Origin of the sequence: Papillibacter cinnamivorans DSM 12816 (assembly GCF_900176335.1) — a bacterium.
GTDB lineage: Bacteria > Bacillota > Clostridia > Oscillospirales > Oscillospiraceae > Papillibacter > Papillibacter cinnamivorans.
The window spans coordinates 398,063-455,733 of the sequence record NZ_FWXW01000001.1 but is presented as its reverse complement, the minus strand read 5'-3'; the positions used below and the strand labels follow the sequence as shown (position 1 = coordinate 455,733).

Genomic DNA, 57,671 nt, shown 5'->3' with positions numbered 1-57,671 from the left:
CGCGGTGAAGGACATGGACGTGATCAACGCCGTGACCAAGGTTCTGTATCCCGAGGTGGCCAAACGGTTCTCCACGACGCCGTCCCGGGTGGAGCGGGCCATCCGGCACGCCATCGAAGTGGCCTGGGACCGGGGCGACCTGGAGACGCTGCAAAAGTTTTTCGGATACACGGTATCCAATTCCAAGGGAAAGCCCACCAACAGCGAATTTATCGCAATGATTGCCGACAGATTGCAGCTGCAGCTCAAGGCAGGCCAGGAATAACTAATTTGGTCGGAATGAAATAAATCGCATATGTCCGGAGAGGGTTACCCCCGCCGGACATATGCCGAAATTTAACGACGCGGAATTTTTTAAAACAAACCGCGGGTACGAAGCATGCTTCGTACCCGCGGTTTCAATTCATTCATAAAAAGTCAGTCCGCATGCTTTTCCGCCGCGGCTTTGACGGTGATCTCATCGCCGGACACATCCACCGTGATAACGGAACCGGCCGCAGGAGGCTCCCCGATGAGGAGCTTTCCGATGAGGGTCTCCACCGTGCGCTGGATATAGCGGCGCAGGGGCCGGGCACCGAAGGCCGGATCGTAGCCGTGATCGGCCAGGAAGGCCCGGGCTTTGTCCGTCACGCGGCAGGAGAGCTGCTTTTCGGCAAGACGGCGGTTCAGATCCTGCATCAAAAGGTCCACGATCTTCTCAATGTCCGCACGGGTGAGGGGTTTGAAGAAGACGATCTCATCCAGACGGTTGAGGAATTCCGGCCGGAAACTGCGCTTGAGCAGGGCCTCCACCCGGTCCTTCGCTTCCTGGCGGATGTTTCCTTCCGCGTCGATGCCGTCCAGAAGGAAATCGGAGCCAAGGTTGGAGGTCAGGATGATGATGGTGTTTTTAAAGTCCACCGTCCGGCCCTGGGAGTCGGTGATCCGGCCGTCGTCCAGCACCTGAAGCAGGACGTTGAAGACCTCGGGATGGGCCTTTTCCACCTCGTCGAACAGCACCACGGAATAGGGCTTTCTCCGGACCGCCTCTGTGAGCTGACCGCCTTCCTCGTAGCCGACATAACCGGGAGGCGCCCCGATGAGGCGGGAGACGGAGTATTTCTCCATATACTCGCTCATGTCGATGCGGACGATGTTGCGCTCATCATCGAAGAGGCTTTCGGCCAGGGCCTTGGCAAGCTCCGTCTTGCCTACGCCGGTGGGTCCCAGGAAGAGGAAGGAGCCGATGGGCCGATCCGGATCCTGAATCCCTGCGCGGGAACGGATGATGGCTTCGGCAACGCGGGTGACCGCGTCGTCCTGGCCGATGATGCGTTTGTGAAGGATTTCCTCCATGTGAAGAAGCTTGTCCCGTTCCCCCTCTATGAGCTTGGTGACCGGGATCCCCGTCCAGCGCTCCACGATCATGGCCACCTCGTTTTCGGTGACCTTATCCCGGAGAAGGGAATTCTTTTTGCCGGTCTCGGCCAGGGCTTCCTCCGCCGCCAGCTCCTTCTGAAGCTGGGGCAGCTTTCCGTATTTGAGCTCGGCGGCCTTGTTCAGGTCGTACTGCTCCTCGGCCTTTTCAATCTCCTGATTGAGTTTCTCCATCTGCTCCCGGAGTTTCTGGACCTTGCCGATGGCCTGCTTCTCGTTTTCCCAGCGGGCCTTCATGCTCTTGAACTGCTCGCGCATTTCGGCCAGATCCTTCCGGATCTCCTTGAGGTGCTCTTTGGAAAGCGGATCGCTTTCCTTTTTCAGGGCGGCCTCCTCAATCTCATGCTGGATGATCTTCCGGGAGATGACGTCCAGCTCGGTGGGCATGGAGTCGATTTCAGTGCGGATCATGGCACAGGCCTCGTCGATGAGGTCGATGGCCTTATCGGGGAGGAACCGGTCGGTGATATACCGTTTGGAGAGAGTGGCTGCGGCGATGATGGCCTGATCCTGGATCTTCACGCCGTGATAGACCTCATAGCGCTCCTTGAGGCCCCGGAGGATGGCGATGGTGTCCTCCACCGTGGGCTCGTTAACCTGTACAGGCTGGAAGCGCCGCTCCAGAGCAGGGTCTTTTTCGATATAGCGGCGGTATTCGTCCAGAGTGGTGGCGCCGATGCAGTGCAGCTCGCCCCGGGCCAGCATGGGCTTTAAGAGATTGCCGGCGTCCATGGCTCCGTCGGTCTTGCCGGCGCCAACGATGGTGTGCAGCTCGTCGATGAACATGATGATGCGGCCCTCGCTCTTTTTCACCTCGGAAAGGACCGCTTTCAGGCGCTCTTCAAACTCTCCGCGGAACTTAGCCCCCGCGATGAGGGCGCCCATATCCAGCGAGAAGATGGTCTTGTCCCGGAGAGACTGGGGAACGTCGCCCCGGACGATCCGTTGGGCAAGGCCCTCGGCGATGGCGGTTTTACCCACACCGGGCTCACCGATGAGCACGGGGTTGTTCTTAGTTTTGCGGGTAAGGATCCGGATGACGTTGCGGATCTCATCGTCCCGGCCGATGATGGGGTCCATTTTTTTGTTCCGTGCCCGCTCGGTCAGGTCGTCGCCGTATTTTTTCAGCGCGTCGTAAGTAGTTTCCGGAGAGTCGCTGGTGACGTTCACGTTGCCCCGGACCGACATCAGGACTTTGAGAAAGGCATCCTTATTGATATTAAAAGTGGAAAAAAGACTTTTCAGGTTTCGGTTGGCGTTTTCCAGCAGGGAAAGGAAAAGGTGCTCCACCGAGGTGTATTCGTCACGCATCCGGGAGGCGATGGTTTCGGCCTCCACCAACGTTTTATCCACATCCGCTGACACGTAAATCTTGCCGGCTTCCCGGCCGGAGCCGGACACCCGGGGAATGGATTCCACGGAGCGCATGACCTGGGCTGTAAAGCTTTCGGCATTGATCTGCATTTTCAACAGAAGCTGGGGGATGAGCCCCTGTTCCTGGGTCAGCAGAGCATAGAGCAGGTGTTCCTGCTCCACCTGGGGATTACCGTATTCGATGGCGCTGTTCTGGGCGTTCTGGATCGCCTCCAAGGATTTTTGAGTGAATTTCTGCAGATTCATAGCTGTCCTCCCGCGGCCCCGACGGCCGCTATTTTCATTTGCGGCCCGACCGCCTTCAAATGCAGGCGGGCCGTTTTATTGCTTAAAATTCGGGGTTTATTTTTGTTTCTATAGTATAACTGTACCGCCGAATTATGAATAGTATGTAAACAATATATGAACAAAGTGTGAATATTTAGCACTCGGAAGCGAAGAGTGCTAAACCGAAAAACCGCCGTTCCCGGTTATAAAACGCCCCCAGAACACCTTTCCCGGAACGGGCGGAACAAGCGGCGGTTCAATCCATGGAGGGAGAACGGGAAGTGAGAAGGACATGATTGAACTCGGCGCCCATGATGAGAGTGAGCGCGCTGAAGTAAAGCCAGATGAGAAGGACGATAACGGTGCCCACGGAGCCGTAAACCGCCGAGTAGAGAGCGATCCGCTCCACATACAGGGCGTATCCCGCGGAAATCGCCAGCCAGGAAACAAGGGAGACACAGACGCCGGGAAGCACGGCACCCAGAGGCATTTTCCGTTTGGGCGCCGTATGATACAAAACAGCCAGAGCGGCAAACAGGAGGCACCCCAGAATTAAAAAGCGGATGTAATTCCACCCGCGGACGAACCCGCCGGGGAAGTGAAAGATCCGGGCCAGGTAGGAGAGCACCACGGGGCCGACGGTAAGCAGGGCAAGGGAAATGAAAATGACGGCCACCAGAAAGAGAGTGTAGAGAAGCACCACGGCCTGATGGGCCAGAAAGGAGCGGCGCTCGGCCACCCGGTAGGCCCGGTTCACCGAGACCATGAGATAGTCCACCGCCCGGGAGGGGAAATAGAGGGTAAACACCAGACCGAAAACCAGGAGGCTTTCGCTTCGCTCCCGGGTCACATATTCGACGTACAGACGAATGATATCGATGACGTCGCCGGGCAGAATTCCCCTTAATTCCCGGGTAACGGACTCCAGAGGCAGATTCAGGTACCCCAGGAGCATACTGACGAAGACCAGAAATGGGAAGAAGGAAAACAGGAAGTAATACGCCAGAGCCGCCGCGGTGGGCCCTACGTTGTCGGACCAATACCGTTTCAACAGCCGGATATAAAACCGGCCCGCGGGATTAACCGGCGGGAAGCTCTTATTTTTATCCTCACGGCTCACTTTTTTCGGCCCCTTTCCTGATATAGCATGAGCGGCGGGAGACAAAAAATACCGGAGAACAGGTTTTTCCTTTACATTTTCTCCGTAGAATCCTATACTATAATGTATTTAACAGAGAAAACGACGAGTGCCGTGCTTCAAAAAAGCCAGCGCGGGGAGGGGAAGGGAATGGGCGAGCTTTTGCCCGGCATCAACCGGGAGGAAGCGCTGCGGTACATGGGATACCGGGGCGGTGACCTTCCGGAGGAGCTCCAGACCGCGCTCTCCGAGTCGGAAAGGGAAGTGCTGGAGGCGGCGGAACCCCGGTACCGGTACGCTCTTTTTGAACTGGAACGCGGGAGTAACCTCAGCCTTCGTGGTACGCGGCTTCTTCTTCCGGGAGAATCCATCCGGAAGCTGCTGGAGGGGTGCGATGCGTGCATCCTTATGGCGGCAACGCTGGGGGGCGCCGTGGACACTCTCCTGCGGAGGGCACAGGCCACGGACATGCGGAAGGCGGTACTTCTGGACGGATGCGCCAGCGCGGCCATCGAAACGGTATGCGACAATCTTGAGACCCGGTTCCGGGCCGAATGGTCCGAAAAGGAAAAGCATCTGACGGGGCGGTTCAGCCCCGGGTACGGGGATTTGCCCGTGCTGTGGCAGCAGGAGCTGTGCAGGGCGTTGGACACGGAGCGTAAAATCGGCCTTTCAGCGGGGCCTTCCGGCATGCTGCTTCCCCAGAAATCGGTGACCGCCGTTTTGGGGGTGGGCACAGCCGTACAGAAAAGGCAGACCCGGGGATGCCAAACGTGCGCCCTGTTCGACAGCTGCTCATTCCGAAAGGAGGGAAAAACCTGTGGGAACCTGGCACCTGAATAAGGATTTTATTTTTCTGGACGGCGCCATGGGCACCATGCTCCAGAAGCTGGGCATGGAGCTGGGGGAGCGTCCGGAGCTTCTCTGCCTGACCCAGGAAGCGAAGATCACCGAGATCCACAGGCTGTACCTGGAGGCCGGAAGCGATATCCTATATACCAATACCTTCGGAGCCAGTCCCTATAAGCTGGAGGGAACGGGAGCCGCTTCTGAGGAAGTGATATCCAAGGCGGTGGAGCTGGCCCGGCGGGCCTGCCGGGGGACGAAGGCCCTGGTCGCCCTGGACATCGGGCCCATCGGAGCCCTCCTGGAGCCGGCGGGAACCCTGAATTTTCAGGACGCCTATCAGATGTTCCGCCGCCAGATGGCCGCGGGAGCGGCCGCGGGGGCAAACCTGATCGTTATCGAGACGATGGCGGACCTCTACGAGATGAAAGCCGCGGTGCTGGCGGCAAAGGAAAGCACCCGGCTCCCGGTTTTCGCCACCATGACCTTCGAGGAAAACCGGCGGACCTTTTCCGGCTGCTCGGTTTCGGCCATGGCGGCCGTCCTGGAGGGGCTGGGCGTGGACGCCATGGGCATCAACTGCTCGCTGGGCCCCCATGAAATTTATCCCATCGCCCGGGAGCTTTCGGGGTATACGTCGCTTCCTCTCATTGTCAAGGCCAACGCGGGACTTCCGGACCCCGTGACGGGGGAGTACGCCATATTGCCGGAGGAGTTTGCCAGGGAGATGCGGCGGTACGCGGAGCTGGGCGTCACTATTGTGGGCGGCTGCTGCGGGACCACGCCGGAATACATCCGGAAGCTGAAGGAGGCTTTTGCCGGCGCCGCGCCGGCGGCCCGGCAGCCGGTTTCCGGAAGCATTCTGTGTACGCCCACCCGGACGGTTTCCATCGACGGGGTGAGGGTGATCGGCGAGAGAATCAACCCCACGGGGAAGCCCCGGTTCCAGCAGGCGCTGCGGGAAGGGGACCTGAATTACATCGTTTCCCAGGGAGTAAGCCAGGCGGAAGCCGGAGCGGACATTCTGGACGTGAACGTGGGGCTTCCCGACATCGACGAGCCGAAGGTGATGGAGACGGTGGTGAAGAGTCTCCAGAGCGTTCTGGATCTTCCGCTGCAGATCGATTCCTCCGATCCCCTGGCCATCGAGGCAGGACTAAGAGCCTGCAACGGGAAGGCCGCCGTCAACTCCGTGAACGGAGATCGAAAGGTACTGGGCAAAGTTCTGCCCATCGTTAAAAAGTACGGAGCCGCGGTGGTGGGCCTGACTCTGGACGAGAAAGGCATCCCCGCCACGGCGGAGGAGCGCTTCGCCATCGCCGAGCGGATTCTGGCGGAGGCGCTGCGCCACGGGATCAGGAAGGAAGACGTCTACATCGACTGCCTGACCATGACGGTTTCCGCCCGGCAGGCGGATGCAGCCGAGACCCTCCGGGCGGTCTCCATGGTGCGGGAGAAGCTGGGACTTCACACCGTGCTGGGGGTATCCAACATTTCATTCGGACTGCCCCGGCGGGAGCTCATCAACCGGAGCTTTCTGACCCTGGCTATGGGGCGGGGGCTTACTCTTCCCATTCTCAATCCCAACAGCCGCGAGATGATGGACACCGTGGCCGCCTTCCGGCTTCTATCCGGAGAGGACAAAGACAGCAAGGAATACATCGCCCGGTTTTCAGGGAGCGAGACGGTCCAGGCCGCGCCGGAGGAAGCTCTGGCGCCCGGGGAGAGCCTGGAGTATGCCATTTCCCGGGGGCTGAAGGACGAGACCCGGCAGGCGGTGAAAAGCCTTCTTTCTTCGACGGACGGCCTTACCATCGTAAACGAGCACCTGATCCCGGCACTGGACCGGGTGGGGGACCGGTTCGAGCGGGGAGAAATCTTTCTTCCCCAGCTCATCCACTCCGCCGCGGCGGCGCAGCAGGCTTTCGAGGAGATCAAGACCGTCCTCTCGAAGGCGGGCGGAGCGCCCATGTCCAAGGGCAAGATCGTTCTTGCCACGGTGCGGGGGGACATTCACGACATCGGAAAGAACATTGTGAAGATCATCCTGGAAAACTACGGGTATAAGATCATCGATCTGGGACGGGACGTGGAGCCGAACCTGGTGGCCAAGACGGCGATCAAAGAGGGAGCAGGGCTGGTAGGTCTCAGCGCCCTGATGACTACCACGCTCAAGAGCATGGAGGAGACCATCACGATCCTGCGCAAGAGCGGGCATGGGTGTAAAATCATGGTGGGGGGAGCCGTGCTGACCCCGGAATACGCCGCGCGGATCGGGGCGGATTACTACGCGAAGGACGCCAAGCAGGCCGCGGACATCGCTAAGGAAGTGCTGGGATAGGAGGCGGGAGTGTTGGATATTCGGGATGCCATCCGGCAGGGGACGCTGCTGTTTGACGGCGCCATGGGCACCTATTACGCCGAGGGGAAGGAAGACCCGCCGGAATACTGCGAGCTGGCGAACCTCCAGGATCCGGAGACCATCCTCTCCATCCACCGGGAGTACATCGACGCGGGGAGCCGGGCCGTCAAGACCAACACCTTTCAGGCGAACCAGGCCGCCCTGGGAGACTGGGAGACCGCCGAGAAGGTTATCCGCAGGGGATATGAGCTTGCCTGCCGGGCGTCGGAAGAGCGCGGGGTCTTCGTCTTCGCGGACATCGGGCCCGTGTCGGGCATGGAAGAGGAGACCGGAGCGGAATACCTCCGCATCGCCGATCTGTTTCTTTCCCTGGGAGCCCGGCAGTTTCTTTTCGAGACCTTCAGCAGCGGGGATTTTATCCGGGAGACGGCGGAGCATATCAAGGGGAAGGCTCCGGACGCCTTTATCCTGGCGAGCTTTGCCGTGTCGCCGGAAGGGTATACCCGGCAGGGCATCTCGGGGGAGCAGCTGTACTCCAATTTTACCGCCGACCCCAATATCGACGCCGTGGGCTTCAACTGCATGTCGGGGCCGTATCATCTGCTGCAGTTTATCCGAAAGCTGAAACGGGGGGACAAGCCCCTGTCTGTGATGCCCAACGCCAGCTACCCCACCGTCCTGAACAACCGCACTTTTTACGGCAACAACGCCTCCTATTTTTCCACCCAGATGGCGGAGATCGTCCGCCAGGGAGCGGAGATCATCGGCGGGTGCTGCGGAACCACGCCGGAGTATATCGCGAAAACCGCCAAGCGTCTGCAAAACGGCATCCGCCCGGACAGGGAGACGGTTACAGCCGAACCGGCAGAGATCAAGGTCGAGGAAAAGATTCTGCCGCCCAACCGGCTGCTGGAAAAGCTCCGGAAGGGGCAGACTGTCATCGCCGTGGAGCTGGACCCGCCCATGGACGCGAACATCGGTCCGTTTATGGAGGGAGCCCGGCAGCTGAAGGACGCGGGGGCGGACGCCATCACCATCGCGGACTGCCCCATCGCCCGGGCGCGGGTGGACAGCAGCATGCTGGCCTGCAAGCTCAAGCGGGAGCTGGGGATCGAGCCGCTGCCCCACATGACCTGCCGGGACCGGAACATCAACGCCACCAAGGCGCTGCTGCTGGGCCTGAGCATCGAGGGGATCCGGAACGTGCTGGTGGTGACCGGCGACCCGATTCCCACGGCGAGCCGGGACGAGATCAAGAGCGTGTATAACTTCAACTCCGTTTTGCTGGCGGGGTACATCACCACCCTGGGGAAGGAGGGAACCTTTGCGGCTCCCTTCCACATCAGCGGGGCGCTGAACGTCAACGCCGTCCATTTCGACTCGCAGCTGGACCGGGCGAAGCGGAAGATGGACAGCGGAATCGCCATGTTCCTCACCCAGCCGGTACTCACAAAGCAGGCGCTGGAGAATCTTCAGCAGGCCCGGGAGGCGCTGCCCGGGGCCAAAATCCTGGGCGGGATCATCCCCATCGTGAGCCACCGGAACGCCCTGTTCATGAACAGCGAGATTTCCGGCATCGTGGTGAGCGACGGCATCATCCGCCTCTACGAGGACGCGGACCGTGAGCGGGGATCTCAGCTGGCAGTGGCGCTTTCCACCGCCATCGCGGAGAAAATCCGAAGCCATGTGGACGGGTATTATCTCATTACGCCCTTTAAACGGGTGGACATCATCGGCAGCATCATTGGGGATATCCGCAGCGGGGCGAAGGCGGCTGTGGATATCGACGCAATTTGGTAGAGCAAACGGCGGGGTTTTCGGTCGCGCCGGGTCCGGGCGGGTCGGATCTGCACCCGGGAGGGCAAATAAATCCCCGGGAGGGGCGGATTCATACTTGCAATTTATATTTCGTTGTGCTAAAATAACAAAGCTGTCGGAAGCGGGCCTTGTACCCGCCGATGCGCGGCTGTAGCTCAGTTGGATAGAGTGTTTGGCTACGAACCAAAAGGTCGGGGGTTCGAATCCCTTCAGCCGTACCAAAAAACCACTGAATTCGAAAGAATTTGGTGGTTTTTTGTAACTTTATTGGCTTAAATATGGACACGGTCATAATTGCATCCCACTAAATTCCCACTGTCACGTAAAAAAAGGCTGCAGGAAAATACACCTGCAGCCCTTTACTCTACTATTATTTTATTCCTTCTCATGTGTACGCGATGGAGATAATATATCCTCAAGAACTTCAGCCGCGGCTGCGTCCATTGATTTAATAGCGTGATTGTAAATATTGCGCGTTGTTGTTTCCTGTGCATGTCCCAACCGACTCTTGACATTGGACAAAGGTATCCCGGATGCAATTAATAGAGTGGCGTTTGTATGGCGCAAGCTATGAACTGATATATCGGGCAAGTTATTCTTTTTAATGAACTTTTTAAAATATCCCGATACAGTGTCTGGATGAATCGGTTTACCATTCCATGCCGTAAACAGCCGTCTTGTCTCCACCCATTGATCGCCGAGTTTAGTACGTTGTTCTATTTGCCATTTTTCATATTCGCGTAGCATCGCAATCGCGTCCGATGAAATTTTTATTACACGGTTCGAACTTTCATTTTTAGGCGTGTCTTCATAAATTCCAGATCCGGGAAGATAAAGAGAAGATCGCCCAATATGTATGGTGTGGCTATCAAATTTAACATCGTCCCATTCCAGACCGCACAACTCGCCTCGCCGCATTCCCGTATAAATCAGCAGTTTGATTATTGTTTTAAATTGAACCGGTTCGCATTCCAACAATTCCAGCAGATGTCTTGTTTCTACTTCATCAAGATATTTCGCCTCTTTGCGTTCCAGTTTTGGTGGATCAACACGGCTGCACGGGTTTGAGTAAATCACCTGCCATTTTACGGCGGTAGATAATATGGAGGATATTAAGCGATGATAATGGAGAATTGTTTTAGATGAAAGTGCTTTATCCTTATTAACCGGGACGAAGAGCTGATTAATTTCCCTGTTGAGCGCTATGGCAATTTTTTTTGCGCTCTTTTCAGAAACATTTTTTCCGGTAGTACAAGAATCAAGCACTGCAATTGATACTTCAGCTTTTTGAGCAAGTATGGTTTTGCTTATACCTTTTTCCGTTAAAATACCACCAAATCCATCAATGGATTTATACTTAACATCACTACGTATGCCGGTTTCTTCAAGATTAGAATAAAAGGATAACAGGTGCTGAGGTTGAAGTTTCTCAAGCTTAATATGGCCGATTGCCGGTGTAATCCGTTTCATCAATTCACGATACATGGATACCGTTTTCTTTTTACAGTGCTTTTCTGCGTAATCTTCAAACCAGCGTTCGGCAAATTCAGCGAATCGAATATTCCCTCCCAAAACCTTTCCGTGCTTCACTTTTTCATCAAGCAATATTTTTTGTCGTTCAAGCTCTTTTACTATTTGGTGAGGCGTCATGCCAGGTTCCGGTATCCACATGATGGAGCGGGAAATCTTTTTCCCGTCAACATCGTAACCTAAGAAAACGCGGATTTCATACCCCTTACCCCTTTGTCTCGCTGTAGCCATAATGGATTCCACCCTCAATAATATAAATCCGAGTTACTATTTTGTATGTAGGGCTTATCCCTTGTGTTTTGTGGAGGCACAAGCCTCATGTCCTGTGTATCGAAGTCACTTTAAAAATGCCAATATCTCTTCGGGTGGTATTTTAAGAAATCTGATCAAACTCCGAAGTTTACCAGCGGGGATGATTTCTGGATTCTGTTTCCACTTGAGGATTGTTTGCCGACTTACTCCAACAGCTTCTGCAATATGTTTATCTTTCAATTCTTCCATTCTTTTCCGCTTATCAATCTCTCCGGCAAAATTCAAGTTAGCAATTTCTTCAGCAGTTTTGCGCAGCCTTGGCATATTATTCACCCCTTAAATGCTCTGCGCGATTGCTATTTTTACGATGTTTTCAAATGTGAAGCGCACCGCGGCTCGGATTCGATAACGCGGAGATTTCCCTTGCGGTTGCGCCGCCGTTGTGCATCCACTTTTTGATTCTGTTCTGCCGGGATGCAAGTCGGACGTTTTCGGATTTTTCAAGCTCCCGGTACATCTGACCAATTTTTACGGGACCTCCGATTTCCCTGAACCGTGTGGATACATTTATCATTCCGCTGATTCTGGAAAACCACTGCTTTTCTTCGCTTTCCGCAAGCGCGGTTTCGACTTTGTTTTCCAACTCTGCGATTCTGGCGTCCTGCTGGGCGAGGATGTCAATGGACTGCTGAAGAATCTCCAACTGTGACAGGGGTTTTACTGCGAATTTGCCGGTTTTGCGGATTTCACGGAGAATTGCCTTGACCTCGCGTTTGAACTGTTTGGCAATCGGTTTCCTCGACTGCATCAGGACTTCGTAAAGGCCGTTCTCGGTGAGGAACCACTGTTCCTGCTGGCCGGATGATGCGTAAGGATTGTTTACGCATACCTTTTCATCATCGTCAACGCCCTGGAGCATCATGCGGGAGTTGCTATGTTTTATGAGCTCGGCAACATCCTTTGCCAGAAACAGCGGGTTATCAAAATCTCCGTAGATGGTGAAAGGCTTGTCCAATACTGTGCGCCGGTCGATGATTTTCAGATTTGTCACTTTATATAGGGCGGAGAAAAACCGGGCTTCTTCTGGACTGATTCACTCCTTCCGAATCCTTTAGCAGATTTAGCCCCTTAATTCTGGCATATTCCCATTGAAAAGGGGCAAAAATATTTGCTTTGAGCGGATTTCGCTGGTATAATGGATATATGAAATCCGCCTTGTAAAAGGCGGTGTTTCGTTCATAGATGAAACATAGTCGTCATATTAGGGGTTGTCAACATGACACAAATAACAAACTTTTACAAATATTTTCTGCTATTCTGGTACTTGAAATGGCTGAAATTATCTCATACAATTTATAATACAAAAAATACGGAGGTAGGCGAATGTCGAAAAGCAACAGCGAAGTTCTCAAAGATTTTCTTGTCGAGGCCTCTGCGTTGAGAGATTTAACACCCGTAAAAGAATTTATCCTTTACCGCCTTTCTCTTGAGCACGACGGTACCGTACATAGTTTATTGTTTCACGGGCCGACTCGGGCGAAAGCTGGCTGAACAGTTCAGCTAGCTCCCGGAATTTTTCATCTTTTAATAATTCAAAAAAATGCTCATGTATCGAAGAGTCATTTTCTCCGAGCAAGGAATCAACAGTTGTATCAAAATAATCCGCGATTTTTACCAGTATTTCACGCCTTGGTGTATATCCGTTTTTCTTCCAATTGGATACACTTGATCTATTGAAGCTCATTTCTTCCGCTGCTCGGCTTGGAGATATTCCTTTTTTTTCACATAGAGATTTATAGATGTCATAAAACATACAAGCTTACTCCCCCGGTTTTATTTATGTTGACGAAAATATGAAAAAGCAAAATTTTCGTCAATGAATGCCTTGACTTTGTTTATGAACATCTATATTATTATACTCACATAGTTGATGTTCTTAAACAAATTTGTGCAAATATGCCATGAATTGTGGAATTATGTGCATGTTGATAATCATTTTATAGTTTTCTACAACATTAAAACATATTTGTTTAAGATAGTCAACAATATTGCAAAAAAGGAGGGAAATGATATGCATGACATTTGGTCAGCTAATATTGTTTCTGCATTGCACCTCAATGGAATAAGACAAAGAGATCTCGCAAAAATGACTGGATATACAGAGCAATACATAAGTTTAATCTTGAACAGACACAGAAACACACAAAATGCGCGTAAAAGGATTGAAAATGCTGTGAAATTGTTAAGACAGGGATAAATTTATTATTCGACTAAGTAATAAAAACAGTTTCAGAGGATATTCAGCCGCCATAATATGAAACCGCACAGAGTTAAAAGTAAAATGAAGGGGGCACATATATGGAAAATCTTCAAGTCCTAAGATCCGCCCAATACGGGAAGTTCGAAGAGAAAGACCACCAGATCATTACAGCTAATGGAAAGGAGGAATCAGCACTTACAGGACGGGGAGTTATTCTGTTTACTTACTTTGCGTGGATGGACTATAAAAAGCAGAAAGCGAGAGAAGCCATAAAAAAATATTGTGAGTATATTGCCATGCACGGATACGGCAAAGGGTCCCTGAAGGCTCTTACCGACCTCGAAGCGTTAGGGAGAGATGAAGGAGCTGAATGGATTAAAAAAACGTACTCAAACCATGTGAAAGACACAATATCAATGATCCAATATGTATTTGGCATGTAACCATAAGGCGAAGAAATGAAGCCTTACGGTACAATTAAGGAGGATGAATATGAAAACAAGTACGAATACACTGATTACCAGCGCCGAAGCGATTAATATATTTGTGCGCCAAATGAAGAGAAGCCGCACCAGATCTGAGACCAATATCAGCAGAAATAAATCCATTTTGAAGAATGCTTCGCTGACAGACATTCTTAAGATTGAGCCAGAATTTGAAAGCTTACTCGAAACAGCGAGGCATGATACCAGAAAAAACAGGGACAAGCTTTACGTAATCTACAAACACCGCCTTCAGAAACTTGTGGGATGGCATGGCCGAAATGAGAATTTGCAATCATCCCAGGCATATCGTATTGCCATTAATGCACTGTGTGACGCTCTGCAATATTAATCTCTACTGAAAAAAAGGAAGCTACCGTTAATGGAAAAGCCGTATAAAAGAAAAGCCGCCAACGAGCTGCAACTCGATGACGGCACGATCAGCCGATGGCTAATCAAAACAACAACTCTATTATAGTGCGAAAGTGGAAGGATGTCAAATATGTTTACAAATACGCTTAATAATAGATTGAATCACGAACCCGCTGAAAATTGTACGAGAAATAATACGCCGGCAGATAATACGGAAGATGAAGAAACAACGAGGTTTGTGCAAATGCTGTTGCAACTAAAGGATCGCCAACCGGTTTATGACCTTCTTATGTCTATTGCTAATGAGAAAAAAATTGTATTGGAGGGAAATCTTTAATAATGCGGATGCGCAATATTAAAAGTGCGTACCATGAAATTAAAGCTAAGGACCCGGATAGCGCCTTAACAATGTATTCTATTAGACAAAAAGTTATAACGGGAGAAATACCAAGCATTTGGGCTGGGCGAAAATTGCTCATAAACATGGACTTACTTGAAGAGTACTTTGATAATCCGCGGCCTAAAGTTCCAATACCTCCATCCGGAAGTATCCGTAGAATCACAGAATGAGATATGGGTAGAATAAGGAGGTACATATGGCGTGGGTTTCGGTACACCAGCAAATTCGCGGCGCAAAGCTACGGCGGCTGTATAAAGCACTTGGCTGCTCTGAGGCGGAAGCAATAGGAATACTCACCATTTTGTGGCTTTGGGGGTTGGACAACGCCTCTGCGGACGGGGAGATCATTTCGGTAGATAGGGGAGACCTGGCGTCGGTCCTCACCGGCGCGATCTCTCGGAAGATCAAACCGGATCGGGCCATAGACCTGCTTACGGAAATCGGGTGGATTAACGAAAAGGATGGAACGCTTTTTTTCCATGACTGGGACGTCTGGCAGAAACAATTTTACAGTGGACGTCAGGATCGTATCCGAAAAACAGAGTGGGAAAGAAAGAAAAGAAACGTCCAAAAGAGCGTCCACATGGATGTCCGCAACGACGTCCAAGATGACATCCATGTGGACCGTTCACCGTCACCGTCACCGTCACCGTCACCGTCACCGTCACCGTCACCGTCACCGTTATTAGAAGATACTAACGTATCTTCTTTGTCGGAAACTTCGGTTCCGACGCCCGCGGTTGAACAGATTTCTTGCCCTTACGGAGAAATCACGAAGTTGTATAACAAAATCTGTACATCGTATCCGAAGGTGCGATCCCTGTCGGATGCTCGAAAAAAGACAATCGCTGCACGCTGGAGGCACTACGGTAAAAACCTTGATGTTTTTAATGACCTGTTTACCAAAGCAGAGAAGAGCAGCTTTCTCAAGGGCAACAATGCAAAATCATGGAGTGCAAATTTTGACTGGATGATTTCAGACCGGAATATGGCAAAAATTCTAGATGGGAACTATGACTACAAGGATAATACTTGTGCGAAATTTCAAAATATTATTTAAATTTAGAAGGGACGGAACTATGGAAAATTTTTATGCAATTACGGACGAGCAATATTGTACTGAAGATTTTAATATCCATGAACATTTAACAGAGCGCGTTAACTTTTCTCTTAATGGGAATACCGCAGATTTTAAAGTCGGACAGTATGAAGCGCTTATTAAATGCAAAGGTGAAGGCGAACAGCTGCTTTCGATGGAAATTGACAGACTCGGTATTGAATCAATAGATAAATTCAATCCGCTAATAGAGGTTTTGGGATTTACGCGACAAGCCGAAATACTTGTATGCGGCCAAAAATATAATGTCGCATTTCTAATTGAGGTTGCTTACAAGCAACCGGATTATCGAGAGGTAAATTACGTTATTGAATGTGATCAATCAGATTGCAAGCGGGAGAATGTGCATGAAAACTATCTGAAGACAAGACAACTTCAGAAATACGGATATGAAGTAATACGGTTCACTGAGGAAGAAATTTTCTTTTCTCCCTATAAGTGCGCTCATGATGTTTTGGCTGTAATCGTGAGGAACCTCAAAATACAAGGCGGTAAATAAATGTACGAGGAATACAGCGAATATCTGTTTTTTGAAGAAAGATTTATAACCACCAAGAACGGATGCCTTTATTTCTTTGAGGACCCGGATTCCGCAATGGTTGGTACCGCGTCTTGTATACTGAATTGCGTTAGCTTACAGGAAGATCAATGCGGTTTTTCGGCGCTATCCAAGTGCGAAGATTTTATTCGGCAGTTTCAATTCGTAATGCTCGTTCCCAACGACGAGGAAAGCCGCAAGCAGTTCGTTGGGGGTGTCAGGGGACAGATTACATACCTGCCGCTGTTCGTGGCAGGAGGCGACTACAAGGGCTGTAAGACGGTGCGCGATTTGTATGATAAACACGGAATGCACGCCATTGAAAGCCTCATTTACCACTCCAAAGAGCTTCCTGCTTATGGGCTGCTGAACATTTCGGAAGTGACGCCGATTGATGTAACAAGGATGCCGCGTGTGCTGACCGGTATCCGAGAACTTGACAAGGTTACTGGCGGATCACTGATGGGTGATGTGTCGATCTGGACCGGGAAGCGCGGTGATGGAAAAAGCACGTTGGTGTCGCAGATTATCATTGAGGCGGTAGACCAAGGTAAACGGGCGTGCGCTTATTCCGGCGAGTTGAAAGCCGAAAGGTTCAAGGATTGGCTCTATCTTCAGGCTGCTGGACCCAATCATATTACTTCCAAGCGCGATGCGGAAAGCGACAGAGAGCTATATTTTATCGACGCGCATACTCGGCATCAACTGGACGAATGGTTTGATAAAAGGCTGTTTCTGTATGACCTGTCTATCAATTCGGCACATGACGCCGACAGCATTTTGAGAATCTTCGAGTATGCAAACAAGCGGTATGGGTGTTCTGTTTTCCTAGTTGACAATATCATGACCGCCCGGTTCGCCTCTTCTTCAGACAGTAGTTTTTACAGGGAACAATCAAACTTTGTGGGGCGGTTGGTTGAGTTTGCAAATCGCTTCAACAGCCATGTTCATATCGTGGCCCATCCTAGAAAGGGAGAAATACGGGACGGCGATGATGTAAGTGGAATATCTGACATTACGAACCGGGCTGCAAATGTGTTTAAGCTGGAAAGGCTTTCGGAAGATCAGGCAACCAAGCAGGGGTGTGATTCAGTACTGAGCGTGATGAAAAACCGCGCATACGGTGACAGGGCAAGCGTTGGACTGTGTTTTGAACCGAAAAGCAGAAGGTTTTTCAAGGCGTTTACCGGAAACCCGGATAAAAAATACGGATGGGAATTTGTCGAACAGCAGAAGTTTGAAGAATTAACGTAAATGGCGCACAGTCAAAACTTGTGCCGGTAAGGGAAAGGTGAAAAATATGGCAGCGATTGCAACTGATAAACCCAAAATGGCCGAGATTTCAGAGGCAGAATTGGAAATTGTATTGCTCTTCCGGGCTTCCGGATGTTCAGTTACGGATGTTGTTTCCGCTCTAAACAAACCAGTACAATAAGTGATTAAAACAATAGAATCCCCGGTGAATTTCCACCGGGGATTCTATTGTAAATTAGTCTAATGAAGACTGTTCTGTAAAGCTATAAAAGCAACGGCCAGTGCCGCAATTGATGTAAGTGAAGAGAGATAAGCTGCTAAAAATGACCTGTCATACTCTTTTAGCGCAGTTCGAAGAAGTATTACGGCATATATGACATAACCTATAGCGGCAAGGACTACAAGAAAATATACCAAATGAAAAGTACGAACGGGAGCAACTAAGCTTTGGTAGAAGAGATTTCCCGAGTACCATCCAACGATAGAGGCAAAAGCTATAATGGCGATACAAAATATAACAACCAAAACTTGGAGGGATCCGGTCATAATATCCGTTTTTCCACGGAGTTTAGATTCTTCATCTTCCATCTTTTTGATCTTTGAATATGCCGAAACGATAGCTGATTCCAATTCTACCTGTGATATTGAAATTACCCCAGCCGCTTTTTCGTTTTTTTTACGAGCCCATGAAAATAATTTCATATTATGACCTCTTTCAATGTTATGAAAAAATTATATCACAGACGGTTTGATTGATCTTCCTGTTATTGAAAATAACATCAGATCGTGGTAATATGTAGAAAATTGTGCTATTGTTATGAAATTAATGCAAGGAGTTTTAGTGATGGATATTCAAAATAGACTGTTTAAGAAGATACCATTTATGTACAATCTTGATGGTACTTATTATGTATTGGGTCAAGGTATTTGTAAGGAGTGTTCTCAATATAAACATAAACTTGACAAATTTCTTGAAGCGGCTGGAACCAATGAAGAAAGAATAGAATTTAAGAAACTAATTTCATTGGCGACAGTGCTTTAGAAGAACTAAAAAAACAAATTGAAAGGCTGGAATCACTGGCTAAAAAGTATTGTTGATGCAAAAACCGCTGAAGCACTAAGCTTCGGCGGTTTCTTCTATTTGCACGATATAGCCAGAATCAATTAAAATTATATCGAAAATATAAGTATAAAATTGAATATAAAATAGCTTTGAATATAAAGTTGAATATAAAAAACCGGCTATATTTCAAGCCGGTTTTCTGCGGATCAGTGTTGATTTTGATATGCCGGTTAATCGTTCTACCTCGGAATAGCTGTGGTTGTCAAGCATGGATAAGGCTGTTTTGATGCGATCCTCTGTGTATGTCTGCGGTCTGCCCTCCCGGTATCCCTTGCGCTTCCTGGCTACATCTTTACCGGCCTGTGTTCGCTCGACAATCATGTCACGCTCATACTGGGCGAATGCCAGCATAATGGTCAATATCAGCTTGCCGGTGGGCGTGTTGTCGATTAATCCCATGTTGAGGATGTGGAGGTTAATGCCGCGGTCAAGAAGCTCCTGGGCTGTCTGTACTCCCTCAATTGTGGTTCGCGCGTATCGGTCCAGCTTGCAGATTTTAAGGGTATCACCGGATTCCAGGTGATCAAGCAAGGCTGTGAATTGTTTGCGCTGCATTTTAGTACCGGTATATGCTTCAGATACGATGTTTTCAGCGGGGCAGCCGGAAGCAATTAATTGTGCGGTTTGGGATTCCAGGCTGTTACCGTCGCGAGATTGGCCTGTTGTGCTGACGCGAGCATAACCGTAAATCATTTGTTATCACCTTCTTTGATACGCTTTTCCTCTTGCAATATCAGCCACTCAATTTGTGCCGCCATACTGCGCCGGTTATCTTCCGCTTGTTTCAAGAGAATGCTCTTTATTTCCTCTGTGGTGCGGACGAGAATAGTAGTATCTTTTTTCATAACATCACCTGGGCCTTCTTGCGATCTGCATTATGATGCTCACAACAGAAAGCGTGATACTGACAACGACGAGAACATAGAATACTTTATCCATAGTTGACATTGGCGTGACCTCCTGATATTCTATATACAGGGGAGGAAGCACCCTCCCCGGCATCTAGCTTTTCAGCTTCTCGTACAAGAGGATGACGGCTAAAACTAGATTGATAAGCGCGGTAACGAGATTTATGTAGCTGTCCGGCTGCGTCTTGTTGCCGCCTTTTCGTTTTTTACCGCTCACGCCCTTACTACCTCCTTTCGTGCTTAATGCTTAAAATATATCACAACGATATACAAATGCAATACATAAAATGCACAGAAAATAAGGGAGTAATTTGTGCAATACGGAGAAAATAGAACACTTGTACTAAATAGTTGCAACTAACCTGTTGACAAAATCGATTTTTTGCACAATTATTGTAAGTAAGAAAGGAAACGCAGCGAACGAGACAACGACAACACCGACCAGCATTGCATCACACATGCAGTGCTTTTTTATTTGCGAAAAACACAATGCAAAGCAAGTCGTTGGCGAGTGAACGGAAAGCGCCGTGACCCTACGGCGCAGCTCAACAAGACAACACAACCATTAATAACAGAGGAGGCAACAGCATGGCATCTGGTAGCAAATACAGCGAAGCAATGCGCGATGCTGTTGTTGCCGATTATGCAATCACGGGAAATGGCGTAATGGTTGCCAAAAAATATGACATACCAACCAGAACTGTTTACAACATTATCAAGTCAATGAAGAAGAAGAATCCGGACAAAATGGCAAGGCTCGATGCTGCAAAACAGGAACAGGCCGAAACAGTCCTGGATTACATCAATAGGGAAGCACCGAGACAACAGAAGCTGATTGACAGACTTCTTGCCAGGGCAGAAGACCCAAAAGTCATAGAATCCATGACGGGGTTACAGGCCATAACCTCTTATGCAGTCCTGGTTGACAAAGCGGCTGTTGCTGCCGGTAAGGGTGGATCTGGTGTCACTGTCAACCTTAACTTCGGTGTTCCACCCGATAAAGCACAAGATTTCGGCAGATGATTGCAATCCTATGTTGTGACACCGATCAAAGCATTGCAATCACTTGACTGTTGATCCGGTATCATAACTGCACAGTTGCGATACCACAAGTCAATTGGCAAAATGATGTTTTAAGCACTGCATATCAATAATGACAGGTGCTTGCCGGTGGGATAGCTGATAGCAAGGCGGCAAACCGGCAACCCCACCCCATACCCCCTAGGGAAAAAAGTGGGGGCCTTCGCTCAGGAGTGACGTAGGAGGCATGACTCACATCCGCTCAGAAATTTCCCGATTCCAAAAATTTTTCAGAAAAAACAAAAAAGGTTCCATTAACTGGTATTAAAACAAAAGTAATTGGGTGGCGGAATTAATTAGCAAGGGGTTTACCAGCGTTTACGTTGGTGCTTATACGGCTGAAAGAATGTCGTTGAAATCGGATAACCTCAAAGACGCTTATATCATAAGACCGGATAATTGCCGGGGTGCCGAAGTGGCTCATAAAACCGGAGGGCGTTTGTAGGGATGCCGGTCATGCAATGGTGGAAGTCCATTGCCCCAATTACTTATTATTATGGAAGATTGGCAGAGAGGCTTATTGCACCAGTTTGCTAAATTGGAGTACGAAAGTACCGCAGGTTCGAATCCTGCATCTTCCTCCATTTATGCGGAGAAGTGGTCGAGTCCGGTTTATGATGGCGGTCCCGAAAACCGTTGTGCGAAAGCACCGTGGGTTCAAATCCCACCTTCTCTTCCATTAGCTTGTCGGTAGTGAACGCTTAAACCGAATACCTTGCGGGGATAAAGGAAACCGCATTTCTTTTGATTACAAAGGTCAAAGTTAGTCAACGTCAAAGTGGAGGGGCTATGCCGAATCCGGCTAAGAAATTTCAGAATATGCCACGCAGAGGATCACAGGATGTTGAGATTGCTTTTACATCCACAGGCCCGAATCCAAAGCAGGAACGGTTTCTAACAGCGACAAACAAATATGTCTGTTACGGAGGGGCCAGAGGCGGCGGTAAAACCTGGTCCGTAATCGCAAAAAGTACATTGCTTGCCTTGAATTACCCTGGAATCAAGATTCTCATTATGCGCCGGAAGTATACACAGCTATATGAAATGCTGATACAGCCGATGTGCCGAATGATTCCTGATGTAGTTGGAGAATACACATCCTCTGTTTACACCTTCTTTTTCTACAATGGTTCCACGATCAAGTTCGGACACCTGAACGATAAGAGGGCGCTGGACGATTACCAAGGCAAGGAGTATGACATTGTTTTCATCGACGAAGCAACGCAGTTTGCAGAGGATGAATTCAGAACATTAGGCGCTTGCCTCCGTGCCGTCAATGATTATCCCAAGCGGTTTTACCTTACCTGTAACCCCGGAGGAATCGGGCATCAATGGGTAAAGCGGCTATTCATAGACAGAAACTTCCGACGCGACAAAGAACACCCGGAGAACGACGAAAACCCGGACGATTACCTGTTTATTCCGGCGACGGTATATGACAACAAGGTCATGCTGGAGCATTCGCCGGACTATGTAAAACAGCTGAATCTTCTTCCTGAAAAGATACGCAAGGCGCACCGTGACGGAGACTGGAACGCTCTCGGCGGTCAGTTTTTTGAGGAATTTGATCCCAAGGTACATGTTGTGGACTCGTTCCCGATACCGGCAGGGTGGGGACGTTACCGGGTTATCGACTACGGTTTGGACATGCTGGCGGTATTGTGGGTGGCTGTGGACTACAAGGGGCGGTCCTATGTGTACCGAGAGTACCAGATGGGCAAGGACCTTGAAGGCGGCAGAGGACTTACGGTAAGTGAAGCCGCCGACGCAATCAAGGAACACACGCTGCAAAGCGAAAACATTCCGTACACGATAGCACCGCCGGATGTGTGGAGCACCCAAAAGGACACCGGAAAGATCATGGCGGACGTGTTCTTTGAAAACGGCGTTCCGCTTGTCCGGGCGAACAACAGCCGTGTACAGGGCTGGATGATGCTGAAAGAGGCATTGTCTCCATCTTCTGTAGACGGAATCCCGATGCTCCAGATTATGTCAAACTGTCCGCAGCTGATTGAAAATCTTCCCATGCTGCAAACCTCGGAAAAGAATCCGAACGACTGCGACACGGAGCCGCACAACATCACCCACATCTGCGACGCGCTTCGGTATTACGTCCAGTCCAGAACTATGAAACCGGAAGAGGCGCAGTCAATGCCGGAACCTTCGATTGAACGCGCAGGACACGCAGTAAGCACTTATGAGGATTACCTTGTGGGCGGAGAACCGGACGACAGCTATCTATCGTACTAGGAGGAAATATGATACTTTACGCACTTTCGGTAATTGCGATTATTCTTGGAATGCTTGCGGCGTTTGTTGGTTTAATGGCGTGTCTCATTTCGTTTGTTACCAAGCATGACTGCGAACACAAAATTGAGAACATATCGGAATTCATGCTTGATATGAACGAGACGGAAAAGAAAACGGCTGACTGCTGCGCGAAACTCACCGATCTGGTGCGCAAGAACGACGCGCAAATCCGGGAGATATTTGAAAATATGTCTAGCAATACGGAACCGATTGCCGAACCGGATGAAAAAACAAAAGCCGAACAGCAAAAAGAAGATCAAATGAAAAAGGCATTTTTCGACGGTCTTACCGCCATCATGAATTACAAACCTTCGGTTTTAAGGAAGGGTGAAAGCGATGCCGGAAACGAGGAATGATCCCGCAAAGCTGTGGGCCGAATATAAATCCGGGATGTCGTATAAGCAGCAGATCGGTTTGTACGACACTGTAGCCATCAACCGGAATTTCTACATAGGCAGACAGTGGGAAGGCGTGGAAGCGAACGGACTTCCCACCCCAAGCATTCCAGTTTTAAAACTGATCGTTCGGCATCAGATAGCCGCGATTCTTTCCGACAACATCAAGATGATCGCAAGCCCGTTTTCCGGCACTGTTTTTATGGATCAGTCCTATCTGAAGTATGTAACGAACGTGATTTCCAGCAAATTTGAACAGCTGTTTGAGTTCAACTTTCTTTCCACGCTGCTGCGGGAATACGTCACGAACGCGGAGGTTGACGGGGACGCATGCCTGTATTCATGGTTTGACCCGGATATTGAAACCGGACAGTGGGCGAGGGGCGACATTGTAACCGAAATCGTGGAAAATTCCAGGGTTGTGTTTGGAAACCCGAACGACAGACGGGTACAGAAGCAGCCCTGGATCATGATCGCTCGGCGCATGGTGCTGGAGGACGCAAAGCGGGAAGCAAAGCAGTACGACGGCGACGAAGAATCCATTGTGGAAGATACGGACGAAACGAATAATTACCACCAGAATCTTGCAAGCGGAAAATGCACGGTGGTTATGAAATTCTGGCGGGAATATTACACGGAAAAAGTGCAGGACAAGATAGGGAATACACAGTCCGTGCGGAAATCCCGCATTATGGCGGAGGAATTTACCGCTGGTACGATAATCCGCAAAGCATATGACACGGGACTGAAACTGTACCCGATCACATGGTTTTCCATCGACAACATTCCGAACAGTTATCACGGACAGGCTGTTATTACCGGGCTGATCGACGATCAGATTGCCATTAACAAAATGCTTGCCATGGTGGAATTGTCGCTGACAACCACCGCTTTTCCCAAAGTGATTTATGACGGAACGCGAATCGCGAAGTGGGACAACCGTGTTGGCGGCGCAATCAAGGTAATCGGCGGCGGAGACGTAAGGAATGCGGCGGCTATCATCAATCCGGCTACTATCGACTCTCAGATATACCAGTTTATCAATTTCTTTATCGACAAGGTAAAGGAAATGCTGGGTGCTACCAGCGCGGCGCTCGGAGAGGCAAAGGCTTACAACACGTCTGCTCTTGTGGCAAACCAAAGGGCTTCCGCAATTCCGCACGATGTGACCAGAACCGCGCTCTATCAGTCTATTGAAGACCTTGGACGCATTTACATGGACCTGATGCGGGTCAATTACGGCGAACGCTACACCATGATGCGCAATGAAAGCACGGGAGTTTCCGCGCCTGCAATGTTCGATTTCTCCGTTCTGAACAGGCTTCCGCTTTCCATCAAACTGGATGTCGGCGCGTCGTCCTATTGGAGCGAAATCACCACCGTACAGACATTGGGCGACCTTCTGACAAATGGAAAGATCGAGCTTGTGGATTACCTGGATCGTTTGCCGGAAGGCATTATCCCGCAGAAGCAGGAGCTGATAGACAAGATCAACGAGGCGGTTAAGGCAAAGCAGGACGCAATGCTAAACGGAGTCGCTGGAGGCAATACCAAAATGCTTCCATCCGGCGGTGGAAATAACATTCCAATTCCGTCCATCCGCGGCAACTCCGAACTGCAAAGAGCCGTGTTGAGCGGCGCTAAAGTAAGCTGACAGGCGACACCAGCCTTCAGATATAAATTCTAGACGGGGACACCAACCCGAAAGGAGAAAACAAATGGAAGACCTTTTCAACGAAGCAGCCGATCCGGGAACCGACGCCGACGCGACACCAGCGGACGACGATATAGGTGATCTGGAAATAGACATCGAAGATGATTCCGAGTCTGAAGAAGAACCGAAGCCCGGCGGGGACAAGCCCGAGGACAAGACGGCGGAGGAAAAGCAGCCCGATCCAGATTCCGAAGACGAACAGAAACCGGATGCAGAAGCTAAGAAGCCCGACTCCGCAGAAGTGAAGCCGGAGACATTTGAACTGAAACATCTTGGAGAAGTCAAGCAGGTTGGAAAAGATGAAGTGATCGCTCTTGCCCAAAAAGGCATGGACTACGACCACGTCAAGTCCAAGCTGGAATCTCTGGAAAAGGGCGAAGTTTCCACTACCGACAAGTGCAGAAACTTCGTGGAGAGTCTTGCGAAGGACGCCGGAAAATCAATTGACGATGTAATCATGGAAACAAGAATAGAACTTCTTGTGGCGAAAGGCATGAGTCCTGAATCCGCAAAGGAAAAGGCCGCGCTGATCGCAGAACGGGAGGCTTTTGCCGCGGAGAAAGCCGAAGCCGATAAGATCAAAGCGGAAAAGGCAAAAGCGGAGGAGGAAACTGCCGCAGCCGCAAAAAAGCGCGGAGAAGATCTTGCTGCGCTGTTTGCCCTGCATCCCGAAGTCAAAAGCAAGGATATACCTAAATCCGTATGGGACAAGGTAAATGCCGGAGTTCCTATTGCCACAGCATACGAAAAGCACCTGAACGATCTGCTGACCGCCGAAAACAAGGCGCTTAAGCAGAACAAAGAAAATAAAGAACGGTCTACGGGAAGCGCAGATTCTTCCGGGTCCAAGAAGGAAAAATACGACCCGTTTATGGAGGCGCTGTCTGCGGACTGACAGGAGGTAAACAAGCATGGCTCAGAATATGGCAAGCAAATATGAAAGCAAGGTCGCAGAACGATTTTCCAAGAAATCTTTCACCGACAATCTTTTCAACAAGGACTATAACTTTGTGGGCGTCCAGACCATCAATGTATTCTCTATCGACACCGTACCTCTCGGAACATACGCCGCAACCGGATCTGACCGTTTCGGTTCCCCCACTGAAGTCGGCAACACTCTCCAGGAGCTGACTCTTACTCAGAAGCCGTCCTTCTCCCTCACCATCGACAAGACCAACGACGCCGATCAGATGGGAAGCAAGGCAGCGGGTACTGCTCTTCAGCGAGAGCTGGATGAAGTACTCTATCCTGCGGTAGACAAGTACCGTATTAAACGTCTGTGCTACGGAGCTGGCAAAGTCCTTGGGCTGGCATCTGTTCCCACAGCGGACACCATTGTGGACAAGATTACCGACGGCACCGAGTGGCTTGATAATAAGCTGGTTCCTGAAGAAAATCGCTTTTTGCTGATCCGCAGCGACATGTACAAGGCGCTCAAGCGCAGCGACGATTTTCTCAATCTCCAGGACCTTGGAACAAAGGCGCTTGCCAAGGGGCATGTCGGTGAAGTGGACAACATGATGGTAATCAAGGTCCCCACCAGTTACTTCCCCACCGGCGTGTACTTCATTATCGGTCATAAGCAGGCGGCTCTTGGAGCGATGAAGCTCTCTGAGTTCTTCACCCACAAGAACCCTCCGGGCCTCTGCGGTGTTCGGATTGAAGGCATGCTTTATCACGACGCTTTTGTACTCGGTTCCAAGTGCGACGCGCTGTATGTAGCCGCGGCTACCGCCAATGTGCATGACGCGCCCGTGATCGCAGAAACCGGAACAGACGGCGTTGTTTCCGTCACTTCTTCCGGCGCTACCATCTACTACACCACGGACGGAACCGACCCCCGCTATTCCAGCACCCGCACCCTCATTGCTTCCGGCGGCACTTTCACCCTTGCCGCTTCCGCTACCGTAAAGGCTTACGCTTACCTGGAAGCAAGCTATCTGCTTCCGTCTACCGTAACCTCCACCGCAATCACCGTCGGCTAATATCAGAGGGGCGGCTAACCGCCGCCCCTCCCCCCTTTATTTAACGGGAGGTATGCAGTATGTCCACTACGGCACAGTGGGTATTTGAAAAAACAATGGCGCTCATGGACAACCTGGACCCTTCCACGGGCGAAGCAGATACATCAGAAAACGCTGAATATAAAAACAAGGTTATTCCTGTTTTAAACATATTGCTTCAGGAATGCTATCTGGCTTCCGACGTTTTTGCCGTAACTGAATCCGAAACGGAAGAAGACGTTTACCCACGTCCTATTCCTGCGGAAGTTACGTCATTGACTCAATCGATTCCGCTGGACGACGGAGTATGCAGGTCTGTACTTCCCTACGGACTGGCGGCGCATTTTGCATTGTCTGAAAATACCGTTCAGGCGTCCTTTTTCCAGCAGAGATACGAAGAAGCACTTGCCAGAATGAAAGCAACCGTACCTTCCGTGTCTCAGGATATAGAGAATTTATACGGCAGCATTTCCACTGGAGACGGAGTTTCTTGGGGGTGATTGTATGGCTACAATACAGGCGGACAATAAAGAATACCTGTGCAAGATTGATAAATTTTTCGGTTTAAACGAAGCAGCGGACGGAGACACCGGACTTAAAGACGGGGAAGCTGACGCAAGCCGAAACTGGAAAATCACTCCCGAATGGAATTTGCAAAAGCGTCCCGGATACAAAACCGTATGTACGGTAGATGCTGGGCATCCCATTCGCGGCTCATGGACGGGATATGTAGCTGGAGTAAAGCGATGGGTAATTGCTTGTAACGGAAACATCTATTCCATCGATTTTTCCACATTTGCAAAAACGCTGATCTGCACCATGACGGACGCCGAGACTTTTTTCTTTCCGTTTTCCGAAAAACTGTACATGCAAAACGGACACGAATACAAATATTGGGACGGCACCACATCCGGAGACGTATCGGGGTATGTGCCCGTTACCTACGCTTTGTGTAATCCTTCCGGCGGAGGAACGGAAATCCAGGGAGTAAACAAGCTCACGGGGAGCAAATGGCAATGGTTTTCTTCCACAGCCGATTCCACGGTATATCAGCTGGTCGAAACTGACATCGACAGCGTGGATACCGTTTTGGTTGACGATGTGGAGGTAACAACCGGTTTTACGGTGAATCTGACTGACGGCACCGTCACGTTTTCCACAGCACCCGGAACCGGCGCAAATGATGTGAAGATCAAATACACCAAAGGAACCGGAGACAGAAGCACAATTTTAGCGCAGCGGTTTGCTGAAATGTACAACGGTTCTACCGACACGCGGATATTTCTGTACGGCGACGGAACCAATCTGGCGTATTACAGCGGGATCGAATACGAAACCGGACTTCCTTCTGCGGAGTATTTCCCCGATCTGAACATACAGGACGTTGGAGACGCCAACACTCCGATCACATCCATGATCCGGCTGTTCAGCAAATTGATGGCGTTTAAGTCCGGCGGTTCCGCATGGATGATCGACTACGACTATCTGACTTTGGAAGGCGGAACCACTACGGCGGGATTTTACTGCGCGGCGATCGACAAGCACATAGGGAATGAACCCGCGGGGCAAGTACGCCTCGTAAACAACTACCCGTTCACGGTTCAGGGAAAAGCTGTGTACCGCTGGGGACTTCTGTACAGTTCGGCTACACAGGATGAACGTGCCGCAAAGCTGGTATCAAGACGGGTTGCCGAGTCGCTGAAAGACTTCGACCTAGCATCTGTAATCACATGGGACGACAACTATAACCGGGAATATTGGATTATAGACACTTCTACGCAGACGGCTCTTATTTATTCCTACGCCAACGAAACGGACGCGGGGGGAAGCTACAAAAACAACCTATGGTACAAGTATGAATCCATACCGGCTACCTGTTTTGAGAACATAGACGGAGAAGTATACATGGGGACAAGCGATGGTTTGATTATCCACTTTTCCAGAACGTACCACGGAGACAACGGACAACCGATAGATTGCTTATGGGAATCCGGGTCAATGTATTTTAGCGACGAACACATGCGCAAGTTTATAAATCTTCATTATGTAACCATGAAACCGGAATCCGCTTGCAGAATGTACCTTTCTATTTCTACGGACAACAAATCAGATTTTGATGAAAAGCTGGTATCTTCCGGTGGAGGAATCTCGACATTTTTAAACGCGGATTTTGCGCACTGGAGTTTTGGAACAAACCGGAGGCCGCAGGTGAGCCGCATTCGGCTGAAGGCAAAAAAGTTCACGCACCTTAAACTGATTTTTTCCAGCAATTCAGCAACGGCAACCGCTACTTTGCTCGCTTACGTTCTTCCCGTCGCATATACGGGAACCGCAAAATAAGGAGGAATCCGAATGGCTATTACTACAATTACCGACGATCTTAATATCATAGCCGCGCTGGACGACGAGCCGAACGACTCCGGCGGGCTTACTGCCGCTGCGCTGAAGTCAAAGTTTGACGAGGCTGGAAACGCTTTAAAAACATATGTAAACGGAACCTTAATTCCCGAGTTGGACGCCGTCCACCTCCCTTATCAGTACGGAGTATCCGGCGGACAGACAATTAAGGAAGCGCTGGATGCCGCCACCGCCGGTGAAATACCGGACGGAAGCATTACGGCCCTGAAACTGGCAAGCGATTCCGTAACTACAGCTAAAATTCTGGACGGAAATGTGACAAAAGCGAAGCTTGCATCTATTCTTTCAAGCGCCATAGATAATAACACAATCAATATTCTTCGGCTGAAACTACAACAGTCACTGTCCCACGCTGATATTGACGCATACAGCGATTTGATGGCGGACAATTCTCTGCTTGACTTTTCGTCTGCTGCTTCCGCAGGCGTTTCCGGGGGAAGCGTTTTCGCCGGAATTGCCAGTGGATCGGTCGTTGGTTCTATTGAGTTTTGCAATACAACTTATGGAAATGTGGGGCAAACGTTTACGGCTGGAGTAAACACTTCCGTTACCAGCGTTTCTGTCGTAGCTCGTGGTGTTGGTGTGGACAGCGGAAGAACTTTAAGCTGCGCTATTTACTCTACTTCCGGTGGGCTTCCAAATACTTTGCTTTATTCTGCGGCAAGCAGCGTAAGCATTACGAATACCGGTGGAACTTACACATTTACGTTCTCTGATGCCAATATAACCAAGGATGCTGTATACGCGCTTGTCTTTACTTCAAATGGAGGAAACGATGAATATCCAAATCAAATGTCAACTTCAAGTGGTACGGGATATGCATTTGGAAATTTAATCTATACAAATGCTGCAAAAACCGTATGGTCGGCAAGCACTGGTGATCTGTGGTTCACAATACACTGTGCCAACGGAGATGCAATTTGGTCCTCCGTTCCCACAACCGAAGCAATCACTTACGCCGCCGTTACCGCCGACACCACTCCGGGGGCCGGAACGATCACATGGTATCTTTCGGACGATGGCACCAATTGGACGGAAATCACAGCGGAAGATGCCGTACAAGATGTTTCGTTTGATGCTGCGTATTTGTATTTAAAGTGCGCTTTGACCGGAAACGCTACGGTGGAAGCTGTGGCATATGGAGGGTATTGAGTATGGAATTACAGAAAAAGAAAACGCTTGTCCGTGATTCGCTGAAAACAGATAAAAAGCAGAATCTAGAGGACCGTATTGCTGAACTTGAAAAACAGCTGAAAGAACTTCAAAGCAAATGAGGCGGCGAGCCATGGATAACTACAAGGCATATATCCAATACATAATTTCGCACTCCAATCAGACAAAAATCAGTAGCGTATCTCTTTTCAAATAAGGGGGACTGACTATGGCGCTCGGTTCACAGTACGATATTCTGTCCGACGAGGACAAGCAGAAGGTACAGCAGAATACGGCGGACTGGGAGGCGGCAACGGCGGCCGGAGATACCAAGGCGGCAGAGCAGGCACACATCAACAACGCCGCTATTTGGGCCAAACCGGAGTACGGACTAAACACCAGCGCCGACGGTTCCACGCAGACACAGATACAGCAGCCGGCAGCAGCGACAGCCGCAGATTACGGAACGTCCAATACTGCGGAATCCTACATAAACGACATGGTTGCAAACGAAACAGCCGGTGAGCTTGCGTCAATCGAAAACGACTATCAGAACAATGTCTCTTCTTTGGATCGTGCAGAGGCAAAGATACCGGAAACATACTATGCCGCCCGTAACGCCGCCGCGAAAACCAGCATGCAGAATCAAAACGCATGGAACGAGCTGGCAAATGCGCGCGGATTGAACACCGGAGCCACCGGGCAGGCTGCGCTTTCCAGACAGAACGCCTTGCAGTCTTCTTTGACAGGAATCAACACCCAGGAGGCAAACGCGAAGTCGGATATTGCGCTTCAGCGTCAGCAATTGGCCGCTGACTATCAGGCGCAAATCGCATCCGCACGGTCCAGTGGAAATGCCACCCTTGCAAATATGCTGTATCAGGAATGGGTGCGTCAGGACGAATTGACACAGCAGCAGGCGCAGTACGAACAGGAGCGTTCCGATACGACGGCAAAAGAAAATGCCCAGGCTCTTGCTTCTATCGGCGATTATTCGGGGTATAAAACCGCATACGGATGGACGGACGCACAAGTACAGCAGGCAAACGCGCTGTTTAAGGCACAGCAGACGGCGGCATCGGCATCTTCATCTAGTTCAAGCGGTTCTTCTTCGTCGTCTAAATCTCTTACATATACACAGGCAAAAGCGTTGGCGGACAATGGTGTATATACGGATAATGTAATAAACGCCTTAAAGGAATATGGTTTTTCAGATTCCGATATTTTCAGGATGTATCCCAATTATAACCCTGCGACGCATGGCGCTATATCTTCTGCAAAAGTTCAAATGCTTGACGACTGGTATAAGGACGCCACGCCGTATGAATTTAAATCATGGGTACAGCGCGCAATATCGAACGGTAAACTTACAGATTCGGAATACGAAGCATGGGCGAACAGCTGATTGGAGCGTGAACGCATGGCAAAAAAGCCTTCTTTAAATGAAATACATACGCCCGTGAAACCCACTTTGGATGATATACATTCCGCGTCATCTCCAGTAATATCTTCCGCTCCGCAAGGGTATCAGCAGCTAAATATATCAAATTCAGTTGTTTCAACTGGAGATGAACACACAAAATATTCAAACGCACTTCACTCCTTCCGCACAAGCGAACAGTTTGACCGGGAAAACGCCCAACTGGATGCCCTGAAAAAGCAGTCTGCGGCAGCGGCACAATCTGAGGACTTCTATATCCAGGCCGGACGTCAGGATCTCGCTGATGCCGAAAAAGCAAAGTCCGTAAGTATAGGCAAGCAGATTGCAGATGTTGTTTACAAGCGCGACCAGACGGGAGCAGATGCATATTATCAGGAGCAGGACAGTACCAGAAAATCCATGGAGCAGGTACAGAACGACAATTCTTTTCTGAAATACGCCTCCAAGGGTAAGCAAAGCGAGGACAATAAAGTGGAGTATGCCGCTACCCATGGAGGAAGCGACGACCCCACCAAGTACGATCCGAACGTAATCGGAGCGGTTTCCGAAGATATTAAGTACCAGTACATGACCGACGCCGAACGCAACGTATATGCCTACTATATTGGGAAAGGCGAAACGGACAAGGCGAACCAGTACCTGGGAACCATCGATCGGGAGCTGAACGCGAGAAAAGCACAGTCTGTTTATGGGCGCGAGTTGGAAAAATCATCTAAAAACAAAGCGTATGCGGTTGTCAACAATCTGCTTAATTCCAAACTGTCCGTAGGCGGTACGCTGTACGCCGGAGCGCAGGCGCTTTCCAACGCCGTAACCGGTAAATATGTGCCGATTGATCCCAATTCCCCCGCGATGTTGCCAGCCATTAAAGAGCAGGCTACACGCGCCGGGATCACTAAAGACATGACGCCCACACAGGCGTTTCTGGCGAACGTCGGGATATCTATCGGTCAGTCTGCATCTTCGCTTCCGTTCGGCGTTGCTGGACTTGCTTCCATGGCGGGAGCGGCATCCGGCGCACAGGCGTTGCAGTCTGCACAGTCTGGCGGTTCTGCGGCACAGGTGTTTTCAGACTCCGCGGTCACCGGCGCTGTGGAATACCTTACCGAGAAACTTCCCTTTGAAAACCTGCTGAAACTTGCCAAGACTCCCACAAAGCTGATTTCAAAAGCCGGAGTGGTTCAGATCCTGAAACAGGCCGGGATTGAAGCGTCCGAAGAAGTTGTTTCTCAGTACACTGAAACGCTTGCAGACATGGCAATCATGGGCGACAAGTCGCAGTACGCGCAATATGTGCAGGACCTTGTCGATTCCGGCGTGAGCAAGTCCGAAGCATCCAAGCGGGCGAACACGGAGTTCTTTGCAACTCAGCCCGTATTGTCTGCTCTTGGCGGCGCGCTGTCTGGCGGAATTATGGGCGCTGGCGCTACCGCAATCGGAAACATCACACAAGGCCCCACAATCGCGCAGGATAGTCGAACGGATGTTCCTAACGCAGTACAGGCTGAACCCGCAAAAACAGCGCAGGAAACAATCAAAGAAGTCACGCCCACGGTTAAAACAAACAATGTCAGTGAACGTCAAAGCGATGTAGGCACAATAGGAGATACTCAGAAATGGATTCAATCTGTAATGTACGAAGGCAAAAGTCCTTATTCCGTATTAAAGGAAAACATAAAAACGGGTGATGGTAATTTTGCCGGATATTTATTCTCAACAAACAGACACTCTTTTGGCCCATATTATGAGTTAACCATAAGAACAAAGGATGGCCGTATAAAAGAAATAAGCGGTAACTCTAATGTGAAAACTCCCAAAGACGCCGTAATTGATTTTATAAGCAACGACCTAAGAAACTTTACATCCACCGGCACAAAATCTCAGCCTTCCAATATAGTTGATTCATTACAAGCAGGAGATACGCTTACGCTTCCAAGCGGTGTCAGCGGAACCGTCAGTAAAAAAACGAAAACATCCATTTATTTTGAATTTGACAATGGAGGCAAGGCAGAAGCAAAACTTGACGGAAGCGTCGGATCCGTGATCCTGAACCGGATCAATAACGGGGAAATTAAGATAAATAGCAATAAAAACGGATCTGCCAGCCCCGTTACCCCCGCAGAAAGCGAAGTTGGCGGTAATGCTAGAAGCAGTTCCGTTTCCGAAACTATACTATCACAGAACCCGCCAAATGTCGATGAAAATCAAACTGGCGTTCGTGAAAATACATATGGGGACGATTATGGCGGTACATCCGTTGGCGCAGCCGAAAGCAGATATGCAATTAGAGACAGAGCTATTGCAGAGATACAGCAAGCGGCAAAAGACGGAATTGTGGATAAATTTGATATTAACAACCTAATTTCCGCAGAGCGCGAGGTTGCAAAGTATGAAAAGGAACTTGCACTGTGGGAACAAAAAATAGATACCGCAGAAAAACTATCTCAACAAAAAGCAAAGTTCCAAGACAAATTAGCTGACCAGAAAGCGGAGTTTAAAGATGCTACGGAGCGTTCGAAGTACGTGGAAATGTATCGTCGGTTGCTTGACCAAGCGGATGCAGCCCACGAAAAAGCGATAGCAGTTGCCAAGGAAAATGCAAAAGGAAACGTACGGCTTGAAAGAGCAATAGACCATTATAAGGAAATTATAGAGCATCAACGCATACGTAGAAGCGAGAGTGCGCAGCGTTCGAAACTGTTGTCATTAGTACATGGTCTGAATAAAATGAAACTTTCACCAGATGTAAAATCGCAGGTGCGCTCTTTGATTGGTGACATTGATACCACAGCCAAGGGTATGACGGAAAAAACTGAACTGAATTTGCGAAACTTAAAGGCTGAATATGAATCCGCAAAACAGAATGACCCCGATTTTATTCCAAATAAGAAAACAGAAGAAATGATAGCGCGGCTTGATCGTAAAAAGATTGCTGACATGGATATTAATGATGTTCAGGAATTAACCGAAGTTTTGCGTGGCGTTAAATACGAAATCAAGACAGCAAAAAAAGAGGTGGGCGTAGAAAGGGCAAGAGAAATAAAAAAAGTTGCAGAGGGTAGTATATCTGAAATCGAAAGCGCAAAGGGAAGCAAATCGTCTGGACCATCCATGTTAATAAACGGATACAATTCACAATCTCTTTCTCCTGGCAGAATGTTTAAGCGACTTGCTGGATGGAAAGACGGCTCATTTTATAGTATCTATAAACAACTTGAAAACGGCCAGACAAAAATGCTTGATTTCCAGATGAAAGCAACAAAATCGTTTGATGATTTTACATCTCGCAATAAAAAGCTATTCGAATCTTGGACGGGCTCAAAAGCACAATTCATTGATACCGGAATAGTCGCTCCCAACGGAACGGCCGTTAAAATCACTCCAGCCATGAGAATATCGCTATATTTGCACTCGTTGAACGCTGACAATTTGAGGCATATCAACAGCGGAGGGATAACAATTCCGAACCCAAAACTGTATTTAGCGGGAAATCTGTCCGACGCTTACGCAAAAGGTACAATTATTAAGCTTTCTCCAAGCCAAATTAAAAGTATTACAAACTCTATGACTGAGCAGGAAGGGCAATTCGCGGATTTGGCATATAACTATTTCAATACAATTTCCAAAAACGCAATCAATGAAACGTCGTTGGAACTGCTTGGCTATGAACTGGCAACCGTAGACGATTACTTTCCCATCAACTCTAATAAGAACTTTACGCGAAGCGAATTTGAAAGCTTGATACATGACGGCACAATCGAGGGGATGGGGCTGCTAAAAAGCCGCGTTGCTTCCTCTAATCCGATTGTTCTGGAGGACGTTACCAGTGTACTTCTGCGTCAGATTGATAATGTGTCAAAATATAATGGACTTGCCGCCCCAGTTCGCAATTTCAATAAAGTATATAACGCAACTATGCCGGAGTACGCAAACAGCGTTAAAAATGCCCTTTCTCAAAAGTGGGGAAAAAGTGCATCAGAGTATATTGAAAAAATGATAGCGGACATTCAAAGACCAAACGGTAAAGTGGACGGGCTATCAAGAACTTTGATGAAGCTTCGCGGTAACTTTGCGCAAGCCACCTTAGCCCTCAATCCGAGCGTAACCATGAAGCAGGTTGCTTCCTTGCCCACAGCCGCCGCTAATCTAGGGTGGATTCCAGTTTCTAAAAGCATAGTCTCTGGAAAGGTCGATTACGATTTAATTGACCGATATACTCCGCTATTGTGGTACAGACGACAGGGAAATTCTACAACAGAACTTGGCGATGTATCTCAGAAGCAAGGCTTAACCAAAAAGCTTCCCGCGCTGATGAACTGGGTACAGTCGGCGGATGTATTTACTGTGGGCAGAATATGGAAAGCATCGGAGGCGTATGTTGACCAGAACACAGAATTAAAAGCGGGAACGGATGAATTCTACAAGTCTGTTGCGGAAGTTTTTAATCGTACCATATATGATACACAGCCCAATTATACCTTGCTGCAAAGACCGCAGGTATTAAGAAGCGACGATCAGTTGGTTCGAAGTTTAACCATGTTTATGACGCAAAGGCTCCAAAACTATAACATGCTAGTCGAATCAGTTGAAAGCATGCGTTCTGCTAAAACTGAGTATAAAAGCAACCCGACTGCGTCCAATAAACAAGCTGCAAAAACGGCAAGTCAGCAGTTTGTTAGAACTATATCCGCGTTGGCTGCTGGTGCTGCCATGATTTCAATTATAAATAATGCGTGGAGAAAGGTTCGCGGGAAAGAAGAGGAAAAGTTTGAGAAAGAAATGCTATCAACTATATCCGGAAGTTTCCTTGGCGGTGGAGAGCTGTATTCCTTATTAAACAGCGCAATCACTGGAGATAAGTGGTATGACGTTGAAGCACCCAATATATCTACAATTAATGATCTTGTGAATGGAATCCTCGCGCTATCTACGTCTTTAAACCGGGTTGTTGGTGGGGTTTCCGACATAACAGGTAATGGTGGAAGTGTACTTGATTACATAAAAGCAAACCCAACAATTCTAACAAGCCCGCTGCAAGAACTTTCGGTTACAATCGGGACGATGTTCGGAGTCCCGGTCGCAAATGTCGAACGGTATATTATTGATATTATTGGAAGTGTTTCTCCGGAGTTTAAAGCAAGTTATAGTAATATTTTTATTCTTGCTGGAAATTCAGCATTAGGGAAATCAACGGGTAAAGACATATTGTCCACATTTAACATTGTTTTGGACAATGCGGTTTCTCTTGATGATTCCGTGAAGCAGGAATTGTACAGGCTCTATCAACTTGGCGATAGCCACGATTATTCTGTTTTACCCAAACAACCGCCCATTTCATTTGAGCACGGTAGCGAAACCATTAAACTCTCGCCTTCTGAAACTATGAAGTTTAATGAAGTCTACGACGAGTATGTGACAAGAGTGTTAACCGCAAAACTAAAATCAAGCAGTTATAAGTCTGAATCCACGGAAGACAAGATCAAGGATATTAAAACCATCTACAGAGACGCTTACAATCAGGCAAAGGCAAAAATATTAGAAATGCGAGGCATTGACTGATTCAAGCATAATCTCGCAATATGCATCAATAAGCGCATGAAAGAAGGAAACAAGATGTGGGAAGTATTCATTAAGCCAGCCATTCCGATTGTTCTTTCGCTTGTGATAGGCGGACTTGCTACATATCTGATATCAACATGCGGACACGGGCGAAGGATCAAAAACCTGGAATCCGATATGAAAGGCGTCGCAGGAGAACAGCGAATGATCCTTAAAAGCGTTCGTGCGGCGCTGTACGGGTTACAGGAGCAGGGATGTAACGGGCCGGTTACGCAAGGCATAAACGAACTGGAACAATGGCTAAACGATACCGCCCACACTCTAAAAAGCGGAAATTGAAAGGATGAAATGACATGGGTACTTTTAACGCAAGAATCGGAAAGCGGGCCTCCGACAGCATTACCCGGCCTGCAAATACAACCGCTTATACTGCCGGGGATGTAATTGGAACTTTGTCCGCCTCCGCAACCGGAACGCTCACATTGACCGGAGTAGTCAAAGATGGTGAGGTCGTATCTATCGGAAAGGATAAATATGAGTTTGCGGCCGACACCGATCAGACTGTTGGACTCGGAAACATCGCGGTTGATATTACTTCATACGCAACAAAAGCAACGGGCGCTCTTACGGTTGACACGCAGCCTACGGCGGGCGACACATTCACTATTGGTTATAAAACATATACCTTCGTTGATGCTGATACGTTTGAAGAAACGGGTACGCAACCTGTCGACGGTGAAATTATTCTTGGAGACGACCTTTCTGGAACACAGGATAATATTGTCGATGCCATTAACGGTGATGATGGAGTCTCCGGTGCTCACTTGGACGTTACCGCTGGAAACTTTTCTTCGGATATCAGCACGATTACCGCGCTGGTTGGCGGTACAGCGGGAAACAGTATCGCAACTACATCCGATTTTACAGAAGAAACAAACGTATTTGACGCCGCCACCCTCGGCACCACAACCGCAGGAACCGATTGCACCGCTGCAAATGCCGTTACCGCGCTTGTTGCCGCTATCACGGCATCGGATACCGTTGGGGTAGGCGGTGCTGACGGAGCAGGCGACACCGTTGTTCTGACGGCCGATACAGCGGGAAGCGCCGCAAATTCCATCACTACAACCGAAACATGCGCCAACGGGTCATTTGGTGCGGCTACCCTTACGGGCGGAAAAGACGTTGAATATTTAACGTTTTCCGACGTGTCGAATCTTCCCGGTTCTCCCGTTGTTGTGATCGGCGCATCGCTTAGAATTGACACCGGCACTCTTCCTACCGGAATCGACGCTATCAAGCTGCACCTGTACAACACCGCTCCAACGGCGATTGCTGATAATTCCGCTTATAACCTTCCGTCCGGCGACAGAAGCAAATATCTTGGCTATCTGTCCATCGCAACACCTGTCGATCTTGGAGACACCGTATGGGGGCAGGCTGACACGCCTAATTTGTCTGGCGTCCTTGCATCCGACAGTACAACGCTTTACGGCATTCTCTCCACCGATGCAGGATGGACGCCTGAAAGCGGCACCGTGTTCACTGTTTCCATTGTCACGATTGGAGTGTGAGTCATGCGTCCATACATATTTCGCATGCTGACAGGCGCTATAGGCAGAAATGGAAATGGTGGGGGTGGCGCACCCGCTTCACCGTATCAGCAATGGGAAAATTATCCTGACAGTCCCGTATTAACGGAGGATTATCCGTATCAACTAATAGAAATTATTAGCGGAACTGCTTATCTTGTAATGGCTTCGTCTAATCCGTGGTATTTTAATGGGACATGGCTTATAAATACTGGTATTCATTATTTTACCTATAGCGGTGGAAGTTGGGGAACGATAAAAAGTTTTGCACAAACTGAATGGTCTGGCCCCGGTTCTGGTATAACTCTTCCGGAATGCAATTACAACATATATAATGAATCTTCGTTTACTACGGTTTACAAGGCAAAAACCACGGCATAATTGAAAGGAGCAAATCATGACACAGAATCGTTTTAAATCTTGGGCACTTTGGCTTGCAGTTGCATCCCTTGTGGTGTTCTGCGTAAAGGAGTTTTTGAAAGTAGATATTTCCGAAACTGTAAACGGGCTTTTAAATGTGCTGTTGCCCGTGCTGGTTGCGTTCGGCATCGTCAACAATCCGACAAGCGCGAACACGCTGTAAGCCCATGATAGTTGTACTTAACGAAAACAAAGCTGTATTTGATGCTACAGGCGTCAGTAGATGGCATGATGCCGGGTATGATGGTTCGCTCGGATTGTCTTTGACTTTTGAGCGGTTTCCAATTGAAGCAAACATGAAGGACAATGTATCCGCACTGTTCACCGACATAGCACCGCTCGTTGATGGCGACGGGCACGGATACTTTACCGCCATGGCGCATTTGCAGGTTGCTCCCGGCAGAAAAATTGTGCAGATGTATGAACCCGACGCGCCCGGAACTGTTGGGCTTGTGGATGGATTTCTGAAAGACACGGCGCTTCCATTGCTTTTGAAAATGAAACCTGACACGGGTTTTCGCTCTATGATTTGGCCTAAAGCCGGTTATGATTCAGTTTATGGACAGCTTATGCCATTCTGCACGCTGGTAAACAGTGCTGGAAACAGCGGCGACAGCAATTATTCCAAGCTGATGAAGGATGAAGCATGGCTCGGCTGCGGTGCTGTAGCATTGGTGAATGGCGAATGGCGAGTTGAAAATTACACCAGTTCAAGCGAGTATGTTGATTTCTGCGCACCGACAGGATTTTATCAGCCCACAACTACAGGTATTGCGGTAAACCAGTTTGGAACAAGTTTTTCAGGTCCTTTTCTGTCCGGTCAGATTGCATTGATAAACCATTTCTTTTTGAAGAACATTGGACGCTCATTGTCAATGTCTGAAATGACTGCATTCCTCAAAGCAAACAGTGTTGACATGGGTATCACCGGCAAAGACGTTTACACCGGAAACGGACTTGTAATTCTGCCTGATCCCACAAGCATCAATTTGAAAGACTATGAAACGGCAATTGTTGTGCCTGTTGCGGGTTCAACGGAAAGCGAGGAAGATATGGCAAGCACACCGAGTTCATGGGCCACGGAAGCTGCGACATGGGCCACTGACAACGGATTAATTGTAGGTGACGAAACCGGCGACTGCAAATGGCAGGATACATTGACCCGAGAACAACTAGCGGTTATTTTGAAGCGGTATTCGGACAAGTTTATAACGGACTAAGGAGGAAAGAATGGCAACTGTAAGAGCATATTATCTACCTACAGACGGCGAAAAGCAAATTGCGCCGCATTTTAAAATCAAGGAATTTGCCTGTAACGACGGTGAATTGGCTATTTTGATTGCTGACGAATTGCCTGTTTTGCTGGAAAAAATCCGGGTACATTTCGGCAAGCCTGTCAAGATCACCGGGCCGTACAGAAACCCCAGCTATAACAAATACGTCGCAAAAGGTGTTGACGGTTCTCAGCATAAACTCGGTACTGCGGCTGACATTCAGATTGAAGGTATATCGCCTCGCACCGTTGCAAAATACGCCGATACATTGATGCCGGCAACTGGCGGCATCGGGCTTTACGAATACACATCCGGCGGCTTTACGCATGTTGATGTGCGCGCCACTAAATCCAGATGGTTGCAGACAAGCAAAACAGGTAGTGCAGTAAGTGTAAGCGGATTTTAAGAGAAATTTCTAAAAAATGGTTGCATTATTTTTCCAATGGTGTATAATGAAAGTACAATAAAACACGAGGAACCAGCCCGAAAGCTGGCCCCAACGTGTGGTGGTTTACCTAGAACGCTTGTTGCCGCAAGCGTTCTTCGCTTCTATGTAGATAGCGAAGATTAACCACACCACGGTCAGAATGTTTTCCACATCCTGCATAGTAATGTGTACCATTGGCGTCCTCCGATCTTTAGTAGTGGGCGTTGGCCCCGTGCAAATCAGGGTTGCAGCCGTTCCCATAAATCGGATTACGTTCTATAAACCACCAATTCCACAATACACCATTTTTAGAAATTTGCAATAGATAATGATAGAGAAAGCCCCCTCGTTTGAGGGGGCTTTCTCTATCTAGATTAAACATTACTTTAGGGATTAACTCCCTGCAAACCAGCATTTTGTAATAATAAAAAAGATAGCAATAGATTTTAACTATTGCTATCTTTTTTTGTAGAATGAATTAGTGTAAAATGTAATCATAATATCCAATACGACCCAGTTTGATGAAAACGATGTAATATCAACAAATCTTTTAAATAAAAAATATTTGAAGGGAATACATGCTTATGAGTCGCAAAATAGTAAAAACACTAAGCAAACCTTCACAGTTTGATACAATGGTACAGTTGGTAGTCACCTCTAGCGGGCAACAATATGTTATTAAACGTATAAAGCACCTTGAGACACCTATATATCAGACTATTTTTCAAAAAGAAACACAGGCACTTTTACGACTTAAAGCATGTAAAAACATTGTACGTATATATAATTCGGAGATTAGGGAGTATGATGCCGGGCACATCGAAGGTATCATATCCATGGAATATATTCCAGGAAAGCCACTTTCACATATTATTGAGTCTATTCCCAACATATCAATAAGATATCAATTGGTTAGGCAACTAACAAATGCAATACGCTATGCTCATTTTAACTCTGTTATTCACCGTGACATAAATCCAAGCAATATTCTCGTTACAGACGATTATGAGCTTAAACTGATTGATTTTGGAATTGCAAAGATACGAGGTATGCTGCAGGTCGGGACAACCTACCAATTTGCTACGCAAAATTATTCAGCACCAGAGGTAACAATCCATAGTGAAAACGCATCGGAAAGAAGTGATATATATTCTTTAGGTGCGGTAATTTATAATCTTTTTACTGGAAACGCGCCTCCATCTGCTAATGAAATTATAGGCGTAATTGGTGGTGCGGGAGGAATTGATGTAACACTTAAAGACATCCTCTGTAAGATGTGTGCTCCGGAACCTGCTAATCGATATGAGAATATTGATGATTGTGATATAGCACTAACTGAACTCTATCAGCGATACTGCGGCTGTAATGAACACTACTATTTTGCGGTTCCAACTGAACGGCTTGAGCAGCTTAAGGCTCAAAATCTAGTAAGTAGAAATATTACATATGCTTCTATCCTTAACAATTTTCTTCCCTCACAATTTATGGGTGGGTTTGTGAATACCCCATCTATAGAAGCGCCCGTATATCGTTTTGATGGCGTCAGCATTTCAATGGAGTGTGTACAAAATAGTGGTATATTCCATGTAACATCCTTCAGAAGACTTGATGCATATAAGCGAGAACAGCGCAGAAAATTTTCATTGGAGCTTCCTGGTCAGTTTGACTTTTTCTATTCACATGTAATATCAAGCACTAGTATTAAAAACAACTTTAATGAAATACTCTGTAATCGAATCAATGATTTTCAGCATGATATAAGCTCACAAAAAAATATTGATCGTGAATACGATAATCAATATGGCATATGGCGTCAGTTTATCCAGGCAATGATTCAAAATGCTTCCCAAAATGCAGCTCGTATTTTATATTCCAATGTCAACATTGAGAATGGTACAGTACTTTTTAAACTTGCTGGGGACGACATACCTGATGACAACTTTAGTCAAGAGACAACTTTCGTCATTGAACGCACAGCAGAACGTAATAAGAAAACAAAGCTTATTGAAATAGGTTCCTTCCTTGAATATCGAGACGATGGAACGACTCTAGCTGTAAAATCATCACCAAGGAGGCCACAACTTCCCCCAAAAGGTTCAATATGTGTTGATTATCGAAAGGAGATCCAGCAATATCAACGCCAGGAAGCTGCGCTTGAAGAATTTAGAAGATCTGAAACAAATAATACCGGGAATCTTAAAGGAATATTAGTCGGAGCAGAATCACCAGGGTGTTTTCAGTTGCTGCAATCTCCACATTATTTTAACCAGCAACTTGATATTACACAAAAACGTGCAGTTCGTAAAATACTAGAAGCTAATGATATAGCCCTAATTCAAGGTCCACCAGGAACAGGGAAAACAAATGTTTTGATTGAAGTTATTCGCCAGATCTTAGCAGAGAATGAAAAAAATCCTGCAAAGAACCAAAAAATACTGATTGTATCACAATCGCATGCTGCAGTTGACAAAATCCTAAAGGATTTAAGTCCATTTATAATAGAAAGTGCAACCACTATCCGCATTGGAAGTGAGGATAATATTGAGGAAGATGTAAATACATTTTATGGCTTAAATCACTGCCAAGAATTATGGGCTAAACAGAGTGTGAAATTATGTTCACAGAAATTACATGAACTATTAGTCACACACAATATTCCTTTTGAAACTTTTCTAAAATATGCTCAAGCAAAAGAAAGCTTGAGGGTATCCAATCTACCGCAAAATGAAGTTGAATGTTTAGAGACCATCGTATCCGACTTTGAATTGACATACAAAAAAGCATACAATACTACTTACATACAGCAATGCCTTATCATGGATCAATGGTGCCGCCATTTATTGGAAAGCGATGAATTAGGAGAATATTATATCAAGAATGCCACAATCGTAGCCGGAACATGTTCGGGATTTATTTCCGACCCTTATGTTCGTAATATGGTATTCGACTATGTGATAATCGATGAAGCTGCAAAAGCTACTTTTCCAGAAATAATGGTATCATTAGTTAAAGCATACAGAGTTATTTTAGTGGGAGATCATTTACAACTACCTCCCATCTTCGATCGAGAGGCTTTGAAGCGAAATGCCCACGAAATAAAGATTAGTCAGTTGCGTAATACAGGGTTTGGTAAGCTATTTGAGTTGTTACCAGATAATTGTAAAGAAACCCTTTCAACGCAATATCGAATGCACCCATGTATCGGAGAACTAATAAGTCTAGTATTTTACGACGGGAAGGTACAGAACGGTGTATCCGCGGCAGATAGGAAAATTGAATTACCAATGTTGCAGAATTATGCTATTACATGGATCTCAACTTCTCTGGCTGGAAACAATCGTTTCGAGCAGCTTCAAATCGGTCACAATATGAGGAGTTATGTGAATCCCATGGAAGTAACGGTTATACAACAGTGTTTATCAAGAATAGACCAGGAGATAGGCATAATTAATGTCACATACTCTATTGGTGTTATTACCCCCTATAGAGCCCAATTGGAGTTAATACAAAATAGGCTTAAACACACTGAATTTAGAAATATCAAAGTAGACATTAATACTGTCGATGCGTTCCAAGGCAGCCAACGGGATATCATTATTTATTCAACCGTAAGAAGTAGTAGTAGCAAGTCTATTGGATTTCTTCGTGAACAGGCCCGATTAAACGTGTCTTTTTCGCGCGCACAACGTACTCTCATTATAATTGGTGATTCGAACTTTCTTAATAATCCACATATTCCGGAAAATCTATTTCCATCTGTACAAAAGTATATCCAGACCCATCCTGAGCAATGCAGATTCATTAGTTCGGAGGATTTTTCATCATGTTATTTGGATGGCAAAAGGAATTAAAAAAATATATTTCCGAATCCATTCCCGGGTATGATTTTATATGCCGCATTCCGGTTTTCATTCCCATTCAAGAAATTGGATTAAATGTATGGGAACGCAGAACGCAAAATCTTCCGTTTATTTATGAGTGCATCATGACTTCGATCAGTCTTGGATCGAAAAATAATTCGGAAATTGCAGCTCAATTTGGGGTCCCGGAAAGCGTTATGCTTCAAATCATTGCACAGTTAGATGCCGATCAACTTGTTGCAGTATCTGCAGGTAATATTGTATTAACTGAAAAGGGAGGCCAATCGCTTAAAACTCAAAAAAATGTGCAGATATTAAGGAAACAATTTAGCAGGATTTTTATTAACCAAATTACAGGTGAAGTTACTGACACTAGTCCTGTCGGAACTTATCGAGAGCCTCCATATAATCAGGTTTACCTGCAGGAAATTTATCCAATCTCATTAGAATTTTTACATAATCGCTTTGATACATTATCTACAATATACCGAGAAAGCCGTATCGAAAATACTGTGTTTTTCAGTAATTTTGCACCCGAGGTTGAATTATACAGAATACTTGATATCTCATATCATACCCTGTCATATATTAAAGATTATTGTTTTGTTTATATAAACCGAGAAGATAAATCATTATCGTTTAAGTTTAGCTCTGGATTCCAAGTATATGCAGATGCTTTTCAAGAGCAAATTAATCAACGTATGAATGGTGCATGGAGATTACTTTCACAGCCGCAGAAACCTATTTGCTTATCAAGCACCTTAGAAGTTGATGAATCACCAGAACAGCTTATTAATATATTGAATGTTTCAGAGAAACTAGATCAACACCTGGATATCTTCGAAAACGCATATTATCAAGACAGACCTTTGCTTGATGGAGAAATCTACGATATTTTGTATAATTGTAATATATTCAAACCAGAAAGAATCTTGATTGAAGTACCATATTTGGGAGACTTTTTTTCAGATTCGATCATTACATCCATTCTAACGCAAACAACAAAAGAAGTAATTATACATTATGATTTAAACGATCATTCGGCAAAAAGCATAATAGAAAAACTGCATGAAAAGACCGATAATCGTCAAAATTTTAAATTAACAATAGTTGCAAAAAAGAGAAACCAAATGGTCAAGTTATACTTTGGGAATGAATGTACAATCACTGGTTGTTATTATCCGAAAGATACTGTGTATCGACGTCATATATATAAATTATGTGCCCACGTATCTTTCGATTATCAAAGCAATCAGCACCTGTGGGACGAAATTAATATTGATGCCTAAACAGATAAATAAGTATTGGAATAATAGACGAAGTTTTCCCACTAAATTCCCACTACTAAGCCAATTTCCCACTATAAAATACCGCGCGAGATGAAATGAAAAACGAACAAAACGTTGTAATATAAAGGATTTTTTGATGGGAAGATACGAGACAAAATGAACATTTTTACTCTACGAACCAAAAGGTCGGGGGTTCGAATCATTTAAAACGCTACAAAACAAAACAAGAAGCAAACGACGCATTAGTACACGGAATAAAAATTACTCTTAGTTTTAGTTTCGTATCCGCAATTTTTGCTATTATCGGCTTACTCCCTTGTTTTACATAAAATCGTTATATAGATGACAAAGAGCAACAAATAAGTGGGGATACAAAAATACGGTTCCTTTATATCCCGAAGCCCCCAAGTTTGTTACCATCGCGTACTTGCATATATTTTAAAGACTTAACTGCATCAACCGGGGGATTACTTTACATGACTGACGGTGCGCATGATTTATGTCAAAAGAACTGCCTCACTGACACATGGGAACGTTAACTCGAACTAAGGAGAAAATATATGAGTGTTATAACAGAATCACAAGAAAATAGCCCCATTGTAATAATAACGAATTTTGTAGCATGTGAACATGGTACAAAATTTGACTGGAAATATGCAAGAGAATTTAAAATCGGTGAGGTTGTATATTACATTGACTATTTCAAAGATCATAATGTAATGCAAGAACATCTTTAGTGGCTTGTAGAATTTCGAACAGCAGAAGGGAAAACATATTCTGCGTCACAACTATATTTTGTCTGTGAATATGAGTGGGAAAACATAGTAGAACATGTAAAACAAGAGTAAGGGACAGAACAGGGAAAACAAGGGAAGGTTTTTATGTGTTCGGTCGCCCTGACATAAATTACCTTCTGACGTTGGGATTACAGCACCGGGAGCTTTCTGTATTAAAATAAACTTCATAAAAACAACAAAATACGGGAGAAAGATCGAAGCTTCTCTTCCGCTTATTTTATGTGCGGCGGACTGCAGGTTCCGGCGGCGGTTCGGGTAAAAAGACGGCACCTGTCTATCCTTATGGGCTTCGGGCGGCTCACGGGGATACCAGACGGCGGCCAGCGCGCTTTTCCCAATAAGAGTGGAATTTATCCCGGCTGCCGGATGAACCGCCGCGGGGCTCACGCGACGATTGGGACAGGGTTTTCATAGACATTCTCGTTATTGCCTGCCAAAAGGTAAACAGAACGCGATCGAATCCGATGCCGCCGGCGGAGACGAATGCGGCAGAGGAGAATCTGAGCTGGACATAACAGCGGCAGGCAAGGCCGGCGAGGAGGGCGCAGGAACGGAGCCGGGCCGTTTTTTCGGGGCCGGAGCCATATGGACCGCCGTCTACCCGGCTGAAACCGCACACGCCGCGAATCTTCTTTTTGCGGAAGGTGACAAAAATGATTACGCTGTCCATGCCGGCAGCAAGCAGGACCCGATCATTTCCCAGGTATGCCGCCATGTTTCCGATCCACGGCATAACGACATGTCCGATCTGTTCCATAAGCATGAACATTACATCGCCCCTTGCATAAAGTATATAGTGTTACTCTGCACTATTGATATTAACACCGCTCCTTTTCTTTGTCAATGGGAATTGACAAGTAAATAGTATTAATCTATAGTAATATTCAGGGGGCGGTTTATATGAGAAATAAACAAAATGTACCCATGCGCAAGCTGGAGGAGCTGACCGGATTTTCCCGGACAATGATCAATTTCTATATCAAAGAGGGACTGCTTCCGCCTCCGGAAAAATCCGCGAAAAATATGGCCTATTACGGCGAGAACTTTATTGAAAAGCTTCGGCTGATTCAAAAGCTGAAAGAAGCGGGGCTGCCGCTTTCTCAAATCAAGCTGGTGCTCAGCGGAGACGATAACCTCATAGACATCGCTCCCCTGCTGGATTCGATGCAGTCGATCAACCAGCTGCTTCCGCTGGGTTCCATCGACCAGCCCGTCAGCATGGAGCAGATGAGAGCATCCGGGATTGAGGACGGGATCATCGACGGACTGATCAAATTATCGGTCATTGAGCCGATTGAGCCGGAAGGCGACCTGTTTCCCTCCGACAGCATAACGATCTGCAAGCTTGCAAAGTATTTTTTCGATTTGGGGATTCCTTTGACCGCGGCTAAGGATTTCATGCATGAACTGCGCAGGCTGGTCCGAGCGGAAACGCACGCTTACAACAGATATATCCGGCACAGGACCCAAGCGCACACTCCGGAGGAACAGGAAGCTTTGATACTGGGGTGCATTGAAAATATCAACACGCTGCTTCCGCTGCTGCATCTGCAGCTCATAAAATCCGAGAGGCATACGAAAAGCCCGGAGACTGCCAACCGGGACTGACCGGTTTTTCGCGTGACTCAAGCGCTGAAAATACAAAAAAGGGCCCGTTTTGAGCGGGCCCTTCTTTGTATTTTCAGCCGCCTTCGGCAGCAACACGCAATATGTATCGCTTCTGGTCAAAAGACTATGGCGGCCAACGCTGTTTATGTACCCAGATAGGCGGCCTTGACGGCCTCGTTGGCGAGGAGCTCCTTGCCAGGGCCGGAGAGGGTGATGCGGCCGGTTTCCAGGACATAGCCCATGTGGGCGGTGGAAAGGGCCATGTTGGCGTTCTGCTCGATGAGGAGAATGGTGACGCCGCGCTTATTGATCTCTTTGATGATGCTGAAGATGTCCCGGACGATAAGGGGGGCGAGGCCGAGAGACGGCTCGTCCATCATCATAAGCTTCGGGCGGCTCATGAGGGCCCTGCCCACGGCCAGCATCTGCTGCTCGCCTCCGGAAAGGGTGCCCCCGGCCTGCCAGGAGCGTTCTTTGAGCCGCGGGAACAGTTCGTATACCCAATCCAGGTCCGCGGAAATGTCGTCGTTGCGCAGATAGGCGCCGATGCGGAGGTTTTCATTCACCGTGAGGTCCGGGAAAATGCGCCGGCCCTCGGGGACAAGAGTGACGCCTTTTTTAACAATGCTCGCCGCATCTTTGCCGATGATGTTTTCCCCCTGAAACTCGATGGCGCCGCCTTTGGGCCGAACCAGACCCGCTATGGTGCGCAGCGTCGAGCTTTTTCCGGCGCCGTTGGCTCCGATGAGGGTGACGATATCGCCCTTCGGAACATCAAAGGAGATGCCCTTTACGGCCTCGATGCCGCCGTAATTGACCTTCAGGTCCTTGATGCTGAGTATGATTTCGCTCATCAGCCCACCCCCAAGTACGCGTTGATCACGCGGGGATCCGCCTGAACAACGTCGGGCGTTCCCTCACAGATGAGCTTCCCGAAATCGATGACATAGATACGGTCGGAAAACTGCATCACCAGGTCCATATGGTGCTCGATCATGAAAACGGTGAGGTTGTACTTATCCTTGATCTGTACAATGAACTGCCCCAGATCCTGAGTCTCCTGGGGATTCATGCCGGCGGCGGGTTCGTCCAGTAGAAGCAGAGCCGGATCGGTGGCAAGGGCGCGGGCGATCTCCAGCCTGCGCTGAAGTCCGTAAGGCAGGCTCACCGCCAGGTCCCCGGCATACTGCAGGAGGTTCTGCTCGGCAAGCAGGGCCTCGGTTTCCTCCCGCATGCGTTTTTCCTCCGCATAGCTTATACGCAGGGTGGCGGAGAAAACGTTGTGCCTGGCCCGCATATGCTTCGCGGTGAGAACATTGTCGAAGACCGTCATGCTTTTCCACAGACGGATATTCTGGAAGGTACGGGCGATGCCAAGCTTCGTAATCTCGTCCGGCGTGGGGCTGATGGTCTTGGAACCCACGTATTTTTTCGCGTTTTCGCCGTTATAGAGCTTTTTCATCTTGCCCCGGGGGTGATTTGCCACAATCTGCTCTTCGTTGAAGCGGATGATGCCGTTCGTCGGCTCGTAAACGCCGGTGACGCAGTTGAAGGCCGTGGTCTTTCCCGCGCCGTTGGGGCCTATGAGGGCGACGATTTCCCCGCGGTTGACTTCCAGAGAGAGGTTATTGACGGCTACGACCCCGCCGAACTGCATGGTCACGTCCTCAAGACGCAGCACATTTTCAGGCATTGGGGCCGCCTCCCTTCGCCGCGGCCTCGCCGCTTCGCTTTCGCCGCAGTTTCTTCGCCAGCCAGCGGAAAGACAGCTCTTTGTCCCCCATGAGGCCTCTGGAGAAGAAGAGGACGATGACCATGATAATGATGGAGAAGATAAATCTGCGGAAACCGGAGCGGAAGATGCCGGGGGCGTCTATTCCCAGGAATTTTCCCATGTCCAGGCCGCGCAGCCACCACTCCGAAAGGGCGATGTAAAGAAAGCTCGCGATGCAGGAGCCGGAGATGGAACCGATGCCTCCTATCACAACGATGAGGAGGATCTCGTAGGTCATGGCGCTTTTAAACTGCGAGGCCACCACGGTGTACTGGAACATGGCAAGGAGCGCGCCGGATATGCCCGCAAAGAAGGAGCTGATGACAAAGCTCATCTGTTTGTGCCGGAAAAGGTTGATGCCCATGGCCTCCGCCGCGATCTCGTCGTCCCGGATGGCCTTGAAGGCGCGCCCGTAGGAGGAGTTAATGAGCAAAACGATAAAGGCGATACAGAGCCCCGCCACGATGAAGACAAATAGGGTGGGCGGAATGCGGACATTTATGATGGGAATGACAACGCTGGTTAAATCCTTATATTCCCGCATGACGTTGGCACCGTTGGTCACCGGCCCCAGGGTGTTCCACTGGAAGATGGCCCGGATGATTTCGGCAAAGCCCAAAGTCGCGATCGCCAGATAGTCGGATTTCAGGCGCAGGACCGGAAGACCGATGAGAGCCGCGAAGACGGCGGCGGCGATACCGGCGCAGATGAGGCCCACCAGGATACCGGTGTCGAAATGAATGATGCAGTCGTAATATTTATAGACCTGGTCGGAGAGCTTGACGGCCACCGGCATGGTCAATATGGCGTAGGTATACGCGCCGATGAGCATGAAGCCCGCCTGGCCCAGGGAAAACAGGCCCGTAAAGCCGTTGAGCAGGTTCATGGATACGGCGACCAGAGAATAGATGGCTCCCTTTTTCAGGACGGTGAAGAGGATATTGCCGGGGCTCATGGTCTGCTCCAGGATAATAACCACTATGTATACCAGGGCGATGGCGACCAGGGCTATCCAGAGTTCGGTTTTATTTTTCTTTCCCATACCCTCGCCTCCTCAGACCTTGTCCGTAGCCTTTTCACCGAACAGGCCGGTGGGCTTTACGACAAGAATGATGATGAGCAGCGCAAAGGTAAAGGCGTCCGAAAAGGTGGTCCAGCCGGAACCGCCGATGCCGAATATCGAGCTGCCGCCCTTGATGATGTTCTCGCAGATACCGATGATAAACGCGCCGATGACGGCTCCGGGGATGCTCCCGATCCCGCCGAACACCGCCGCCACGAAGCATTTGAGTCCCGGCATACCGCCGGAGGTGGGCGCCACGGAGGCATAGTTGGTGAAATACAGCATGGAGCCGACCGCGGCGAGAAACGAGCCGATGATAAAGGTGACGGAGATGACCCGGTCAATCTTTATGCCCATGAGCTCGCTGGTCTCAAAGTCCTTGGACACGGCCCGCATCGCCATGCCGATCTTGGTATATTTGATGAGGAGGGATAAAAGGACCACCAGTACGATGGTGAGAATCGGCGTTACCACCGTGACGACCTTCGTGGACGCATCCCAGATCGTGATAGTCTTGGAAAGCCACGGGATTTCCGGATACACCTTGGCAAGGCCGCCGGTAAAATACAGCGCCGCATTCTGCAGCAGGTAGGACACGCCGATGGCGCTGATCATGACCGACATGCGCGGCGCGCTGCGCAGGGGCTTGTAAGCCACGCGCTCAATGATAAAGCCAAGGGCGACCGTCAGGATGAGAACCAGCGGGATCGCCATCATCATGGGCATGGAGGCCGACAGATAGACCATCATCAGCCCCGCGCACATGAACACGTCACCGTGGGCGAAGTTGATGAGGCGGAGAATCCCGTAGACCATGGTGTACCCAATGGCTATGAGAGCGAACTGACCTCCCACCGAGATACCCGAGAGGATATAGGAAAGATTGCTGTGCAGAAACTCAATCATGCATTTGCCTCCTTTTATGCCGCCTGAAAAGGAAAACCTCCGGTTTCCCTTTTCAGGCGACACAAGATATCGCATGAGTGCCCGAAAACGCGGCGGGGGCCGGAGACCCCCGCCGCTCGGTACAGATTTAATCAGCCGATGGTAACCGCGGGCAGAGCTTCCCAGGCCCCGGTTTCCGTGTTGCAGTGTTTGACGTAGGCGGTGTTGCGGATGGCGTCGCCGTTGGTCTGGTCAAGGGCGATGTGCCCGGAAACGCCGTCATACTCGGTGGTCCACAGAGCCTGCATGATGTCGGCGGAGGCGGTGCTCTTGGCGTTTACCGCAGCCTGAAGGGCGAAGAAATACGCATCATAGCCCATGGCGGTAACGGCGGCAACGGTATCGTCTCCGCCGTTGTTGGCAAGGCGGGTGGAGTCTCCGGCGACCCAGGTCTTAAAGCCGCTGTCGAAGTCGGCATTGGCACCTTCGGGATAGAAGGTGGTCACGGTGACGTCAACACTCTTGCCCTTGGCAGCCTGAAGGATGACGTTGGAGTCCCACGTGTCGCCGGCGAGAATCGGCATTCCCAGTCCCTGAGAATCGGCCTGGTTGATGATGAGCTGAGCGGCCTCGGTGGAGACGGGGGAGAAGAAGACCTGGCAGCCTTCGTTCTTGGCGTTGTTGATGTAGGAGGTAAAGTCGGAGTTGCCGTCGGGGAAGGTATCCTGCACGCAGGTTCCGCCGAGGGCTTCAAAAGCGGTGACAAAGTAATTGACAAGCCCGCCGGAATAGTCGTCGCCCAGCTTGGACAGGCAGTAAGCCTTAGTCACTTTGAGCTCGCTGAAGGCGTAGTTTGCCAGAACGGTGCCCTGGAAGGGATCCAGGAAGCAGATGCGGAAATAATGGGTGTTGCCCTCGGTAACCTGCGGGTTGGTGCAGGTGATGCCGATGACAGGGATCCCGGCTTCCTTGAAGGTGGGGGAAGCGGCGATGGAGACGCTGGAGCCGTAAGAGCCGAGGACCACGGAGACACCGGCGGAGACCAGAGTGGAGGCCGCGGTGGCAGCCTTGTCGTTGGAGCTCTCGTTATCTACCTTGACAAGCTCGACATCATATGTAGTGCCGTCGATTTCCACAGTGGGGGAAACGGAATTGGCATACTCAATGCCGAGGGTTTCCTGCTTGCCGCCGGCACCGTTGTCACCGGAAGCGGGCTCGAAGACGCCGATTTTCAGGACGGGATTGCCAGCCGCCGCGGTGGGCGTAGGCGTAGTTGTGGTTGTTGAGGAACCACATGCGCAGAGAGACAAAACCAGCAAGACAGACAAAATTACAGCCGATAGCCTTTTCATGTTTTCTTCCTCCCAATATAAGTGATTGGCCGCCGGAATGTCCGCCGTATGCGGACAAGTGTGCTCGGTGACCCAGAAAAAATTATAACCCAAGTGACCGTCAAATGCAATATAATTGTAATTCAATCTCAAATGTTTTATATAAAATGCTCTAAAATCCGCTGCCCTGAAGAAGGAGATAGGTAAAATCTGCTGTTAAATCCAGGCTCTGGCCGTATTTTACCTTCCGCCCGCCCGAGATAATCCCGAAGGGATATCAACCGACAGGAGCAGGGACCGGATGTATTTCAGCGGCAGATATCCCGGCCCGGGCAGTCTGCAGAGCGCATCTCCCCGGGCAAAGACAGCGTTTTCCGCCTTGCTCAGCCCAAAGCGATTTCCGTTTAAAAAAGACGGGCATAATGGTATACTTGAAAGAGCGGTTTCGCTTTTTTAAGAAGGCCCGGAGCCCGGATGGGCCGTTTTGCGTTTCAGTCCGGTTCAATCTTATAAAAGGCAGGTTGCAGTTATGGAACTTTTTCCTATCAGGCGTTTTTTGTCCCGGGACGGCAGAGCGGCGGAAAAACAAGCCGCGCCTGCCCCGCCGCGTATGAAAAGCCTTATGGAGAGCGGCTGCGCGCCCTTCGATTTCAGGGAGAAGGCAGTCGTCGTCACAGGCGCTTCCCGCGGCATCGGCCGTGAAGTGGCCGAGCGCTTCTACGAAGCGGGAGCATCAGTGGCCATCTGCAGCCGGAAACAGCAGGATATCGACAGGGCCAAGGATGAGATGGCCGGAGACGACAGATCGCGGGTTTTCGGCATGGAGGCAGATGTCTCGAAGCTTTTGGAGCTGAACGCTTTTCTCCAGGGTGCGGCGGATCAATTCGGCAGGATCGACATCCTGGTCAACAATGCCGGCGTGCAGTTTCCCAAGCCTTCCGTGGAGGTCAGCGAGGAGGACTGGGACGCAACTCTGGACACCAACCTGAAGGGCTACTTTTTTGCCGCCCGGTTCGCAGCGATGGACATGATGGGAAGAAAGGCCGCAGGAACGATTATAAACATCGGTTCGGTCAACGCAGTTACCGTCGTACAAGGGATGGCGGTGTACGCGGCCTCAAAGGCAGCGATTTCACAGCTGACGAAAAGCCTGGGACGAGAGTGGGCCGGGAGCAATATCCGCGTCAACTGCGTGGCACCGGGATTTGTTCCCACCTCCATCAACGCCGCCGTGCTTGACAAACCCGCGCAGCTTCGCGCGATAGAGGAGAGGCTTCCTCTGGGCAGAGGAGGAACCGTTTCCGAGATCGCCGACGCGGTTATGTTTCTCGCCTCCGATTATTCTTCCTACATAACGGGCCAGACGCTGTACGTTGACGGCGGAATCACGCTGCTTCACGGGTGAGGCCTGTTTCCCTCCGCTTTTCCAGAACGATTCAAAACCCGCAATAAGGCGGGGAGGTTTGACAAAGAAGAATTAAAGGGAACGGAATACAAATTTCCACGTCCAAACCTATAAAGACATCCTGGAGGTGGAGACTATGAGAAGGGTTTTCGGAGTACCCGTCCTTACTGCGGCGCTCCTTCTTGCCCTTACGGCCTGTTCCAACCCTTTTTCCAAAGCCGAGCCGCAGCTACCGAAAGCGGAAGCAGTTTTATCCGGAAAGATCGCGCAGCTGCGTGACGACTCCTTTTTGCTTGCCGGCACCGGGGCATCCGATCTTTATATCGTTTCCTCCGAGCCCGATCTGTACAACCCGGACAACACGCCCGCCGACGCATCCGCGCTGCAGTCGGGGCAGACTGTGGAGATCGGCTATTCCGGCGGCATCATGGAATCTTATCCGGCTCAGATAGGCAATATCGTCTATATTAAAATTACCGGACAGGAAGATGATCTGGCGGGATTTTATCAGATGATCTTAAGCGATCTCTGGAATACGGACGAGGGACTCAATTCCGACATTTCCATTCTGGCTTTCGATTTGTCTCAGGTGACAAACCTATCGGAATCCGAGAAGAGCGCCCTTGTCTACATGGTAAGCAGCGAGCACAATCTGCAGGGTATCACGGGAACCTTCGACGAGCTGAGCGAGCAGGGGTACATCAACAAAGAGCAGCTGTATTTTGACAACGGGATGCTGTTTGAGCTTACGCTTTCCGACGTGACCGGGGAGAGCTTCACCTTCGACGCGTCCAAATGGCGCAGCGGTACGGGAGCTTACTATTATAACAACTGCAGGGCGGTGAAGGACGGCGGTGCCTGGAGCTATACCGTCGGTTCGGAAGCGATCTCGTAGAAAGAGAACCGGATTTCATCGCAGACGGAGGAACATTGGGCTTTTGTTAATCCTATGATCCGGGAGGCCGGGACTGCCTGGAACTGCGCTTATAAACCATTAACGAAAAGAAACAGCTTTTTCCCGTATCGTTCAAAGGGAGACACAGGTTTAGAAAACGGAACAAACCGTCCTATCACCGAACCAAGCCGCCCGCGCCAACCGGCGCGGGCGGCTTGGTTATACTTTGCCGGTTTTCAAACGAGGATAAGCATAGAAAACCCAAAAGTATCGCATTGGTTGAATAAATCAACCAAAATCAACCTCCGATCCATTGATAAACCAAAGACCTCCGGATACAATTAAGACAGAGGTGAAAAACATGAAAGAAATCAACATCGCAAAAGTGCTGATAAACAAACGCCGAGAAAAGGGGATCACCCAGGATGAGCTGGCAAATTACATGGGGGTTTCCAAAGCGTCGGTCTCCAAATGGGAAACCGGGCAGAGCTATCCGGACGTTACGTTCCTGCCGGTGCTGGCGTCTTATTTCAACATCAGTGTCGACGGGCTGCTGGACTATCAGCCCCAGATGGCGCCGGAGGACATCCGGAAGCTGTACCGGAGGCTGTCGGCAGACTTCGCATCCAAGCCCTTTGACGGGGTACTGAAGGAGTGCCGCGGGATTGTCAAGAAGTATTACTCCTGTTTTCCGCTGCTGCTGGAAATGGGAAGCCTGCTGCTCAACCACGTGGAGCTGCTGAAGGACAGAGAAAAGGCGGCGGCCTTGCTGGCGGAGGCCAGAGGGCTGTTTGTAAGGGTCAAAACAGAAAGCGACGAGGCGGCGCTTGCCCGTAGGGCCTTATACATGGAGGCTTACTGCAGCCTTGCCGAGGGAGATCCCAAGAGCGTCCTGGAGCTGCTGGAGGGGGCCATGGAACCTGCAATGCCGGCTGAATCCCTGCTCGCCCCCGCCTATCAGATGACAGGGCGCGCCGAGGAGGCAAAGACGGTGCTGCAGGTGGGAACCTACCAAAACATCGTCGTGCTGTTCAACTTCTTTCCGGCCTACCTGATGCTCAGCACGGACGACGCTCCCCGGTTCGAGGAGACACTGCACCGGGCGTGTATTGTAGCGGAAGCTTTCGACATGAAGCACCTGCATCCGGGCGTTCTTGTGGGCCTGTATCTTGGGGCGGCCCAGGGATATCTTGCGCAGAGCAACCGGGACCGGGCGCTGGACATGCTGCAGAAGTATACGGAAATCGTGACATCGGACATCTATCCCCTGAAGCTGCACGGCGACGATTACTTCGACAGGATCAACGGCTGGATCGAAAAGCTGGACCTTGGAAACGGGCTGCCCCGGGACGAAAAAACCATCCGGAGGAGCATGGCGGCGGCGGTGGCTCAGAATCCTACTTTTTCCGTGCTTGCCGGCGAGCCGCGGTTCCAGAGCATCTGCGAAAAGCTGCAGAGCAACTGCCACTGATGTTGGGAGATGAGGGTATGGAAACTGAGAGAAAAACGGAGCGGAAACGGC

53 protein-coding genes and 3 tRNA genes (2 of these 56 running past the window's edge) are annotated in these 57,671 nt (G+C 48.9%); 41 read left to right on the top strand and 15 right to left on the bottom strand.

Features of this window, described 5'->3' with window-relative positions; genetic code table 11:
- Positions 1 to 265 carry the end of a sporulation transcription factor Spo0A gene (gene spo0A / locus B9A13_RS02280; RefSeq protein WP_143806861.1) on the top strand. The gene continues 527 nt to the left of window position 1, outside the view, so only the last 265 of its 792 coding nucleotides appear in the window; its start codon lies off the left edge, out of view; it ends in the stop codon at positions 263 to 265.
- Positions 266 to 417: 152 nt separating this feature from the next.
- Here the strand turns inward: spo0A and clpB are convergent, their stop codons facing one another.
- Complete coding sequence (clpB, locus tag B9A13_RS02275; RefSeq protein ID WP_084233402.1) at positions 418 to 3,036, bottom strand: ATP-dependent chaperone ClpB; 2,619 nt, start codon at positions 3,034 to 3,036, stop codon at positions 418 to 420.
- 277 nt (positions 3,037 to 3,313) lie between these two features.
- Positions 3,314 to 4,177 carry a YihY/virulence factor BrkB family protein gene (locus B9A13_RS02270; protein WP_159447997.1) on the bottom strand — a complete coding sequence of 288 codons (864 nt, stop codon included), beginning with the start codon at positions 4,175 to 4,177 and terminating at the stop codon, positions 3,314 to 3,316.
- Positions 4,178 to 4,345: 168 nt separating this feature from the next.
- On the opposite strand from B9A13_RS02270, the gene B9A13_RS02265 reads away from it, so the two are divergent.
- From B9A13_RS02265 to B9A13_RS02250, 4 genes are all read left to right on the top strand, one after another.
- Entirely contained in the window at positions 4,346 to 5,038 is a 693-nt protein-coding gene (locus B9A13_RS02265; protein WP_084233400.1) for a hypothetical protein, read from the top strand.
- Positions 5,016 to 7,382 carry a homocysteine S-methyltransferase family protein gene (locus B9A13_RS02260; protein WP_278308989.1) on the top strand — a complete coding sequence of 789 codons (2,367 nt, stop codon included), beginning with the start codon at positions 5,016 to 5,018 and terminating at the stop codon, positions 7,380 to 7,382. Before B9A13_RS02265 ends, B9A13_RS02260 begins: the two co-directional genes overlap by 23 nt.
- A 9-nt stretch (positions 7,383 to 7,391) precedes the next feature.
- Positions 7,392 to 9,203: a bifunctional homocysteine S-methyltransferase/methylenetetrahydrofolate reductase gene (locus B9A13_RS02255; protein ID WP_084233399.1), complete on the top strand. Its 1,812-nt coding sequence runs from the start codon at positions 7,392 to 7,394 to the stop codon at positions 9,201 to 9,203.
- Between the two features lie 162 nt (positions 9,204 to 9,365).
- Positions 9,366 to 9,442, top strand: a tRNA-Arg gene (locus B9A13_RS02250).
- A gap of 154 nt (positions 9,443 to 9,596) precedes the next feature.
- Here the strand turns inward: B9A13_RS02250 and B9A13_RS02245 are convergent.
- The 4 genes from B9A13_RS02245 to B9A13_RS02230 all read right to left on the bottom strand — a co-directional run bounded on the left by B9A13_RS02245 (position 9,597) and on the right by B9A13_RS02230 (position 12,816).
- Complete coding sequence (locus tag B9A13_RS02245) at positions 9,597 to 10,982, bottom strand: tyrosine-type recombinase/integrase (protein WP_084233398.1); 1,386 nt, start codon at positions 10,980 to 10,982, stop codon at positions 9,597 to 9,599.
- Positions 10,983 to 11,087: 105 nt separating this feature from the next.
- Entirely contained in the window at positions 11,088 to 11,327 is a 240-nt protein-coding gene (locus tag B9A13_RS02240) for a helix-turn-helix domain-containing protein (protein ID WP_084233397.1), read from the bottom strand.
- 49 nt (positions 11,328 to 11,376) lie between these two features.
- Positions 11,377 to 12,018: a BRO-N domain-containing protein gene (locus B9A13_RS02235; protein ID WP_242942750.1), complete on the bottom strand. Its 642-nt coding sequence runs from the start codon at positions 12,016 to 12,018 to the stop codon at positions 11,377 to 11,379.
- 450 nt (positions 12,019 to 12,468) lie between these two features.
- Positions 12,469 to 12,816, bottom strand: coding sequence for a helix-turn-helix transcriptional regulator (locus tag B9A13_RS02230; protein ID WP_084233395.1), 348 nt, complete (start codon positions 12,814 to 12,816; stop codon positions 12,469 to 12,471).
- A 545-nt stretch (positions 12,817 to 13,361) separates the two neighbouring features.
- Here B9A13_RS02230 and B9A13_RS02225 point away from each other — a divergent pair.
- From B9A13_RS02225 to B9A13_RS14535, 7 genes are all read left to right on the top strand, one after another.
- Positions 13,362 to 13,706, top strand: a complete 345-nt coding sequence (locus tag B9A13_RS02225) for a hypothetical protein (RefSeq protein WP_084233394.1) — start codon at positions 13,362 to 13,364, stop codon at positions 13,704 to 13,706.
- A gap of 49 nt (positions 13,707 to 13,755) precedes the next feature.
- Positions 13,756 to 14,097, top strand: a complete 342-nt coding sequence (locus tag B9A13_RS02220; RefSeq protein WP_084233393.1) for a hypothetical protein — start codon at positions 13,756 to 13,758, stop codon at positions 14,095 to 14,097.
- Positions 14,098 to 14,247: 150 nt separating this feature from the next.
- A complete protein-coding gene (locus B9A13_RS02215; RefSeq protein WP_084233392.1) occupies positions 14,248 to 14,454 on the top strand; it encodes a hypothetical protein in 207 nt (68 codons plus the stop codon).
- A 259-nt stretch (positions 14,455 to 14,713) separates the two neighbouring features.
- Complete coding sequence (locus tag B9A13_RS02205; protein ID WP_084233390.1) at positions 14,714 to 15,577, top strand: hypothetical protein; 864 nt, start codon at positions 14,714 to 14,716, stop codon at positions 15,575 to 15,577.
- A gap of 19 nt (positions 15,578 to 15,596) precedes the next feature.
- On the top strand, positions 15,597 to 16,133 hold the full coding sequence (locus tag B9A13_RS02200) for a DUF559 domain-containing protein (RefSeq protein WP_084233389.1): 537 nt from the start codon (positions 15,597 to 15,599) through the stop codon (positions 16,131 to 16,133).
- Positions 16,134 to 17,426 carry an AAA family ATPase gene (locus tag B9A13_RS02195; protein ID WP_084233388.1) on the top strand — a complete coding sequence of 431 codons (1,293 nt, stop codon included), beginning with the start codon at positions 16,134 to 16,136 and terminating at the stop codon, positions 17,424 to 17,426.
- Positions 17,427 to 17,472: 46 nt separating this feature from the next.
- Positions 17,473 to 17,607 carry a hypothetical protein gene (locus tag B9A13_RS14535; RefSeq protein ID WP_278308988.1) on the top strand — a complete coding sequence of 45 codons (135 nt, stop codon included), beginning with the start codon at positions 17,473 to 17,475 and terminating at the stop codon, positions 17,605 to 17,607.
- A gap of 59 nt (positions 17,608 to 17,666) precedes the next feature.
- Here B9A13_RS14535 and B9A13_RS02190 read toward each other — a convergent pair whose 3' ends face one another.
- Positions 17,667 to 18,128: a hypothetical protein gene (locus B9A13_RS02190; protein WP_084233387.1), complete on the bottom strand. Its 462-nt coding sequence runs from the start codon at positions 18,126 to 18,128 to the stop codon at positions 17,667 to 17,669.
- 142 nt (positions 18,129 to 18,270) lie between these two features.
- Between B9A13_RS02190 and B9A13_RS02185 the strand changes: the two genes are divergently transcribed.
- Positions 18,271 to 18,468: a hypothetical protein gene (locus B9A13_RS02185; protein WP_084233386.1), complete on the top strand. Its 198-nt coding sequence runs from the start codon at positions 18,271 to 18,273 to the stop codon at positions 18,466 to 18,468.
- A 207-nt stretch (positions 18,469 to 18,675) separates the two neighbouring features.
- On the opposite strand, the gene B9A13_RS02180 is transcribed toward B9A13_RS02185, so the two are convergent.
- From B9A13_RS02180 to B9A13_RS14530, 3 genes are all read right to left on the bottom strand, one after another.
- Positions 18,676 to 19,242: a recombinase family protein gene (locus tag B9A13_RS02180; protein ID WP_084233385.1), complete on the bottom strand. Its 567-nt coding sequence runs from the start codon at positions 19,240 to 19,242 to the stop codon at positions 18,676 to 18,678.
- Positions 19,239 to 19,394 carry a hypothetical protein gene (locus B9A13_RS14055; RefSeq protein WP_159447996.1) on the bottom strand — a complete coding sequence of 52 codons (156 nt, stop codon included), beginning with the start codon at positions 19,392 to 19,394 and terminating at the stop codon, positions 19,239 to 19,241. Before B9A13_RS14055 ends, B9A13_RS02180 begins: the two co-directional genes overlap by 4 nt.
- A 157-nt stretch (positions 19,395 to 19,551) precedes the next feature.
- Positions 19,552 to 19,674: a hypothetical protein gene (locus B9A13_RS14530; protein WP_278308987.1), complete on the bottom strand. Its 123-nt coding sequence runs from the start codon at positions 19,672 to 19,674 to the stop codon at positions 19,552 to 19,554.
- A gap of 371 nt (positions 19,675 to 20,045) precedes the next feature.
- Between B9A13_RS14530 and B9A13_RS02175 the strand changes: the two genes are divergently transcribed.
- From B9A13_RS02175 to B9A13_RS02070, 24 genes are all read left to right on the top strand, one after another.
- Positions 20,046 to 20,480, top strand: a complete 435-nt coding sequence (locus tag B9A13_RS02175; protein WP_084233384.1) for a hypothetical protein — start codon at positions 20,046 to 20,048, stop codon at positions 20,478 to 20,480.
- Between the two features lie 555 nt (positions 20,481 to 21,035).
- A tRNA-Ser gene (locus B9A13_RS02170) sits at positions 21,036 to 21,121 on the top strand.
- Positions 21,122 to 21,128: 7 nt separating this feature from the next.
- Positions 21,129 to 21,216 (top strand) — tRNA-Ser (locus tag B9A13_RS02165).
- Positions 21,217 to 21,326: 110 nt separating this feature from the next.
- Complete coding sequence (locus B9A13_RS02160) at positions 21,327 to 22,787, top strand: phage terminase large subunit (RefSeq protein ID WP_084233383.1); 1,461 nt, start codon at positions 21,327 to 21,329, stop codon at positions 22,785 to 22,787.
- An 8-nt stretch (positions 22,788 to 22,795) separates the two neighbouring features.
- On the top strand, positions 22,796 to 23,203 hold the full coding sequence (locus B9A13_RS02155; protein ID WP_084233382.1) for a hypothetical protein: 408 nt from the start codon (positions 22,796 to 22,798) through the stop codon (positions 23,201 to 23,203).
- Positions 23,184 to 24,896, top strand: a complete 1,713-nt coding sequence (locus B9A13_RS02150; protein WP_084233381.1) for a portal protein — start codon at positions 23,184 to 23,186, stop codon at positions 24,894 to 24,896. The genes B9A13_RS02155 and B9A13_RS02150 overlap by 20 nt, the downstream gene beginning before the upstream one ends.
- A gap of 64 nt (positions 24,897 to 24,960) precedes the next feature.
- Positions 24,961 to 25,851 carry a hypothetical protein gene (locus tag B9A13_RS02145; protein ID WP_084233380.1) on the top strand — a complete coding sequence of 297 codons (891 nt, stop codon included), beginning with the start codon at positions 24,961 to 24,963 and terminating at the stop codon, positions 25,849 to 25,851.
- Between the two features lie 16 nt (positions 25,852 to 25,867).
- A complete protein-coding gene (locus B9A13_RS02140; protein WP_084233379.1) occupies positions 25,868 to 26,941 on the top strand; it encodes a chitobiase/beta-hexosaminidase C-terminal domain-containing protein in 1,074 nt (357 codons plus the stop codon).
- 59 nt (positions 26,942 to 27,000) lie between these two features.
- Positions 27,001 to 27,459: a hypothetical protein gene (locus B9A13_RS02135; protein WP_084233378.1), complete on the top strand. Its 459-nt coding sequence runs from the start codon at positions 27,001 to 27,003 to the stop codon at positions 27,457 to 27,459.
- Positions 27,460 to 27,463: 4 nt separating this feature from the next.
- A complete protein-coding gene (locus tag B9A13_RS02130; protein WP_084233377.1) occupies positions 27,464 to 29,299 on the top strand; it encodes a hypothetical protein in 1,836 nt (611 codons plus the stop codon).
- A gap of 12 nt (positions 29,300 to 29,311) precedes the next feature.
- Positions 29,312 to 30,529, top strand: coding sequence for a choice-of-anchor R domain-containing protein (locus tag B9A13_RS02125; RefSeq protein ID WP_084233376.1), 1,218 nt, complete (start codon positions 29,312 to 29,314; stop codon positions 30,527 to 30,529).
- 229 nt (positions 30,530 to 30,758) lie between these two features.
- Positions 30,759 to 31,934: a hypothetical protein gene (locus tag B9A13_RS02120; protein WP_084233375.1), complete on the top strand. Its 1,176-nt coding sequence runs from the start codon at positions 30,759 to 30,761 to the stop codon at positions 31,932 to 31,934.
- Between the two features lie 15 nt (positions 31,935 to 31,949).
- Positions 31,950 to 37,529 carry a hypothetical protein gene (locus tag B9A13_RS02115; protein ID WP_143806847.1) on the top strand — a complete coding sequence of 1,860 codons (5,580 nt, stop codon included), beginning with the start codon at positions 31,950 to 31,952 and terminating at the stop codon, positions 37,527 to 37,529.
- Positions 37,530 to 37,583: 54 nt separating this feature from the next.
- On the top strand, positions 37,584 to 37,868 hold the full coding sequence (locus B9A13_RS02110) for a hypothetical protein (protein ID WP_084233373.1): 285 nt from the start codon (positions 37,584 to 37,586) through the stop codon (positions 37,866 to 37,868).
- A gap of 14 nt (positions 37,869 to 37,882) precedes the next feature.
- On the top strand, positions 37,883 to 39,103 hold the full coding sequence (locus B9A13_RS02105; protein WP_084233372.1) for a hypothetical protein: 1,221 nt from the start codon (positions 37,883 to 37,885) through the stop codon (positions 39,101 to 39,103).
- A gap of 3 nt (positions 39,104 to 39,106) precedes the next feature.
- The gene (locus B9A13_RS13835; RefSeq protein ID WP_143806846.1) at positions 39,107 to 39,502 is read left to right on the top strand and encodes a hypothetical protein; all 396 of its coding nucleotides are present in this window, start codon (positions 39,107 to 39,109) and stop codon (positions 39,500 to 39,502) included.
- A gap of 16 nt (positions 39,503 to 39,518) precedes the next feature.
- Positions 39,519 to 39,704: a phage holin gene (locus B9A13_RS02100; RefSeq protein ID WP_084233371.1), complete on the top strand. Its 186-nt coding sequence runs from the start codon at positions 39,519 to 39,521 to the stop codon at positions 39,702 to 39,704.
- A 4-nt stretch (positions 39,705 to 39,708) separates the two neighbouring features.
- Positions 39,709 to 40,761, top strand: coding sequence for a S8/S53 family peptidase (locus B9A13_RS02095; RefSeq protein WP_143806845.1), 1,053 nt, complete (start codon positions 39,709 to 39,711; stop codon positions 40,759 to 40,761).
- A 10-nt stretch (positions 40,762 to 40,771) separates the two neighbouring features.
- Complete coding sequence (locus tag B9A13_RS02090) at positions 40,772 to 41,221, top strand: YcbK family protein (protein WP_084233369.1); 450 nt, start codon at positions 40,772 to 40,774, stop codon at positions 41,219 to 41,221.
- 605 nt (positions 41,222 to 41,826) lie between these two features.
- Positions 41,827 to 45,093 (top strand): serine/threonine-protein kinase, encoded by a 3,267-nt coding sequence (locus B9A13_RS02085; protein ID WP_159447995.1) that lies wholly within the window; start codon positions 41,827 to 41,829, stop codon positions 45,091 to 45,093.
- On the top strand, positions 45,066 to 46,391 hold the full coding sequence (locus B9A13_RS02080) for a hypothetical protein (protein WP_084233367.1): 1,326 nt from the start codon (positions 45,066 to 45,068) through the stop codon (positions 46,389 to 46,391). The genes B9A13_RS02085 and B9A13_RS02080 overlap by 28 nt, the downstream gene beginning before the upstream one ends.
- A gap of 560 nt (positions 46,392 to 46,951) precedes the next feature.
- On the top strand, positions 46,952 to 47,128 hold the full coding sequence (locus B9A13_RS14050) for a hypothetical protein (protein ID WP_159447994.1): 177 nt from the start codon (positions 46,952 to 46,954) through the stop codon (positions 47,126 to 47,128).
- A 454-nt stretch (positions 47,129 to 47,582) separates the two neighbouring features.
- Positions 47,583 to 48,053 carry a hypothetical protein gene (locus B9A13_RS13830; protein WP_143806844.1) on the top strand — a complete coding sequence of 157 codons (471 nt, stop codon included), beginning with the start codon at positions 47,583 to 47,585 and terminating at the stop codon, positions 48,051 to 48,053.
- Between the two features lie 35 nt (positions 48,054 to 48,088).
- Positions 48,089 to 48,796: a MerR family transcriptional regulator gene (locus tag B9A13_RS02070; RefSeq protein WP_084233365.1), complete on the top strand. Its 708-nt coding sequence runs from the start codon at positions 48,089 to 48,091 to the stop codon at positions 48,794 to 48,796.
- A 143-nt stretch (positions 48,797 to 48,939) separates the two neighbouring features.
- Here B9A13_RS02070 and B9A13_RS02065 read toward each other — a convergent pair whose 3' ends face one another.
- From B9A13_RS02065 to B9A13_RS02045, 5 genes are all read right to left on the bottom strand, one after another.
- Positions 48,940 to 49,638: an ABC transporter ATP-binding protein gene (locus tag B9A13_RS02065; protein WP_084233547.1), complete on the bottom strand. Its 699-nt coding sequence runs from the start codon at positions 49,636 to 49,638 to the stop codon at positions 48,940 to 48,942.
- 11 nt (positions 49,639 to 49,649) lie between these two features.
- Positions 49,650 to 50,489, bottom strand: coding sequence for an ABC transporter ATP-binding protein (locus tag B9A13_RS02060; RefSeq protein WP_084233364.1), 840 nt, complete (start codon positions 50,487 to 50,489; stop codon positions 49,650 to 49,652).
- On the bottom strand, positions 50,482 to 51,612 hold the full coding sequence (locus B9A13_RS02055) for a branched-chain amino acid ABC transporter permease (protein WP_084233363.1): 1,131 nt from the start codon (positions 51,610 to 51,612) through the stop codon (positions 50,482 to 50,484). Before B9A13_RS02055 ends, B9A13_RS02060 begins: the two co-directional genes overlap by 8 nt.
- Positions 51,613 to 51,624: 12 nt before the next feature.
- Complete coding sequence (locus tag B9A13_RS02050) at positions 51,625 to 52,539, bottom strand: branched-chain amino acid ABC transporter permease (RefSeq protein WP_084233362.1); 915 nt, start codon at positions 52,537 to 52,539, stop codon at positions 51,625 to 51,627.
- Between the two features lie 131 nt (positions 52,540 to 52,670).
- A complete protein-coding gene (locus B9A13_RS02045; RefSeq protein WP_084233361.1) occupies positions 52,671 to 53,870 on the bottom strand; it encodes an ABC transporter substrate-binding protein in 1,200 nt (399 codons plus the stop codon).
- A gap of 508 nt (positions 53,871 to 54,378) precedes the next feature.
- Between B9A13_RS02045 and B9A13_RS02040 the strand changes: the two genes are divergently transcribed.
- From B9A13_RS02040 to B9A13_RS02025, 4 genes are all read left to right on the top strand, one after another.
- On the top strand, positions 54,379 to 55,254 hold the full coding sequence (locus B9A13_RS02040; RefSeq protein ID WP_084233360.1) for an SDR family NAD(P)-dependent oxidoreductase: 876 nt from the start codon (positions 54,379 to 54,381) through the stop codon (positions 55,252 to 55,254).
- A 136-nt stretch (positions 55,255 to 55,390) separates the two neighbouring features.
- Positions 55,391 to 56,149, top strand: a complete 759-nt coding sequence (locus B9A13_RS02035) for a hypothetical protein (RefSeq protein WP_084233359.1) — start codon at positions 55,391 to 55,393, stop codon at positions 56,147 to 56,149.
- A gap of 361 nt (positions 56,150 to 56,510) precedes the next feature.
- Positions 56,511 to 57,620, top strand: a complete 1,110-nt coding sequence (locus tag B9A13_RS02030) for a helix-turn-helix domain-containing protein (RefSeq protein WP_084233358.1) — start codon at positions 56,511 to 56,513, stop codon at positions 57,618 to 57,620.
- 17 nt (positions 57,621 to 57,637) lie between these two features.
- A protein-coding gene (locus tag B9A13_RS02025; protein ID WP_159447993.1) for a CPBP family intramembrane glutamic endopeptidase crosses the window boundary here: on the top strand, positions 57,638 to 57,671 show its beginning. It continues 899 nt past the right edge of the window; only the first 34 of its 933 coding nucleotides appear in the window; the start codon lies at positions 57,638 to 57,640; its stop codon lies beyond the right edge, outside the window.

What these genes read in the sequence shown, in the direction of transcription:
- B9A13_RS14050 (WP_159447994.1), top strand. Translation starts at nt 46,952, where the DNA reads ATGAGTGTTATAACAGAATCACAAGAAAATAGCCCCATTGTAATAATA.
- B9A13_RS02180 (WP_084233385.1), bottom strand. Translation starts at nt 19,242, where the DNA reads ATGATTTACGGTTATGCTCGCGTCAGCACAACAGGCCAATCTCGCGAC.
- B9A13_RS02145 (WP_084233380.1), top strand. Translation starts at nt 24,961, where the DNA reads ATGGAAGACCTTTTCAACGAAGCAGCCGATCCGGGAACCGACGCCGAC.
- B9A13_RS02085 (WP_159447995.1), top strand. Translation starts at nt 41,827, where the DNA reads ATGAGTCGCAAAATAGTAAAAACACTAAGCAAACCTTCACAGTTTGAT.
- B9A13_RS02045 (WP_084233361.1), bottom strand. Translation starts at nt 53,870, where the DNA reads ATGAAAAGGCTATCGGCTGTAATTTTGTCTGTCTTGCTGGTTTTGTCT.
- B9A13_RS02160 (WP_084233383.1), top strand. Translation starts at nt 21,327, where the DNA reads ATGCCGAATCCGGCTAAGAAATTTCAGAATATGCCACGCAGAGGATCA.
- B9A13_RS02175 (WP_084233384.1), top strand. Translation starts at nt 20,046, where the DNA reads ATGGCATCTGGTAGCAAATACAGCGAAGCAATGCGCGATGCTGTTGTT.
- B9A13_RS02125 (WP_084233376.1), top strand. Translation starts at nt 29,312, where the DNA reads ATGGCTATTACTACAATTACCGACGATCTTAATATCATAGCCGCGCTG.
- B9A13_RS02110 (WP_084233373.1), top strand. Translation starts at nt 37,584, where the DNA reads ATGTGGGAAGTATTCATTAAGCCAGCCATTCCGATTGTTCTTTCGCTT.
- B9A13_RS02080 (WP_084233367.1), top strand. Translation starts at nt 45,066, where the DNA reads ATGTTATTTGGATGGCAAAAGGAATTAAAAAAATATATTTCCGAATCC.
- B9A13_RS02060 (WP_084233364.1), bottom strand. Translation starts at nt 50,489, where the DNA reads ATGCCTGAAAATGTGCTGCGTCTTGAGGACGTGACCATGCAGTTCGGC.
- B9A13_RS02040 (WP_084233360.1), top strand. Translation starts at nt 54,379, where the DNA reads ATGGAACTTTTTCCTATCAGGCGTTTTTTGTCCCGGGACGGCAGAGCG.
- B9A13_RS02135 (WP_084233378.1), top strand. Translation starts at nt 27,001, where the DNA reads ATGTCCACTACGGCACAGTGGGTATTTGAAAAAACAATGGCGCTCATG.
- B9A13_RS14535 (WP_278308988.1), top strand. Translation starts at nt 17,473, where the DNA reads ATGGCAGCGATTGCAACTGATAAACCCAAAATGGCCGAGATTTCAGAG.
- B9A13_RS02115 (WP_143806847.1), top strand. Translation starts at nt 31,950, where the DNA reads ATGGCAAAAAAGCCTTCTTTAAATGAAATACATACGCCCGTGAAACCC.
- B9A13_RS02245 (WP_084233398.1), bottom strand. Translation starts at nt 10,982, where the DNA reads ATGGCTACAGCGAGACAAAGGGGTAAGGGGTATGAAATCCGCGTTTTC.
- B9A13_RS02130 (WP_084233377.1), top strand. Translation starts at nt 27,464, where the DNA reads ATGGCTACAATACAGGCGGACAATAAAGAATACCTGTGCAAGATTGAT.
- clpB (WP_084233402.1), bottom strand. Translation starts at nt 3,036, where the DNA reads ATGAATCTGCAGAAATTCACTCAAAAATCCTTGGAGGCGATCCAGAAC.
- B9A13_RS02155 (WP_084233382.1), top strand. Translation starts at nt 22,796, where the DNA reads ATGATACTTTACGCACTTTCGGTAATTGCGATTATTCTTGGAATGCTT.
- B9A13_RS02035 (WP_084233359.1), top strand. Translation starts at nt 55,391, where the DNA reads ATGAGAAGGGTTTTCGGAGTACCCGTCCTTACTGCGGCGCTCCTTCTT.
- B9A13_RS02220 (WP_084233393.1), top strand. Translation starts at nt 13,756, where the DNA reads ATGAAAACAAGTACGAATACACTGATTACCAGCGCCGAAGCGATTAAT.
- B9A13_RS02265 (WP_084233400.1), top strand. Translation starts at nt 4,346, where the DNA reads ATGGGCGAGCTTTTGCCCGGCATCAACCGGGAGGAAGCGCTGCGGTAC.
- B9A13_RS02050 (WP_084233362.1), bottom strand. Translation starts at nt 52,539, where the DNA reads ATGATTGAGTTTCTGCACAGCAATCTTTCCTATATCCTCTCGGGTATC.
- B9A13_RS14055 (WP_159447996.1), bottom strand. Translation starts at nt 19,394, where the DNA reads ATGAAAAAAGATACTACTATTCTCGTCCGCACCACAGAGGAAATAAAG.
- B9A13_RS02030 (WP_084233358.1), top strand. Translation starts at nt 56,511, where the DNA reads ATGAAAGAAATCAACATCGCAAAAGTGCTGATAAACAAACGCCGAGAA.
- B9A13_RS02240 (WP_084233397.1), bottom strand. Translation starts at nt 11,327, where the DNA reads ATGCCAAGGCTGCGCAAAACTGCTGAAGAAATTGCTAACTTGAATTTT.
- B9A13_RS02120 (WP_084233375.1), top strand. Translation starts at nt 30,759, where the DNA reads ATGGCGCTCGGTTCACAGTACGATATTCTGTCCGACGAGGACAAGCAG.
- B9A13_RS02090 (WP_084233369.1), top strand. Translation starts at nt 40,772, where the DNA reads ATGGCAACTGTAAGAGCATATTATCTACCTACAGACGGCGAAAAGCAA.
- B9A13_RS02215 (WP_084233392.1), top strand. Translation starts at nt 14,248, where the DNA reads ATGTTTACAAATACGCTTAATAATAGATTGAATCACGAACCCGCTGAA.
- B9A13_RS02140 (WP_084233379.1), top strand. Translation starts at nt 25,868, where the DNA reads ATGGCTCAGAATATGGCAAGCAAATATGAAAGCAAGGTCGCAGAACGA.
- B9A13_RS02185 (WP_084233386.1), top strand. Translation starts at nt 18,271, where the DNA reads ATGGATATTCAAAATAGACTGTTTAAGAAGATACCATTTATGTACAAT.
- B9A13_RS02225 (WP_084233394.1), top strand. Translation starts at nt 13,362, where the DNA reads ATGGAAAATCTTCAAGTCCTAAGATCCGCCCAATACGGGAAGTTCGAA.
- B9A13_RS02195 (WP_084233388.1), top strand. Translation starts at nt 16,134, where the DNA reads ATGTACGAGGAATACAGCGAATATCTGTTTTTTGAAGAAAGATTTATA.
- B9A13_RS13835 (WP_143806846.1), top strand. Translation starts at nt 39,107, where the DNA reads ATGCGTCCATACATATTTCGCATGCTGACAGGCGCTATAGGCAGAAAT.
- B9A13_RS02230 (WP_084233395.1), bottom strand. Translation starts at nt 12,816, where the DNA reads ATGTTTTATGACATCTATAAATCTCTATGTGAAAAAAAAGGAATATCT.
- B9A13_RS02105 (WP_084233372.1), top strand. Translation starts at nt 37,883, where the DNA reads ATGGGTACTTTTAACGCAAGAATCGGAAAGCGGGCCTCCGACAGCATT.
- B9A13_RS02095 (WP_143806845.1), top strand. Translation starts at nt 39,709, where the DNA reads ATGATAGTTGTACTTAACGAAAACAAAGCTGTATTTGATGCTACAGGC.
- B9A13_RS02055 (WP_084233363.1), bottom strand. Translation starts at nt 51,612, where the DNA reads ATGGGAAAGAAAAATAAAACCGAACTCTGGATAGCCCTGGTCGCCATC.
- B9A13_RS02150 (WP_084233381.1), top strand. Translation starts at nt 23,184, where the DNA reads ATGCCGGAAACGAGGAATGATCCCGCAAAGCTGTGGGCCGAATATAAA.
- B9A13_RS02070 (WP_084233365.1), top strand. Translation starts at nt 48,089, where the DNA reads ATGAGAAATAAACAAAATGTACCCATGCGCAAGCTGGAGGAGCTGACC.
- B9A13_RS02200 (WP_084233389.1), top strand. Translation starts at nt 15,597, where the DNA reads ATGGAAAATTTTTATGCAATTACGGACGAGCAATATTGTACTGAAGAT.
- B9A13_RS02205 (WP_084233390.1), top strand. Translation starts at nt 14,714, where the DNA reads ATGGCGTGGGTTTCGGTACACCAGCAAATTCGCGGCGCAAAGCTACGG.
- B9A13_RS02100 (WP_084233371.1), top strand. Translation starts at nt 39,519, where the DNA reads ATGACACAGAATCGTTTTAAATCTTGGGCACTTTGGCTTGCAGTTGCA.
- B9A13_RS02190 (WP_084233387.1), bottom strand. Translation starts at nt 18,128, where the DNA reads ATGAAATTATTTTCATGGGCTCGTAAAAAAAACGAAAAAGCGGCTGGG.